At 61.9% G+C, this 57,671-nt stretch carries 41 protein-coding genes and 1 tRNA gene (2 of these 42 running past the window's edge); 7 read left to right on the top strand and 35 right to left on the bottom strand.

The genetic code is table 11. The features are described from left to right. The 5 genes from LGH70_RS15865 to LGH70_RS15845 all read right to left on the bottom strand — a co-directional run. Positions 1-419 carry the 5' portion of a nucleotidyltransferase family protein gene (locus LGH70_RS15865; protein ID WP_226187517.1) on the bottom strand. It extends 181 nt beyond the left edge of the window, so only the first 419 of its 600 coding nucleotides appear in the window; its start codon is at positions 417-419; its stop codon lies off the left edge, out of view. Between the two features lie 18 nt (positions 420-437). Continuing rightward, complete coding sequence (locus tag LGH70_RS15860) at positions 438-1,625, bottom strand: XdhC family protein (RefSeq protein WP_226187514.1); 1,188 nt, start codon at positions 1,623-1,625, stop codon at positions 438-440. A gap of 269 nt (positions 1,626-1,894) precedes the next feature. Next, positions 1,895-4,234, bottom strand: coding sequence for a xanthine dehydrogenase family protein molybdopterin-binding subunit (locus tag LGH70_RS15855; protein WP_226187511.1), 2,340 nt, complete (start codon positions 4,232-4,234; stop codon positions 1,895-1,897). A 59-nt stretch (positions 4,235-4,293) separates the two neighbouring features. After that, positions 4,294-5,274, bottom strand: coding sequence for an FAD binding domain-containing protein (locus LGH70_RS15850; RefSeq protein WP_226187508.1), 981 nt, complete (start codon positions 5,272-5,274; stop codon positions 4,294-4,296). 121 nt (positions 5,275-5,395) lie between these two features. Then, a complete protein-coding gene (locus LGH70_RS15845) occupies positions 5,396-6,022 on the bottom strand; it encodes a (2Fe-2S)-binding protein (RefSeq protein ID WP_226187505.1) in 627 nt (208 codons plus the stop codon). A gap of 366 nt (positions 6,023-6,388) precedes the next feature. Here LGH70_RS15845 and LGH70_RS15840 point away from each other — a divergent pair, with 366 nt between their 5' ends. Continuing rightward, positions 6,389-6,628: a DUF551 domain-containing protein gene (locus tag LGH70_RS15840; protein WP_226187502.1), complete on the top strand. Its 240-nt coding sequence runs from the start codon at positions 6,389-6,391 to the stop codon at positions 6,626-6,628. A 1,366-nt stretch (positions 6,629-7,994) separates the two neighbouring features. Here the strand turns inward: LGH70_RS15840 and LGH70_RS15835 are convergent. From LGH70_RS15835 to LGH70_RS15815, 5 genes are all read right to left on the bottom strand, one after another. After that, a complete protein-coding gene (locus LGH70_RS15835; protein WP_226187500.1) occupies positions 7,995-9,500 on the bottom strand; it encodes an NCS1 family nucleobase:cation symporter-1 in 1,506 nt (501 codons plus the stop codon). Between the two features lie 334 nt (positions 9,501-9,834). Next, entirely contained in the window at positions 9,835-11,463 is a 1,629-nt protein-coding gene (locus LGH70_RS15830) for a family 43 glycosylhydrolase (RefSeq protein WP_226187497.1), read from the bottom strand. A 78-nt stretch (positions 11,464-11,541) separates the two neighbouring features. Further along, on the bottom strand, positions 11,542-12,603 hold the full coding sequence (locus tag LGH70_RS15825; RefSeq protein ID WP_226187495.1) for a glycoside hydrolase family 43 protein: 1,062 nt from the start codon (positions 12,601-12,603) through the stop codon (positions 11,542-11,544). A gap of 5 nt (positions 12,604-12,608) precedes the next feature. Then, positions 12,609-13,703, bottom strand: a complete 1,095-nt coding sequence (locus tag LGH70_RS15820; protein ID WP_226187493.1) for a cellulase family glycosylhydrolase — start codon at positions 13,701-13,703, stop codon at positions 12,609-12,611. A gap of 64 nt (positions 13,704-13,767) precedes the next feature. Continuing rightward, on the bottom strand, positions 13,768-14,820 hold the full coding sequence (locus LGH70_RS15815) for a LacI family DNA-binding transcriptional regulator (protein ID WP_226187491.1): 1,053 nt from the start codon (positions 14,818-14,820) through the stop codon (positions 13,768-13,770). 392 nt (positions 14,821-15,212) lie between these two features. On the opposite strand from LGH70_RS15815, the gene LGH70_RS15810 reads away from it, so the two are divergent. The 4 genes from LGH70_RS15810 (at position 15,213) to tkt (ending at position 21,635) form a co-directional block, all read left to right on the top strand. Continuing rightward, positions 15,213-17,330 carry an alpha-L-arabinofuranosidase C-terminal domain-containing protein gene (locus tag LGH70_RS15810; protein WP_226187489.1) on the top strand — a complete coding sequence of 706 codons (2,118 nt, stop codon included), beginning with the start codon at positions 15,213-15,215 and terminating at the stop codon, positions 17,328-17,330. A 12-nt stretch (positions 17,331-17,342) separates the two neighbouring features. After that, positions 17,343-18,350 (top strand): glycoside hydrolase family 43 protein, encoded by a 1,008-nt coding sequence (locus LGH70_RS15805; protein WP_226187487.1) that lies wholly within the window; start codon positions 17,343-17,345, stop codon positions 18,348-18,350. A gap of 42 nt (positions 18,351-18,392) precedes the next feature. Further along, a complete protein-coding gene (locus LGH70_RS15800) occupies positions 18,393-19,397 on the top strand; it encodes an arabinan endo-1,5-alpha-L-arabinosidase (protein ID WP_226187485.1) in 1,005 nt (334 codons plus the stop codon). Between the two features lie 186 nt (positions 19,398-19,583). After that, positions 19,584-21,635 (top strand): transketolase, encoded by a 2,052-nt coding sequence (tkt, locus tag LGH70_RS15795; protein WP_226187480.1) that lies wholly within the window; start codon positions 19,584-19,586, stop codon positions 21,633-21,635. Between the two features lie 78 nt (positions 21,636-21,713). Here tkt and LGH70_RS15790 read toward each other — a convergent pair whose 3' ends face one another. The 17 genes from LGH70_RS15790 to LGH70_RS15710 all read right to left on the bottom strand — a co-directional run bounded on the left by LGH70_RS15790 (position 21,714) and on the right by LGH70_RS15710 (position 49,037). Further along, a complete protein-coding gene (locus tag LGH70_RS15790) occupies positions 21,714-23,762 on the bottom strand; it encodes a glycoside hydrolase family 127 protein (RefSeq protein WP_226187478.1) in 2,049 nt (682 codons plus the stop codon). Positions 23,763-23,802: 40 nt separating this feature from the next. Beyond that, a complete protein-coding gene (locus LGH70_RS15785; RefSeq protein ID WP_226187476.1) occupies positions 23,803-25,662 on the bottom strand; it encodes an NPCBM/NEW2 domain-containing protein in 1,860 nt (619 codons plus the stop codon). A 100-nt stretch (positions 25,663-25,762) separates the two neighbouring features. Next, positions 25,763-27,532: a family 43 glycosylhydrolase gene (locus LGH70_RS15780; RefSeq protein WP_226187474.1), complete on the bottom strand. Its 1,770-nt coding sequence runs from the start codon at positions 27,530-27,532 to the stop codon at positions 25,763-25,765. Between the two features lie 178 nt (positions 27,533-27,710). Further along, positions 27,711-29,411, bottom strand: a complete 1,701-nt coding sequence (locus tag LGH70_RS15775; protein ID WP_226187472.1) for a sodium:solute symporter family transporter — start codon at positions 29,409-29,411, stop codon at positions 27,711-27,713. Between the two features lie 197 nt (positions 29,412-29,608). Next, positions 29,609-31,099 carry an L-arabinose isomerase gene (gene araA / locus LGH70_RS15770; protein WP_226187470.1) on the bottom strand — a complete coding sequence of 497 codons (1,491 nt, stop codon included), beginning with the start codon at positions 31,097-31,099 and terminating at the stop codon, positions 29,609-29,611. A gap of 141 nt (positions 31,100-31,240) precedes the next feature. Further along, positions 31,241-31,942 carry an L-ribulose-5-phosphate 4-epimerase gene (locus tag LGH70_RS15765; protein ID WP_226187467.1) on the bottom strand — a complete coding sequence of 234 codons (702 nt, stop codon included), beginning with the start codon at positions 31,940-31,942 and terminating at the stop codon, positions 31,241-31,243. Then, positions 31,939-33,660: a ribulokinase gene (locus LGH70_RS15760; RefSeq protein ID WP_226187464.1), complete on the bottom strand. Its 1,722-nt coding sequence runs from the start codon at positions 33,658-33,660 to the stop codon at positions 31,939-31,941. The genes LGH70_RS15765 and LGH70_RS15760 overlap by 4 nt, the downstream gene beginning before the upstream one ends. 143 nt (positions 33,661-33,803) lie before the next feature. Continuing rightward, complete coding sequence (locus LGH70_RS15755; RefSeq protein WP_226187462.1) at positions 33,804-34,985, bottom strand: aldose epimerase family protein; 1,182 nt, start codon at positions 34,983-34,985, stop codon at positions 33,804-33,806. Between the two features lie 303 nt (positions 34,986-35,288). Continuing rightward, positions 35,289-36,974: a family 43 glycosylhydrolase gene (locus tag LGH70_RS15750; protein ID WP_226187457.1), complete on the bottom strand. Its 1,686-nt coding sequence runs from the start codon at positions 36,972-36,974 to the stop codon at positions 35,289-35,291. 48 nt (positions 36,975-37,022) lie between these two features. Next, on the bottom strand, positions 37,023-38,090 hold the full coding sequence (locus tag LGH70_RS15745) for a glycoside hydrolase family 43 protein (protein WP_226187454.1): 1,068 nt from the start codon (positions 38,088-38,090) through the stop codon (positions 37,023-37,025). Positions 38,091-38,203: 113 nt separating this feature from the next. Beyond that, a complete protein-coding gene (locus LGH70_RS15740) occupies positions 38,204-39,736 on the bottom strand; it encodes a RagB/SusD family nutrient uptake outer membrane protein (protein WP_226187451.1) in 1,533 nt (510 codons plus the stop codon). 66 nt (positions 39,737-39,802) lie between these two features. Next, entirely contained in the window at positions 39,803-42,973 is a 3,171-nt protein-coding gene (locus LGH70_RS15735) for a SusC/RagA family TonB-linked outer membrane protein (protein ID WP_226187448.1), read from the bottom strand. Positions 42,974-43,320: 347 nt separating this feature from the next. Further along, positions 43,321-46,422 (bottom strand): PAS domain-containing hybrid sensor histidine kinase/response regulator, encoded by a 3,102-nt coding sequence (locus LGH70_RS15730; RefSeq protein ID WP_226187445.1) that lies wholly within the window; start codon positions 46,420-46,422, stop codon positions 43,321-43,323. Positions 46,423-46,819: 397 nt separating this feature from the next. Next, positions 46,820-47,335, bottom strand: coding sequence for a GNAT family N-acetyltransferase (locus LGH70_RS15725; protein WP_226187442.1), 516 nt, complete (start codon positions 47,333-47,335; stop codon positions 46,820-46,822). A gap of 12 nt (positions 47,336-47,347) precedes the next feature. Next, the gene (locus tag LGH70_RS15720) at positions 47,348-48,121 is read right to left on the bottom strand and encodes a metallophosphoesterase family protein (RefSeq protein ID WP_226187440.1); all 774 of its coding nucleotides are present in this window, start codon (positions 48,119-48,121) and stop codon (positions 47,348-47,350) included. A gap of 75 nt (positions 48,122-48,196) precedes the next feature. Beyond that, entirely contained in the window at positions 48,197-48,655 is a 459-nt protein-coding gene (locus LGH70_RS15715) for a DUF6428 family protein (RefSeq protein WP_226187438.1), read from the bottom strand. Between the two features lie 31 nt (positions 48,656-48,686). After that, a complete protein-coding gene (locus LGH70_RS15710) occupies positions 48,687-49,037 on the bottom strand; it encodes an ArsR/SmtB family transcription factor (RefSeq protein WP_226187437.1) in 351 nt (116 codons plus the stop codon). A gap of 404 nt (positions 49,038-49,441) precedes the next feature. On the opposite strand from LGH70_RS15710, the gene LGH70_RS15705 reads away from it, so the two are divergent. Further along, positions 49,442-49,705, top strand: a complete 264-nt coding sequence (locus LGH70_RS15705) for a hypothetical protein (RefSeq protein WP_226187436.1) — start codon at positions 49,442-49,444, stop codon at positions 49,703-49,705. Between the two features lie 108 nt (positions 49,706-49,813). Here LGH70_RS15705 and LGH70_RS15700 read toward each other — a convergent pair whose 3' ends face one another. After that, entirely contained in the window at positions 49,814-50,029 is a 216-nt protein-coding gene (locus LGH70_RS15700; protein WP_226187435.1) for a hypothetical protein, read from the bottom strand. Between the two features lie 447 nt (positions 50,030-50,476). Between LGH70_RS15700 and LGH70_RS15695 the strand changes: the two genes are divergently transcribed. Further along, complete coding sequence (locus tag LGH70_RS15695) at positions 50,477-51,211, top strand: carboxypeptidase-like regulatory domain-containing protein (protein WP_226187434.1); 735 nt, start codon at positions 50,477-50,479, stop codon at positions 51,209-51,211. Between the two features lie 302 nt (positions 51,212-51,513). Here the strand turns inward: LGH70_RS15695 and LGH70_RS15690 are convergent. The 7 genes from LGH70_RS15690 to LGH70_RS23865 all read right to left on the bottom strand — a co-directional run. Beyond that, positions 51,514-51,601 (bottom strand) — tRNA-Ser (locus tag LGH70_RS15690). 65 nt (positions 51,602-51,666) lie between these two features. Then, the gene (locus LGH70_RS15685) at positions 51,667-52,758 is read right to left on the bottom strand and encodes an asparaginase (RefSeq protein ID WP_226187433.1); all 1,092 of its coding nucleotides are present in this window, start codon (positions 52,756-52,758) and stop codon (positions 51,667-51,669) included. A 108-nt stretch (positions 52,759-52,866) separates the two neighbouring features. Continuing rightward, positions 52,867-53,634, bottom strand: coding sequence for a TatD family hydrolase (locus LGH70_RS15680; RefSeq protein ID WP_226187432.1), 768 nt, complete (start codon positions 53,632-53,634; stop codon positions 52,867-52,869). 63 nt (positions 53,635-53,697) lie between these two features. Next, positions 53,698-54,801, bottom strand: coding sequence for a glycosyltransferase (locus LGH70_RS15675; protein ID WP_226187430.1), 1,104 nt, complete (start codon positions 54,799-54,801; stop codon positions 53,698-53,700). Between the two features lie 9 nt (positions 54,802-54,810). Then, positions 54,811-55,449: a polysaccharide deacetylase family protein gene (locus tag LGH70_RS15670; protein ID WP_226187428.1), complete on the bottom strand. Its 639-nt coding sequence runs from the start codon at positions 55,447-55,449 to the stop codon at positions 54,811-54,813. Between the two features lie 42 nt (positions 55,450-55,491). Beyond that, entirely contained in the window at positions 55,492-56,634 is a 1,143-nt protein-coding gene (locus LGH70_RS15665) for a glycosyltransferase family 4 protein (protein WP_226187426.1), read from the bottom strand. Positions 56,635-56,700: 66 nt separating this feature from the next. Then, on the bottom strand, positions 56,701-57,671 hold the 3' portion of the coding sequence (locus tag LGH70_RS23865) for an oligosaccharide flippase family protein (protein ID WP_348533750.1). The gene runs 553 nt beyond the window's last position; 971 of the gene's 1,524 nt are visible here — the last part of the coding sequence; the start codon falls outside the window, past its right edge; its stop codon occupies positions 56,701-56,703.

Here is a 57,671-nt window from a genome sequence, read left to right as displayed (position 1 = left end):
ACCGGCACGCCCCGCACGCCCTCGTACTCGGCAGCCACGATGGGCTGGCCGGTGGCGGTGTGGGTTTCGTGCAGCTGCCGCAGCAGCGTGGGCGTCACGTGGGGCTGGTCGCAGAGCAGGATAGTAAGCGTTGGCACCGCCCCGGCCGTTTCCAGCGCCGCAAGGCCACATTTGAGGGACGCGCCCATGCCCCGCTCCCACTCCGGGCAGCGCACCACCCGCACCGGCAGGCCCGAAAGCTCCGGCAATAACTCCTCGTGCAGCGCCCCGGTGACGACGACGACCGGCCCGCCGGCCGCGGCAGCTACGGCCGTTTCGGCGGCGCGGCGCAGCAGGCTCCGGCCCTCATAGGCCAGCAGCTGCTTGGGCTGCCCCAGGCGCGACGAAGCGCCGGCGGCTAACAACAGGATGGCGGGCATGGGCACTGCGGGCGAGCGTTAGAGGCTACAGGCCGCGTCGGCCCGGCCTTCCACTACCAGCGGCGCGGTGGCGTGCAGCGGCGGGTGAATCGGGTCGGGGGAGTCGCGCAGGAAACCGGCGGGACGCCCGGCCAGCACCGCCTGAATTTCGGCCACAATGGACAGGGCAATTTCCTCCGGTGTTTCGCCGCCCAGGTTCAGCCCGATGGGGCTGTACAGGCGGCCGGCGAGCTGGCGGGCGGCGTCGGGCACGTCCTGCTGCAGCTCATCCAGCAGCCGCTCGTACTTCTTGCGCGGCCCCAGCAGCCCGATGTAGCGGGTGGGTGCGGCCAGCAGATGGCGCAGCACGGCCAGGTCGTAGTAGTAGTTGTGGGTCATCAGCAGGGCAAAGCTGGTATCGTGCGGCTCGGCCTCAATCTGGGCCAGGGGCAGCACCCGTACGTCCTCGGCCTCCGGAAACCGCAGGGCCTGGGCCTGGTTGGGGCGCCCATCCACGACCTGCACCCGCCAGCCCAGGCCGGCCGCCAGGCGCACTACGGGCTGCACGTCGTTGCCGGCCCCATACACGGTAAGGCGCACCGGGGGCCGCACTATCTCCAGGCACACGCGCACGGTGCCCGCCCCGGCGGCGTAGTGGCGCGTGGCGGGCTGCCCGGCGGTCAGAGCGGCGCGGGCGTCGCTCAGAATTGCCTCGTACAGCTCCGAACCGGCCGTCAGGTTGCCCTCCACCCCACCGTCGGCCAGCAGCAGGAGCCGCTCACCCATCTGGGCAGCCGCGCCGGTACCGCCCATACCGAACACGGTGGCTACCACGGCCGGCGCTTCCACCCCCGCGGCCCAGCGCCGCAACAGCTCCAGCGGGTTGTCGGGGTTCTGGAAGTCGAGCGGCTCGAGCAGGATCTGGACTACGCCCTGGCAGCCCAGCGCCGCCCCGAACTGCAGGTCATCGTCGGGGTCGGTGGAGTCGTAGGTAACCACGGTGGGTCGGCCCTGCAGAATCGTTTGGCGGGCGCGGCGACGGGCGTCGCCTTCCAGGCAGCCCCCGCTAATGGCCCCGGTGAGCTGGCCTTCCTCCGTCACGAGCATGCGGGCTCCGGGCCGGCGGTAGGCTGAGCCCGCCACATCGACTACCGAGGCCAGGGCGCAGGCGCGGCCCGCCGTGCGGTGCTCGTCGTAGGCAATAAGTAGGCGCTGTAATTCGGTCATATACTAAAGGCGTAGCGGGTAGATACTACGCAAAGAAGGCGGCTAAGGCTACGAAGAAGCTATTTAAGGCTAAGGGCTAGTTCCCCTCCTCAGATAACTCCGCGCATCAAGCGGACCGGGGTTAGGGGTGGTTGAGCAGCATTGAATGAATTCTAGGACTAGGACTAACACTCTGGCGTCGTTCTTACGATTGAACCACCCCGCCCTGCGGGCACCCCTCCTTAAAGGAAGGAGGGGAATTCGTTCTTGTCCTTAGCTCTATACCATACCTACACGGCCAGGCTGTTCATCACCTTGTCCGGGGTGATGGGCAGGCTGCGAATCCGCTTGCCCGTGGCGTGGAAAATGGCGTTAGCCACGGCAGCCGACACGCCCACCATTGATATTTCGCCGATGCCCTTTACACCCATGGCGTTGATATACGGGTCGTGTTCTTCGATAAACTCCACGGTCATATCCGGAATGTCGGCGTTGACGGGAATGTGGTATTCGCCCAGGCTGGCATTGGTGTAGCGGGCCAGGTTGGGGTCCCGGAAGGTTTCCTCCATCAGGGCCGCCCCGATACCAAAGATGCTGCCGCCGATAATCTGGGAGCGAGCTGTCTTGGCGTTTAGAATGCGGCCGGCCGCGTGCACGCTCACCCAGCGCGTGACGCGCACGGTGCCCACCTCAGGGTCGACGCGTACCTCGCAGAAGTGGGCGCCGAAGGAGTGCATGGAGTGGCCGCCCTTGTCGTCCTGGTGGCCCGAGTCGGCGGGGCCGGCGGCGCGGCCGGTTTCGTAGCCCGCGCCGTACTTGCCGTTGCCCATACCTTCGATGTCGGCCATTTCGGCGCGCTTCATCAGGGCCATGAAGTCTTCGCCTTTCGTCTTGTCGGTCTTGAGCATCAGCCGGCCTTTCTCCACTACCACATCAGCAGCCTTGGCCCGGTACAGCGGCGACTTGCTGTCCTGCACGGCCAGCTTGGTCAGCTTCTGCCACACATCCTGGGCCGCCATGTAAATGGACGACGACACCGTACCGGCCGCCACCGAGCCGCCCGAGTTGGGGGCCGTGGGCAACTGGGTATCCCCCAGCTCGAAGCGTACTTTATCGGGGGCAATACCCAGCGAATCGGCAGCTACCTGCGTCATAACGGTGTAAGTGCCGGTACCCAGGTCAGTGGCGCCGGTCTGCACCACGGCGTGGCCATCGGCGTAGAGGCGTACCCGGGCCGTACCCTGGTTGTTGTGCACCGGATAGGAAGCGGTGGCCATACCCCAACCGATGAGGTAGCGGCCCTGGCGCGTCATACCGGCTTTAGGGTTGCGCTTGCTCCAACCAAAGAGCTCAGCCCCGCGGGCGTAGCACTGCTTCAGGCTTTTGCTGCTCCAGGGCTTGCCGTTGGTGGGGTCCTTGTCGGCGTAATTCAGCAACCGGATCTGCAGCGGGTCGATGCCCAGCTGATAGGCCAGATCGTCCATCGAGCACTCGATGGCAAACGAGCCGGGTGCCTCGCCGGGGGCCCGGGTAAAGGTCGAGGTCATCACATTGGCCCGGGCCAGCTGGTAAGTCGACTCGAAAGTAGGGCACGCGTAGAGCAGGTTGATGATGCGGCTGTTGGGCTCGGCGTAGTTGTCCCAGGGCGAAGTAGTCGACGTTTTCTCGTGAATCAGGGCCGTGAGCTTGCCGTCCTTCGTTGCCCCCAGCTTGAGCGTCTGGTGCTGGTCTTCGCGGTGGCCCATGCCGGTAAACATCTGCGGACGGGTGAGCGAGAGGCGCACGGGCCGCCCCACGGCCTTGGCGGCCTGTACCGTCAGAATGGTGTGGGGCCAGCTGGAGCCTTTGCAGCCAAAGCCGCCGCCGAGGTACTTGGTAATCACGCGCACCTGCTCGGTGGGCAGCCCCAGCATCGTAGAAAGAGCTTTCTGGGTACGCGTCACGCCCTGCGTCGACTCGTACACCGTCAGCCGGTCGGCTGCTTCCCACACGGCGGTGGTAGCGCCGGGCTCCATGGGGTTGTGGTGGTTGATGGCGTGCTCGTAGGTGGCCGTGAGCTGCACCGGGGCAGCGGCAAAAGCCTCCTGGGCGTTGCCGCGCTTGGTGTGGCCGGGCGTTTTGCCATCCTGCACTTTCAGCGGGTCAAACAGCTGGGCCTTGGGGTCTAGAAACGAGACAATGGGCTTCTCCGTGGCATACTGCACCCGTACCAGCGTAGCCGCGTGCACGGCCCGGTCGTAGGTATCGGCCACCACCAGGGCTACCGGCTGGCCGGCGTAGTGAATCTGGTCCGAAGTCAGGGGCAGGAAGCCCATAGGCGCGCCGATGGCCTTTTTGCCTTCCGCGTCGTTGGGCGTTTTGGCCAGCTTGGGCAGGTTCAGGTGCGTCAGGATGGCAATGACGCCCGGCTCCTTGGCGGCGGCTGTCGTATCGATGCTTTGAATCTTGCCCCGGGCAATTTCACTGGTGCGCAACACGCCGTAAGTCAGGCCGGGCAGCTTGTACTCGGCCGAATATTTGGCCTGGCCCGTTACTTTGGCAAAGCCGTCGACCCGGTCGAGGGGCAGGCCGACTACGCCGCCGGTACCGGGGCCATTGGTTTCAAAGAATGCTGGTTCGGTGGTATCCATACTACAAGCAGATGCTCCGTTAACGATAAGAATACTGAGAGGAGAATGTCATTACCGGCTCAGGCCATCAGCTCCTGCAGGGCCTGCACTACCGTTTTCTGGACCATCTCGACCTTGAAGCGGTTGTGCTCCCGGGGCTGGGCGCCGCGTACGGCGGCAGCGGCGGCGGCCCGGAAGTTTTCCTCGGTAGCCGGCTTGCCAATGAGCAGCTTTTCGGCTTCCTGGGCCCGCCAGGGCTTGGTACCCACGCCGCCCAGAGCAATACGCGCCGAGCGGATTTGCCCGCCCTGCACATCGAGGCCCACGGCCGCCGACACCAGCGCAAAGGCGTAGGAGGCCCGGTCGCGCACCTTCACGTAGTGCGACTTGCGGGCGTGGGCGGCGGCGGGCACCGTTACGGCCACAATCAGCTCGTCGGGCTCAATGACGGTTTCACGCTGGGGCGTGGTGCCGGGCAGCAGGTGAAAGTCGAGCAGGGGTACGCGGCGCTGCTTACCCTTGGCGTTTTCCAGCGTCACTACCGCATCCAGGGCTACCAGGGCCACGGCCAGGTCGCCGGGGTTGGTGGCAATGCAGGCCTCTGAGGTACCCAGAATGGCCAGGTTGCGGTTGTCGCCCTGCTGGGCGGGGCAGCCCGAGCCGGGGTTACGCTTGTTGCAGGGGAAGGCCGGGTCGCGGAAGTAGCCGCAGCGGGTGCGCTGCAGCAGGTTGCCGCCGATGCTGGCCATATTGCGCAGCTGGGGCGAGGCGCTCAGCAGCAGGGCCTCCGAAATAACCGGATACTGCTGCACGACCAGGGCGTTTTCGCCCACGTCGCTCATGCGCTCCATCGAGCCGATGCGCAGCCCGTCGGTGGTTTCCTGAATGCCTTTGAAAGGCAGCATATTGATATCGACCAGCTGCGGGTGCTGCTCCACGTTGGCCTTCATCAAATCCAGCAGCGTGGTGCCGCCGGCAATGTAGGCCGCATCCTTTTTATCTTTCCGGATGCCGATGGCCTCCTTGGCCGTAGCGGCCGGGGTGTAGCTGAAATTGTTCATCTGAGCAGTAGTGAGATGGTGAAGTAGTGAGCTGGCGAGTCTGATATTCTGGTGGCGTGCCTGGCGCCAAGGGCGCCGCCTGAACAGCAACGCACCAGTTTACCACCTCACCAATGCACCACTAGGCTTTGCCGGCCACTTCGCGCACGGCAGCCACGATGTTGGGGTAGGCGCCACAGCGGCACAGGTTGCCGCTCATCCATTCGCGGGTCTGGTCGTCGGTTTTGGCGTGACCTTCCTGCACGCAGGCCACCCCCGACATAATCTGGCCGGGTGTGCAATAGCCGCACTGAAATCCGTCGTGTTTGAGGAAAGCGGCCTGCATGGGGTGCAGCTCCTCGCCTTTCGCCAAGCCCTCAATCGTGGTGATTTCCTTGCCCTGGTTCATTACGGCCAATGTGAGGCAGGAATTGATGCGCTTGCCATCAACGAGCACGGTGCAGGCGCCACACTGCCCATGGTCGCAGCCTTTCTTGGTACCGGTCAGGTCGAGGTTTTCGCGCAGGGCGTCGAGCAGACTCACCCGGGGCTCGGCCTGCAGGGTACGGGCTGTGCCGTTCACCTTCAGGGTCATGCTCGTCACGCCTTCCACCGTTTTGGAGAAGGCCGTCAGCCGCTCGGCCTGGCTGAGCAGCGGGGGCGCCAGCGCCAGGCCCAGAATGCCGCCGGCCTGCTTGATAAAGGAGCGGCGGGAGCCGTCCTCGGGTGGGGTTGCTGCTGAATCAGCAGGGAATAGATCTTGACTCATGGCAGTAGCAGATTCAAATGACTAACAGATATGACAACAGCCCACTTCAACAGTAGCCAGGGCCAGCACAAGGCGCCTGACTGGCAGGCCCCGGCCCAACAGCACAGGTAGCTAACTACCAATAGGGCCGCAGGTTATGCGGGGCAGCAAAAAATTCTTTTTCAAGCTATGAGCCCGAATCCAGCAGCCTATTGCTTACGACAGGGCATTGTTGAGGTTGCAGGGAAGCCACAAATGACCCGGGCCAGCGGGAATAAGCCGTGGCAACGGTGGCTGCCGGACCCGTGGAAACCCGGCTCGCTGCCGCCCCGGTGCAGACCCTGGGGCAAATAGTCCTTATTTTGCGGCTCACACTTTCGCCAGCCTATGTCGTCGGTTGTTCCCCCCTCCTGGATTGCGCGCGCCCAGCAGCTGCCCCAACCCAATCAGCAGGTGCTGGTGTACGTCCCCTCCTCCTGGCTGGAAATAACGGTGGCTACCTATAAGCCGTCCAATGCTTCCAAATCGGCCCACATGTTCGTTATGCCCGACCGCAACGGTGTTGACCGCTACGTGAAAGGCGTCACGCACTGGATGCCGCTCCCTGCTCCCCCGACTGCTGATTAGGGTTGATTACGCAGCGGCACAGAGTCTTGTGCTACTCTGCTACGCGTGCAAAGTCTACTCCACAAGCTATCCGGTGCTGCTTTAGCACATCAGGCTTTCTTAGCCTTACTTTTTCAAAATATAACCCCCATTACAACAGGCCATTACCCTATAATTTCACATAAAAGCAGGGCGCTTGTTGCGCTCAGTGCTACGAGATGCTAGTGCTGTACTGCAGGCCAAATGCGTTTATAGACTTCAATTGTGGTCAATATAGTACCAGAATTGGCAAAAATAGTAGTGGAAATTGCTTTCCTACGCCCCTACCTTAGTATTATAGAATGAAGCACAAAAACAGGGCTTCCTTCTGGCTTTCTCTCTAGCTGGCTTCAAGCGGAAGCACCAACCGGGAAACGTCGTAAAACACAGACAAGTACTGCGGACCAAATGGTCTGTAGCTTATGATAAAGGATCGGGCCAACGTTGGGTGGGAATTTTCGTTGGTCACGATTCATTGAAAGGGCGTTCCGGGTGGGGCGCCTTTTTTTGTTTCGGCTGATTGGCCCAAGCGCTGGGCAACCTGCGCGTTTCGCTCCAAACCACGTTTCTACTCTCCATCAGGTCCAGCCGAATGGTGTTGGCCTGCATTTGGGTAGTGGCAGGCTATTGCTTCGAACGGCTTCACTTCAGCACTCAAAGCGACGAATCATGCCCGCTTGTTCGGGCTGGCTCAGACACCTATCCTAGAAAACAAACCGGCCGAACCGGTAGGATACCAGTTCGGCCGACTATAGATTTTGGGATACCGATAGGTCAACATGCTGAGTGGGAGAGCCGGTTGAATTCTCAGTAGTATTTCCAGATGGGGTGGGGTTACATCTGGTAAACAGGGCGTGGGAATTTTTTGGTTATCAGCCAGCCGGGGGGATTAGCCAGCTGATAACTGTGACAATATTACTAGATGAATTTTATAGTAGCACTATATGATGCATAATTTTTAGTAAGTCCTTACTCACCTTTTATACACAACACTGATTTACAATTAATTACTATTAAGCCAGAAAAATAATAAAGCTGGCAGCTGTCCTCCATCAACAGCCTACAACTGTCTGCTACGGCGGTTTAACGCATACGACAGCCAAATAAAGAGCCTCCTTTGCAACATGATTACAGCTGAAAAGTAACTACTCACAATCCGAGGACATAATTGCTTTTTGCTTTATGCACTGGAAGCACTTTGTGGCGAGTAGACAGAAGTGAAAAGAAAGTGGGCGGCTACTATTTGTGGATCTAGCCTTTCGGGTTGCCAGTGGAAAGAGTACTGCCGGAGTGGGCGCGCTGCTCCAAGCGCAGGGCGTTTGGCTGAAACCGGGTTTCACGCGTCGCCTCACAGTTTCACTATCTCGCCACTCTCCCAGGCCGGGGCGCGCTGCTCCTGGGCCATAAGCAACAGGTAAATGCCCCCGGACACGCAAAAGCCCACAAACCAAGCGTAGTCGTAGAGGGCCGCCAAGCCGGGCCATATTGCTTGCTTGTCGAGTACGCCGATGGCCGCCAGAAAGCCCGGCACATTGGGCAGAATGCCGAGGATGAGCGCTACGATGGCCCGCACGTTGTAGCCGTGCCGGTACGCGTATTGGCCCTGGTACTGGTACAGCTCCGGCACGTTCAGGTGCTCTTTGCGCAGCAGGTAATAGTCGGCCAGCATGATGCCGCCGATGGGCCCGAGCAGGCCCGAGTAGCCCACGAGCCAGGTGAAAATGTAGCCCGAAGGATCGGCAATGAGCTTCCAGGGAAAAATCAGCAAGCCCAGCACGCCGGTAATGTAGCCGCCGGCTTTGAAGGAGATACGCTCGGGCGAGACGTTGGCAAAGTCGTTGGCCGGACTCACGATGTTGGCCGCAATGTTGGTAGCCAGCGTGGATAGGGCCACGGCCAGCATGGCCACGCTCACCAGCAGCTTGCTGTCGAACTTGCCGGCCAGCACCACCGGGTCCCAGATGGTTTTGCCGTAAATCACGAAGGTAGCCGACGTGACGACGACGCCTACAAAGGAAAAAACTGTCATGGACGTAGGCAGCCCCAGAGCCTGCCCTACTAGCTGGGCGCGCTGGCTGGTAGCGTAGCGGGTGAAGTCGGGAATGTTCAGGGAAAGAGTTGCCCAGAAGCCGACCATGCCGGTGAGGGACGGGAAGAAAAAAGCCCAGAAAGCAGCACTACTGGTGAATTTGGAGGGCTGAGCCAGAATCGGGCCCAGGCCATTGCCGGCCGAAATAGCCCACCACAGCAAGGCCAGTGCCGCTACCGGCAGGAAAAACGCTTTGAACATCAGCAGCTTCCGGATGCTTTCCACGCCCAGGTGCACCACGTACATATTCAGCGCCCAGAACAGCACAAACGTAATGGCTGGCCCCGTGGCCAGAGCCCAGGAAGCCGGAAAAACGGCGGGCAGCGTAGCCAGGGCAGGCAGCCACAGCACCGCCATCTGATACAGGGCGTAACCGCCAATCCAGGTTTGAATGCCAAACCAGCCGCAGGCAATCAGGGCGCGCAGCAGGGCCGGAATATTGGCCCCGCGCACCCCGAAGCTGGCCCGGGCCAAGACCGGAAATGGAATACCGTATTTGGCCCCGGCCCGCCCGTTGAGCAGCATAGGAATCAGCACGATGCTGTTGCCCAGGAAGATGGTCAGCAGTGCCTGCCACCAGTTCATGCCGCCCTCAATCAGGGAGCTGGCCAGCATGTAGGTCGGAATGCACAGGCTCATGCTGATCCAGAGGGCCGCGTAGTTGCCGGTGCCCCAGCGCCGCTCGGCCGGTGCAATCGGGGCCAAATCTTCACTGCTGAGGCCGGGGTCAGCGGCCGGGGTCGGGCGGGTCGAAGGCGTAATCATACCGGGTCTTTTCGGGGGAGGAAGTGAGGTTACGGCACCCCAAGACTGGCTTCATCCAGTCCTGTGACGCGCCTTTACCCCCCTTAAAGCTAGAAGAATTAGGCACTTGCTAAACAGCCCAGCCCGGTAATTTTCCGCCTTCTGCTTCCACAAAGCCTTATATGCTTGCACGACCTTGGTGACAAAACTCAACAACACGGTAGCAAGTGCTTTTCCAGCCAGCACCGTCATGCAGCACACCGCGAAGCACCTCGTAGGCCGGGGTCTGAGTAGAAACTCAACATCAGCACGCGAAATGCCTCACTGCATTCGGCATGGCGTTCTGCCTTAGAAGCTACGGCTGCGCGCTCAGGCTGAAATTCTCGAAGCTGGCCGTGGCCGTAGCGGGGCCGTGCACGAGCAGGCCGGCCCGAATGCCCCGGTCCCAGGGCGGCAGGTAGCGCCCGTCGATGGCGGCGCCGTCGGCCGGCAGATTCTGCCAGGTAGTGCCACCGTTGGTGCTCCAGGCGAAGGTAAACTGGCTGCCCTGGCGGGCCTGCAGGCGGAGCTGCACGGTTTTGCCGGCGGGTAAGGGAGCTTCTGCCAATACGCTGGTCTGGCCTTTTTCCACTTTCGTCAGGGTGAGCTTTTTGCCCGTGGCCAGCAAAGCCAGCACGTTGTCGGGGTCGCCGTGGGCAGCTAGGCCAGCCTGGCTACCGGTGGGCAAACCACTGGGGCTGAGCAGCGTGGTGGTGGCCGTGTAGGCCGGCGCAGTGGTACTCAGCCCCAGCGCGGCCCCGGCGTGGTCGGGGCGGGCAGTGAGTTGCAGGCGGCCCGAAACCAGGCTGAAGCTGGGCCGCTGCTCGATGGGCCATTGCCAGGTCAGACCCAGCGTTTTACCTGTGAATTCGTCGGTGATATTGCGCGGCTGGGGCGTGGCGGCGGCTACCGGCGTGCTGCCCCCGCGGAACTGTGGCCAGCCCGACTCGGTCCAGGTGAACTCGCTCAGCACGCCCTGCCGGCCCACAAATTCCTGACTATTGGCTTGGTAAGCGTGGTGCAGCATGTACCAGCGGCCTTCGTGCTCCACGGCCGTGCCGTGGCCCGGGCACTTCCAGGTATCATTGTTGACCAGCACCGGGTTCCGGTCGTATTTTTCCCAGGGGCCCAGCAGATTTTTGGCGCGGGCCACGCCGGTAGCGTAGGTGCAGCCCCGTCCGCAGCAGCCGTTGGCAGCGTAAAAGGCGTAAAAATACCCCGCATGGCGCACCATCGACACCCCTTCCACCAGGTTGCCTTCCCAGGAGGCCGGGTTGTTGCGAAACAGCTCCTTCTTCTCCCCTACCAGCGCCGTGCGCGCATCATTCAGCTTTTGGGCCCAGATGGGCGTGGGCTGCTGAATGCTGTTGCCGTCTTCTTTCCAGACGAGGTAGAGCTGGCCGTTTTCGTCGCGCATGGGAAAGCCGTCAATCGAGCCGTCGGGCTCGGCTACCAGCGGGCCGTGGTCGGTGTAGGGGCCTTCGGGCCGGTCGGCGCTGGCTACGGCCACGGCCAGGTTGCCGCCGCGCTTGTGGGCTGAGTAGAAAACGTAGATTTTATCGTTGTCCTGGCTGATTTCCGGGGCCCAGAAATAGTAGTCGGCCCAGGCGGGCGGGCCATCCGGAAACACGTGGCCCACTAGTTCCCAGCTCGTCAGGTTGGTCGATTTGAGCAGCGGAAAGGCCGGCCCCCAGTTGGAAGTCGTGGCGCTGGCCCAGTACGCGTTGCCCACCTTCACTACCGACGGGTCGGGATAGTCGCCGGCCAGCACCGGGTTGGGCAGACTGGCCGCCGTGGCCGGCTCGGCGGCTGTTGGCGCAGTAGCGCCAGCAGCGGTGGTGGTGTCAGTGGTGGTCATAGCCGGACGCTGGCAGGCCGAAATCAGGCTAAATCCAACGCCCAAGATCAGCAGGCACTGGGAGCGAATAGCGGAGAAACAACGCATGGGCAAGAAAGCTAAACGTGGGAGAAAACTGCCGGGCTGGGTCTGGCAACGCAGCGCGGCAGCCTAATGATACGCAGGTTACTCGCCCGAAGGCCGGGGCAACGGCTGGCTGGTGGGCACCGGATTCCCAAAGTATGGGGTGCCATCGGCCTGCCAGGTGAAGGGCTGCATGCGCGGGCTGCGCAGGTTGCCGCACCCCTGCCGGGGGGCGCTGTTGGCGTGGTAGAGAAGCCAGCTTTGGCGGCCGTCGGGGGAGGTAAAAAAGGAATTGTGACCCGGCGCATACACGCCCGCCACCGAGTCCTGGCGAAACACCGGCTTGGCCGACTTGGTCCAGGCCGAGGCCCGCAGCAGATTGGCGCCGGCGGTGGCCGAGAGCATGCCCAGGGCGTAGGAATCGGTCCAGCAGCCACTGGCCGAGTACACTAGGAACAGCCGGCGGCCGCGGCGCAGCAGCTGCGGGCCTTCGTTCACGTCTACGTGGGGCGGGTTGTGTGGGTCGTTCAGGTCGCCGTTTCGCTCCCAGGCATATTCGGGCGTCGAAATCCGGGTGCGCGGCCCCTTTACCGTCCAGGGGTTTTTCAGGCGGGCAATGTAGATGTTTTGCTGCCCGTTGGTGTCGCCCTCCCACCCCGACCACACCCAGTAGAGCCGGCCCCGGTGCTTAAACACGGAGCCGTCGATGGCCCATTTGTTGGTAGCGTCGGTTATCTGCCCCTTGCTGACCCAGGTGCCGGTCAAGGGGTCGGGCGAAGAGTTTTCGAGCACCCACAGCCGGTGGCTCCGGTTGGAGCCCGAGTCGGCGGCGTAGTAGAGGTACCACTTGCGGCGCAGGTAGTGCAGCTCGGGCGCCCAGATGTTGTGGGCGTTGCCGCCGGCGGCCGGCGGCGTCCAGACGACCTGGCCCGGTGTAGTGGCCAGCTCCGTCAACGACCTGACTTTCCAGAGTGTGATGTTGCCGCCGGTGGTGTGGGTGTAGTAATAATAGCCCCGGTGGTAAATCGTCCAGGGGTCGGCGCCGCGGGGCAGCAAGGGGTTGGTGAAGGTAGCCGGGGGCGCGGTCTGGGCCTGGGCCGGGCTGCTGCCCACCAGCAACTCCAGCACCAGAAACAGCAGCGGCAGGCGCAGCGAGGCAGACATAACGCTTACTTGCCGTTTAGCTTCCGGATCAGCTCCACCTCGTCCTGCCGGTAGGGCGTACCATCGGGGCGAAACACCTCATGAAACCACTCAGTTGGCTCGCTGCCATCGGCCAGGGGCGTGTCCCAGGCGTACTTGGTGTTGGTTTTGCCCGCCACCAGGCCCCAGTTGATGGCCCCCACGTTTTCGCGCTTGAGCATGGGCATGATGGTGGCAAAGCGGCTGTTGCGGGGCCGGGCCATGTACTCGGTGCAAATGAGCGGGCGGCCGTAGCTTTTGAGCAGCTGCACCACGCGCAGGTGCCAGGCCTCGTCCTCGTAGCTGTGGTAGGTAATGATGTCGGAATTGCGCAGCTGCAGGGCGTTGAGCTCGGCAAAATCCCAGGCCCAGAGGCCCACGCTCAGAGGCTGGTCGGGGTTTACCTCCCGGGCCCAGGCAAACACGTTGCGCACCAGCGGCAGCGAGGCCGTGCGCTTGCCCGAGTTGCCGGGCTCATTGAACAGGTCCCAGAACAGAATGCGCTTATCGTTGCGGAATTCGCGCAGTACGTCCTGCACGTAGGATTTCAGCTGCACAAACGTGGCCGAGTCGCGCGAGGCCGGGTCGCCGGGGTCCTGCACCCAGCCCGAGTTGTGAATACCGGGCTTGGGAGCGGGCTGCGGGCCGGCCTTGGGCTCCTTGTTCCAGCAGTCATCAAAAAACACAAAAATGGTCTGGATGTGGTGCTTGTCACTGATGGCCAGATACTCGTTCAGGCGCTTTTTGAAGCCGCTGGGGTCCTGCTGCCAGGCCAGGCTGTGCAGAAACACGCGCATGGTGTTGAAGCCGATTCCCTCGGCCAGCCCCAGCTCCCGGTCGATGGTGGCGGGGTCGAAGGTAGCGGCCTGCCACATTTCCAGCTGGTTGATGGCCGTGCTGGGTGCGAAGTTGGCCCCGCTAATCCAGGGGTGGGCTTTGTACCAGGCTTGGGCCTTGGCCGCCGGCCACACCTGCGCCGCTGCCACTGCTTGCGCCGAACCCTTTACTTTCACCTTGGCTTTTTGGCCGAAGCCGCCCGTGGCAGCCAGCCACAACCATAGCAGGAGGAGTAGTTTTCTCATACGGGGGAATTTTAGGTAGGCCGAACGGGAACGGAAAGGCGGGCTAGAGCAGCAATAGCGCGGCCTAGGGAATGAAGGTACTGATGCGGCTTTTCTTCGTCGTCAGCTCGGTTTCGGGCTCGCGCACCGAGGAATTGCGCACCACCAGCTCGGGCCGCAAAGCCACCTGCCGGGGGGTGAAGGGCGCCCCGGCGGCGTCGATGACTTCGAGCAGCAGCCGCACGGCGGCCTGCCCCATTTCCTCGCAGCGCTGGTCGATGGTGGTCATGGCGGGCTGGGTGATGACGGTGAATATCTCGTTGCTGAAGCCGCTGATGGCCACGTCCTGCGGCACCTGCAGCCCCTGGCGGTGGGCTTCCTGCATGGCGCCCAGGGCGCTGTAGTCGCCGGCGGCAAATACGGCGTCGGGGGGCTCGGGCAGGGCCAGCAGCTGGCGCATGGCCGCCACGCCCTGCTCCTGGCTCATATCCATGTAGACAATCAGGTTTTCGTCTTCGGGCAGGCCGGCTTCGCGCAGGGCGTCGAGGTAGCCCTGGCGGCGGTTTTTGTAGATGTTCAGGTGCTGAGGCCCGGCCAGGTGGGCAATGCGGCGGCAGCCCTGGCTCAGCAGGTGGCGCGTCGAAACGTAGCCGCCTTCCTGGTCGTCGAGCACTACGGCATTCACGTTGTCGCCCTCCACAATTCGGTCGAAAAACACCAGGGGCAGGCCGCGGCTGCGTACTTTCTCGAAGTGGCGCACGTCGAGCGTGGTGCGCGACAACGACACCAAAATGCCGGCGACCTGGGCGCTGAGCAGAATTTCGAGGTTGCGCCGCTCCTGGGCCACGTCCTCGTTCGACTGGCAGATAATGACGTTGTAGCCCGCCTTGCTGGCCGCCGTTTCGATGCCGTGCACCACCGACGGGAAAAAGCGCCCCTCAATGTAGGGCACAATGATGCCTATCAGCTGACTTTTCCCCTTGCGCAGGGCCGAGGCCAGGCGGTTGGGCTGGTAGTTGTATTTCTTGGCCAGCTTGAGCACCTTCTGCTTCATGGCCGGCCCGATGCTGTGATGGTCACTCAGCGCCCGCGAAATCGTGGTCATGGACACGCCCAGCTCCCGGGCTAGGTCGGCCATGGAAACGGGACTGGTGGTAGTTGGAGCCGGGGCTTGTTTTTTTCGGGGGGCCATAGAGGGAATGCACTACACAATGCTTTGTGTAAAGATAGTATTATCTAATATTCAATGGCACTGCACCGGCCTGAACTATTCTAACAGGCTGATTTCGTACCACAAAAACGAAAGTCACGCCTCCTCTCAATACCCGCGGGAGTAATAATTCGCAGGTTTTTTTGCCGGACTGGCAGAGCATGTTGCGTTTTTCTTATTACTTTACACAATCGATTGTGCCCTAATTCAGACAGACGTTGCTCTCCGCTGAGTCCTGACCGGGGAAAAAACTGCCCGAATTTCGCCGGGGCGCCACCTTTTCTATCCCACCTGCTTCGCTCATTTCATCAACTCTCCACATGTCCACATCCCTTCCCACCCGATTTGCGCAGCTGGCCAGCGGCCTAGCCTTCTGCAGCACGCTTGGCCTGGCCCCGGCCCTGGCCCAAAGCAAGCCCGGCGCGGCCACTACGCTCACGGTGCAGGTCAACAAGCCCGGCGCCCCGATTGCCAAGACGATGTACGGCCTCTTTTTCGAGGACATCAACTTTGCCGCCGACGGGGGCCTGTACCCCGAGCTGGTGAAAAACAAGTCGTTTGAGCTGGATGAGCACCTGCTGGGCTGGCGCGGCATCCGGGGCGCGGCGGCCCTCTCCACCTACACCGTGTCGAGCCAGCAACCCATCAGCAACGCCAACAACCACTTCCTGCGCATGACGGCCGCCACGGCCAGCCCCGATGCCGGCTTCATCAACGAAGGCTTCCGGGGCATGGGCATCAAGCAGGGCGCCGACTACACGTTTTCGGTGTATCTGCGGCGTGGCCCCGGCAGCGTGAGCGGCCTGAACGTGACCCTGGAAGAGGAAGGCCAGCGGGGCGCGGGCCCGGAAGCGGCCGGCTCGGGCAACGTGCTGGCCCAAACCCGGATTACGGGCCTGACGGGCGAGTGGAAAAAGTACAGCGTGGTGCTTAAATCAACCGGCACGGCGCCCCGGGCCCGCCTCAAGCTCACGATGGAAGGCGCCGGTACCCTGGACGTGGATGTGGTGAGCCTGTTTCCGAAAGACACCTGGAACAAGCGCGAAAACGGCCTGCGCACCGATCTGGTGCAGCTGCTCAAGGACATGAACCCTGGCTTTCTGCGCTTTCCCGGCGGCTGCATCGTGGAGGGCCGCAACCTGACCGAGCGCTACCAGTGGAAGGAAACCATCGGCGACGTGGCCTCCCGCGTGCCGCTGGTGAACCGCTGGAACATGGAGTTCAAGCACCGCTCGACGCCCGATTACTACCAGTCGTTTGGCCTGGGCTTCTATGAGTACTTCCAGCTCTCGGAAGACATTGGCGCCGAGCCCGTCCCGATTCTGAATGTGGGCATGGCCTGCCAGTTCAACTCGGCCGAGCTGGCCCCGGTGGCCGGCAGCACGGCTGGCGGCCCCAACGCCCCGGCAGCGTCCCGCGGCCACAACCACGCCGACGACGACCCGACCCTGGAAACCTTTATTCAGGACGCGCTGGACTTGATTGAGTTTGCCAACGGCCCGGCCAGCAGCACCTGGGGCGCCAAGCGCGTGGCCATGGGCCACCCCACGCCCTTCAACCTGAAGTACATCGGCATCGGCAACGAGCAGTGGGGCCCACAGTACCTGGAACGCTACGAGCCGTTTATGAAAGCCGTGAAGGCTAAGTATCCTACCATGAACATCGTGAGCAGCGCCGGCCCCAGCCCCGACGGGGAGCTGTTTGACGCGGCCAGCAAGCGGCTGCGCGAGCTGAAGGCCGAGGTGATTGACGAGCACTACTACGCCAAGCCCGAGTGGTTCCGCCAGAATGTGGGCCGGTACGACAACTACCCCACCACCGGCACCAAGATCTTTGCCGGCGAGTATGCTGCCCAGAGCGTGGCCATCGGCAGCCCCGACAACAAGAACAGCTGGGACTGCGCCATTTCCGAGGCGGCGTTTATGACCGGGCTGGAGCGCAACGCCGACAAGGTGATTATGGCCTCCTACGCCCCGCTGTTTGCCCACGTAGACGCCTGGCAGTGGACGCCCGACATGATCTGGTTTGACAACCTGCGCTCCTACGGCACGCCTAACTACTACGTGCAGAAGATGTACAGCACCAACCCCGGCACCACCATGCTGCCCATGCAGCGCGCCGACAACGCCAAAAACGGCCAGGACAACCTGTTCAGCAGCGCCGTGGCCGACGACAAGACCGGAGAAATCATCGTGAAGCTGGTGAACTACTCGCCCGAAGCCCGCCCCGTGACTATTAACCTGCAGGGCGCCAAAAAGCTGGGCAAGGCCGGCAAGGCCACGGTGCTGGCCAGCAACGACCTGAATGCCGTGAACACCCTGGACCAGCCCCTGAACGTGGCGCCCAAGGACGCGTCGTTCAAAGTGTCGTCGGCCAACGTGACCTACACCCTGGCCCCGCACTCCTTCACGGTGCTGCGTATTCCCGGCAAACGCTAAACCCTGGCCGTCATGAAGATGCAAATTAATTCACGACCCACGGGCCGCTTGCTGCTGGCTGGTCTGCTGCTGGCCTCCGCCCCTGCCCTGGCGCCCTTCGGGGCGCGGGGGCAGGCCCTGCCCGAGCCGGTGGCCGGCAACCCCATCATCAAGGACAAATACACGGCCGACCCCGCCGCTTTGGTGCACAAGGGCACCGTGTACCTGTACGCCGGCCACGATGAAGCCCCGGCCCGGCAGGAGCGCTACGTGATGAACGAGTGGCTCTGCTACTCGTCGCAGGATATGGTGACCTGGAAAGAGCACCCCTCCCCGCTCAACGTGAAGGCCTTTGCCTGGGCCAAGGCCGATGCCTGGGCCTCGCAGGTGATTGAGCGCAACGGCAAGTTCTACTGGTACGCGGCCGTGGAGCACGGCACCATTCCCGGCAAAGCCATTGGCGTAGCTGTGGCCGACAGCCCCACGGGCCCGTTCAAAGACGCCCGCGGCTCGGCCTTGATTACCAACGACATGACCACCGAGGCCAAAATCAGCTGGGACGATATTGACCCCACGGTGATTGTGGACGACAAAGGCCAGGCCTACCTGTACTGGGGCAACACGATCTGCTACTGGGCCAAGCTTAAGGCCAACATGACCGAGCTGGACGGCCCCATCAACAAGGTGACCACGCTGCCCAAGTTTACGGAGGCACCCTGGGTGCACAAGCGCGGCAACTGGTACTACCTGAGCTACGCCTACCAGTTTCCCGAGAAGATTGCCTACGCCATGAGCCGCAGCATCGAGGGGCCGTGGGAGTTTAAGGGCCTGCTGAACGAGGTGGCCGGCAACTCCAACACCAACCACCAGGCCATCATCGACTTCAAGGGCCAGAGCTACTTCATCTACCACAACGGCAGCATCCCGACCGACGGCGGCTCTTTCCGCCGCTCCGTGTGCATCGACAAGCTGGAATACAACAAGGACGGCACGATGAAGCGCGTGGTGATGACCACCGAAGGCGTGAAGGCCGCCAAGTAGTTGAACATCATCCGTCAGCGGCTTAACCCATCTTCCTTGTCTATGTACTTCCTCCGCTTTACTTGCCTCTTGGCGCTGGCCGGGCTGCTGGGTGGCCGGGCCGCTCAGGCCCAGACCACCCCGGCCGCCCCGGCCCCGATACCGGCCCACGACCCGGTGATGATGCGGCAGGATGGCACTTACTACATGTTCTGTACGGGTCCGGGCATAGCGGTGTGGTCGTCGAAGGACCGCCGCAGCTGGACGCGGGAGAAACCCGTGTTTGCTACCGCGCCGGCCTGGGCCGTGCAGGCCGTGCCGGGCTTCAAGAACCACATCTGGGCTCCGGATATTTCCTTCCACAACGGTGTGTACTCGCTGTTTTACTCGGTTTCGGCCTTTGGCAAAAACACTTCCTGCATCGGGCTGGCCACGAATAAAACGCTGAACCCGAACTCGCCCGACTACAAGTGGGTCGACCACGGCCGCGTGGTGCAGTCGGTGCCGGGGCGCGACATGTGGAACGCCATTGACCCCAACCTGATTCGGGACGAGGCCGGTACGCCCTGGCTGTCGTTCGGCTCGTTCTGGGACGGAATCAAATTGGTGAAGCTGCGCCCCGACCTGACGGCCCCGGCCCAGCCCGAGCAGTGGCGCACCGTGGCCCGCCGCCCCCGCGACCCGAAGCTCAACGACTCCCTGCCCGGCGACGGGGCCATCGAAGCGCCGTTCATCTTCCGCAAAAACGGGTTTTACTACCTGTTTACCTCGTTCGACTACTGCTGCCGCGGCCCCCAGAGCACCTACAAGATTATGGTCGGCCGCTCCAAATCCATTACCGGCCCCTACGTCGACCGGGCCGGCGTGGCCCTCGACCAGGGCGGCGGCACCCAGGTGCTGGCCGGCGACAAAAACTGGTATGGACTGGGCCACAACTCGGTCTACACCTTCGACAATAGCGACTACCTCGTGTTTCACGGCTACGACGCAGCCGACAAAGGCCACGCCAAGCTGCGCCTCGAGAAGCTGGGCTGGGATGCGGCGGGTTGGCCGGTGGTACAGCCTTAGCAATCCGTACAGAGTGCATGGCAACACAATCGTTTGTGTCACCTAGTTCCGCCCTGCCTTGCCTGTTCCCCTGACCTTGTGGCTTACCGGCCTTACCATGGTCCATTTCCGCCCGCCAGTCCCGCAACTGAGCCGCTGGCCTGGGTTTGCTTTGCATCTTTTCTCCCCGCTTTATTCCGTCAATTCGTGACCAAGCCAGCCATTTCCCCCGCTGAACTAAGTGTAAACACCATCCGCCTGCTATCGGTGGATATGGTGCAGGCCGCCAACTCGGGCCACCCGGGTTTGCCCATGGGCGCCGCCCCTATGGCCTACGTGCTGTTTTCGCGCTTCCTGCGCTTCAATCCCCAGGACCCGCAGTGGCCCAACCGGGACCGGTTCGTGTTGTCGGCGGGCCACGGCTCGGCCCTGCTCTACAGCCTGCTGCACCTCTATGGCTACGATTTGACGCTGGATGATCTGAAAGCTTTCCGGCAGCTGCACTCCAAAACCCCGGGCCACCCCGAGTCGCACCTGACGCCGGGCGTGGAAGTAACCACCGGGCCGCTGGGCCAGGGCTTCGCCAACGGCGTGGGCATGGCTATGGCGGAGGCCCACTTGGCAGCCGTCTATAACAAAGAAGGCCTCGCGCTGCAGGACCACTACACCTACGCCATCGTCAGCGACGGCGACCTGATGGAAGGCATAGCCGCCGAAGCCGCTTCGCTGGCCGGCCACCTCAAGCTGGGCAAGCTGATTTACCTCTACGACGACAACGACATCTGCCTCGACGGCCCCACCAACCTCTCGTACACCGAGGATGCGCTGGCCCGCTTTGAAGCCTACGGCTGGCACACCCAGCGCGTGACGGATGGCAACGACCTCGACGCCATTGAGGCGGCCATCAAGGCAGCCCAGCAGGAAACCGGACGGCCGTCCATTATTTCGGTGAAAACCATTATTGGCTACGGCAGCCCGCAGGAAGGCACCAGCAAGGTGCACGGCTCGCCCCTGGGCCCCGACAACCTGAAAAAAGCCAAGGAATTCTTCGGCTTCGACCCCGAAGCTACGTTTGTCGTGCCCGAGCAGGTGCGCACCCACCTGGCCGAAGCCGGGCAGCGGGGCGCCCAGCTTCAGGCCGAATGGCAGCAGCAATTAGAGGCGTACCAGCAGAACTATCCGGCAGAGGGAGAGCTGTTCCGGACTTCATTCGCGGGTGAGCTGCCCGCGGGCTGGGACGCCTCGCTGCCCGTTTTTACCCCCGCCGACGGCGCCTTGGCTACCCGCCAGGCCTCCGGCAAGGCCCTTAATGCGTTGAAGCAATCCGTGCCGTTCCTGTTCGGCGGCTCGGCTGATCTGGCCAGCTCCAACGAAATGCCCACCAGCGGCAGTGTCAGCTTCCAGCCTGGCTCCTACCAGCACAACAACATCTGGTTTGGAGTGCGCGAGCACGCCATGGGCGGCGCCATGAATGGCATGGCTCACCACGGCGGGGTGCGCACCTACGGCGGCACCTTCCTCACCTTCTCCGACTACATGCGCGGTGCCATCCGCCTCACGGCCCTTGCCGAGTCGCAGGCTACGTTCGTCTTCACCCACGACAGCATCGGGCTGGGTGAAGATGGCCCCACCCATCAGCCCGTAGAGCACGTGGCGGCCCTGCGCACCATTCCGAACATTGTGGTGCTGCGCCCGGCCGACGCCAACGAAACTGTGGAAGCTTGGCGCGTAGCCATGACCACGCCCAAGTCGCCGGTGGTGCTGATTCTCTCGCGCCAAAAGCTGCCCGTGCTCGACCAGCAGAAGTACGGCTCGGCCCGGGAAGGCGTAGCCAAGGGCGCTTACATTCTGAGCGAGGCCACGGGTGGGCAGCCCCAGCTGATTCTGCTGGCGACGGGCTCGGAAGTGTCACTCGTTATGCAAGCCCAGCAGGTGCTGGAGCAGCAGGGCGTGGCTACCCGCGTCGTGAGCATGCCATCGTGGGAGCTGTTCGAAAAGCAGCCCCGCTCCTACCAGCAGCAGGTATTGCCGCCCACCGTGCGCAAGCGCGTGGCCGTGGAAGCCGGCTCACCGATGGGCTGGCACAAGTACGTTACCGACGAAGGCACCGTCATCGGCATGAACCGCTTCGGGGAGTCGGGGCCGGGCGAGGCGGTGCTGGCGCTGTTTGGCTTCTCGGTCGAGAACGTGGTGAAGCAGGCCCAGCGGGTACTGCAGGGCGAGGCCGCCGAGAGTGAGCAAAAGGAGCTGTTGTCGTAGTCTTCAGCGGCTAACCAGTAACAGTAAAAAGGCCCTGCGGTAGCTACCGCAGGGCCTTTTTGTGGGAAGCGCGGAAGGCTACTTCCCCACCGTTACTTCCGGAGCCTGACGCGAAATCAGGTCCACGTCGGTGAGCTGTTGCGGGAACCAGACGGTCATTTCACCCTTGCCGCGGTTGGCCCAGGCGTAGTACGGAATGGCCGTCAGCGTCTGGCGGGTGGTGCTGATGCTGGTGTTGGCCGCATCGACCTGCACGGCGGGCACGGTGGCCTGCAGCTGCATGATGCCGTTGAGTACCTCGGGCTGAAAGCGGGTGGTGAAGCTGGTAGCGGCCGGCACCAGCAGGTTGGTGGCCTTGCCGTTGTTGTCCTTCCACTCGGCGCAATACACCACCGGACCGCGCTGCAGGGCTACTTTGCCCAGGTTGTCCTGCACTTTGGCGTGGGCCTGCACCTGGCGCACTTCCATGGGCAGCTGCACCTCTACCACGTCGTTTTTGCGCCACTTGCGGGCCAGCACCGCGTAGCCGTTGCGGGTAGTGTAGGTCACCGGCTGGCCGTTTACTTTGATGCTGATTTTCTCCGCGGACGGCGTGGCAAAGCGGTACAAATCCGAGGGCAAAGCCTCGTTGCGGGCCCAGCCGGGCAGGCGCACCAGCAGGTTGAAATCGGTAGTGGCGGCGGGGCTGACGGTGAATTTCAGGTCGCCCTGCCAGGGGTAGTTGTTTTGCTGCACAATGCGTACCGGCTTTTTATTGACCGTCAGATCGGTCGTGCCGCTGATAAACAGGTTGGCGTACACGTCGTTGCCTTTCTGGGCGTACACGTAGCCGGGCAAGGACGGCATCAGGCGGGCCATGTTGGTGGGGCAGCACGAGCAGTCGAACCAGCCGGCCCGGGCGGGCTCGGTCTGGGGGAAGCTGGCGCTGCTCTTAACCTGCATGGCGTTGCTGTAGAAGAAGGATTTGCCGTCGAGGCCCACGCCCGAAATCAGGCCGTTGTAGAGCACTTTCTCCATCACATCGACGTACTTCGCGTGTCCGTGGAGCTGGAACATGCGCTGGTTCCAGTACACGTTGGCCACTGAGGCGCAGGTTTCGTTGTAGGCCGTGGTGTTGGGCAGCTCGTAGTTGCCCCCAAACCGCTCCCCGCCCGGCACCGCACCGGTGCCGCCGGTTACGTAGAGCTTCTTGCTGACCATGTTCTGCCAGATGGAGTCCACGGCGGCCAGCAGCTTTTGGTCACCGGTAAGGGCGGCCACGTCGGCCATGGCCGAGTACAGGTATTCGGCCCGCACGGCGTGGCCAATGGCCTCTTTCTGGTCCACAACGGGCTTATGATCCTGCCAGTACGAGCCGTTGCGCCACGGGTCGGAGCTTTTGGCGTCGTACTGAAACTGGCCCCGCTGGTCGAGGAAGAATTTGGCGGTGCTCAGGTATTCGGGCTTGCCGGTCACGCGGTAGAGCTTCACCAGGCCCATTTCCACGATTTCGTGGCCGGGCGCTACGGCCCGCTTACCGGGACCAAACACGGAGCACACCAAGTCGGCATTTTTCAGGGCGATGTTGAGCAGGCTTTTTTTGCCCGTGGCCTCGTAATGCGCCACCGCGGCCTCGTACAAATGGCCCGAGTTGTAAAGCTCGTGGCTCAGTTCCCGCTCCTTCACCCAGCGCTCGGGCCCGGCCCAGTCGTGGGGGTGGGCCGGGTCGATGGTGCGGGCTGTGTAGAGGTAGCCGTCGGGTTCCTGGGCCGCCCCCACCTTCCGGATCAGCTCATCCATGTACTGGTCCAGCTTCTCGTCGGGGTAAAGCTTGAGCGAGTACGAAGCGCCTTCGATGGTCTTGTAAATGTCGGTGTCGTCGAAGGGGAAGATGGTGGCAAACTTGCCCTGCCGGGCGGCGGCCATTTCGAAGTTCTTGACCCGGTTGGTGGCCTCACAGCGCTGAAACGAGGCCGGAATGGTAACGTCGGTGTTGGTCTTGAGCCGGGGCAGCCAGAAGTTGTCGGCCAGCTTCACCTTGGTAAACGACACGGCCTGAATCGGGTAGTCCGAGCGTTTCACCGCCTGGGCTATACCACTGGTGCTCAGCATGCTGGCTACCACCAGAGAAGAAAGAAAGTGTTTCATAAGAGCTGAAAAAGGAAAGCGCAGGTAGTTGAGGAACAGCTTATTTGGCGGGGACTGTTCCCGCTTTGGAAATTCGGTAGAGCCTGGCACCGTGCCGACGCACATAGGGAGCAAACTCGCCCGTAACCCGACCCAGGGCTTTGCCGGTCCACACATCCTGCACGGTGCAGGCGCCGCGCAGGCCCAGCTGGGCCAGGGTCACGGGCACGCGGGCCGAGTCGGCAGGCATGGGCCGGAACGGATTTTTAGTGTAGACCAGGAACTGCACCGTGCCGCCGGTATTCTGCGCGGCACCGGCATTATCGAGGCCCACCGTAGCCTGAAACCGGGTGAAGCCGGCCGGCAGGTCGTACTCAATCATGGAATTGGCGTGCGTGCCGATGCCCTGCTCGTAGGTGCGGCCCGCCACCAGCAGGTCGGCCCCCGATACGCTCTTGTTAGCCGTGACCTTGCCCCAGCCTGCCGTGGCCATTTTCCACGGAATCGAGCTGAGCGGCACGGTTTGGGGGCCGTTGCGGAGCACGGGGCTGAGCCAATCGGCGTGGTCCCAGGCGATGTCGTCGGCGCCGTCGCGCACGTTCAGGTAAAGCTTGGTGCTGCCGCTGATATCTACGTCCAGGGTTTGGCTGTGGCCGGGCGTCTGGCGGGTAATAACCTTGCTGGCCCAGGCAGCTTCACTCTCGGGCAGCAGTTCCTGGTCCTGGGCGTTGAACAAAGCCAGAAATTTGTCGCCGGTGGCGGGGTCGTCGGCGGTCCAGGCAATCAGGTCGTCCTTGCGGAACAGCTGGCGGTTATTAGTGCTGTTGCGGTGTACGGCCAGCACATTTGTATTAGTCAGCAACGACAGGGTGAAAGCGTCGTTGCTGGGCAAATCACCGCCAAACATGAGCGGGGAGCGGAAAATACTCCACAGGCTCATCAGCGTAATCTGCTCGTCGCGGGTGAAGCGGGTCATCCGATCGTCGCCCCGCTCGGCCCGGATGCCCAGGCGGCCCAGCGGCAGCATGTCGGCATCCGGGAAAGCGCCGGGCTTGATGAACGGCGCCCAGCGGCTGCAAACCGCGAAGTGCTCCTTGAGCTGTTCCCAGGAGTCCCAGAAGTCGCCCACGGTGCGCCACATGTTGGCGTGCTGCTGCACGTGCCGGGCCTGGGCAATGGGCGTTTCGCCCGGCGAGGTGCTCAGCACAATCTTGCGCCCGCACCGGTCAATGGCCCGCCGGATCATCTCCACCTCGGGCTTGTGGTAGGGCGAGGATAGGTCATCGACCTTCACAAAATCAACGCCCCAGTTGGCGTAGAGCTGAAACAGGGAGTTGTAGTATTCCTGGGCGCCGGGCCGGCCGGCCACCACCGTGTACATATCCCGCAGCCAGCCGGCCTGTCCCTCTTGCGAGTAAATATCGGCCGCCGTGGCCTTGCTGCCCAGAATCGGAAGCTGGCGCTGCACGGCCACCACCGGCACGCCGCGCATGATGTGAATGCCGAATTTGAGGCCTTTGGCGTGCATATAATCGGCCAGGGGCTTGAAGCCCTTGCCGCCCGCTGCCGACGGAAACCGGTTCACCGCCGGCACGAAGCGGCCGTACGGGTCGAGGTTAAATTCGGGGTTCTTCTCGTTGTAGCCGTGGGCCGTGTCGTTGCCCACGTACCACCGAATATCGACCACGACATACTCCCAACCACTTTTTCTCAGATATTGGGCCATGTAATCGGCGTTGGCCTTTACTTCGGCTTCCGTGACGGTGGGCCCATAGCAGTCCCAACTGTTCCAGCCCATGGGCGGCGTGGGCGCCCACTGGTGAAAATCAGTTTTGGGCGCGGCCGTTTGCGCCCGGCACGGCACAGCTGTTGCGCTGGCAAGCAGGACAGTTGCGGAAAGCAGACGAGCGAAAAAAGTCATAGCTATTCGTTACGAAACACGCGCGGTGCGTTGCGGAACAATCACGAAGCGCGCAGATGTATACTCCGCAACACCTGCCTGGCGCTCCGCAACACCCCAACTACTGCACGAGCAATTTCTGGGTATACACGCCCTGCAGCGAGCTGACTGTGAGCAGGTAAACTCCGGCTTTCAACTCCGCTTCCACCAGCATTGCGGCCCGCGCGGTGTACGTGCGGGCATACACCTGTCGCCCGCTAAGGTCCGCAAGCGTAACGGTGACTGGCCCGGCCGCCAGCGGCTCGCTCACAGCTACCGTGAAGCGGCCCCGCAACACCGGATTAGGATACACGCTGAATTGCGGGGCCGCAGCAACCGTCCGGGAAGCCAAAGCTCTGGCGGCCGTAGCCGGCGCAACATTCCACTGCTGGCAGGTATTGGCCAGGTAGTCGTACAGGGCCAGCTGCACGCCGGCGGTGCCCGAGCAGGCCGGCACTTCCACCACGCGCCCCCCGTTCACCGACGACAGCACGTAGCTGCCAGCATTGGTCCGCTCTATTTTAAAGCGCTGCCCGGCAATGCCACTGTAGGCGTAGAGCTGCAGCTTAGCCCCGTTAGCAGGGCTGTTATTGACCACGTCGGCCGAAAGCCCCGCGCCCACCGCCGAAGTGATTTTGTACTCGCCGTTGCCATCGGGCGTCAGGTTCCACTGCTGGCAGGTAAGGCCGGAGGCCGTGCCCTGGGCTATGGCCTGGCCCGAAGCACCGGTGCAGCCCCAGGCATCCCACACTTTACCGCTGCTGCGGTTGCTGAGCGTGTAGCGGCCGGCGGCCACCCAGTCGCGGGTGAGGAAGGGCCAGGCGGCCGCGTCCCAGCCCATGTTGCCCACGCTCAGGCGGGCCCGACCGTTCTGACTCGCGTCGTAGTAATGGTGGGTGAAGTAATTGGCGCCGTTTTCCTGGAACAAGCCCACGTGGCCGGGGCCCACATAGTTGCCTTTGGTGGCCAGCAGCGTGGTGCCACCGTTGCGGTTCATATCTACGCCGTTCTTGTCGAGGTAGGGGCCGGTGATGCTGGTGGAGCGGCCCACCTGAATGTAGTAGGTGCTGCTGGCCCCGTTGCAGCAGGCACCCTTATTAACGAACAGGTAGTAGTAGTTGCCGTTGCGCACGATGAAGGGCGCCTCGCTGCCGCTGGTGTTGCGCGTCACGCCGTCGGCGGCCACGTTGCCGGCCAGCCAGCTGAAGCTCGTGCCCGAGCGTTTGCCGGTGGTGCCGTCCAGCCGAATCAGGCCGATGCCTTTAAAAAAGGAGCCGAACGACATCCACAGCCCGCCGCTGGCGTCGGTGATGATGGCCGGGTCAATGGCGTTGTAGGCGCTGCTGGCGTTGCTGGAAATCACCTCGCCCTGGTCGACCCAGTTATAGCCGGGGTTATTGGGGTCCAGCGTGACGTTGGTCGCCAGGCCGATGGCGGAAATGTTCTTGCCGAAGGCGTCAGTCAGAGAATAGTAGAGGTAGTATTTGCCGTTGCGGAAGATGCACTCCGGGGCCCAGTAGTCGCCCTGGAAATTAGGCGCTTTGGCGGCTATCCAGGCGGGGCGGAAGCCGTTGAACACCGTGCGCGGCCCCGATTCCCACTTCACTAGGTCGTAGGAATACATGGCGTAGATGTCGCGGCCGGTGGTGAACACCCAGTACTTGTTGCCGTCCTTGATAATGCTGGACGGGTCGTGGCAGTTGTCGTTGCCCTGCAGGGCCTGGGCGCGCGGACTCAGCCCGATAAGCAGGAGCACCAGGGCCACGTAGCGCAAAGCGCGGCCGGGGTCAGCGCCGAAAAGGTGGCGGCGGGCCTGAAGCCGGGCCGCCGGTAGGGTAAGCGTGTTTTTCATGGTTGTGGGAATTGGGTTGGAGAAACATAGAGCGAGTAGTCGGGAAGCAAAAGCGGGGACGCGAATCCGATTCACGCCCCCGTTTTGGTGGAATAGGCAGAGGCCGGCGGGCTTCTGCGGATGGCTGGTTTTCAGCAGCTCAGAAAAGCAGATCGGGTACTGGGCTGCACCCCGGCGGCTACCAGAACCGCACGTACAAAGCCGTGAGCAGCAGCATGGTCACCACGATGAGCGACATGGTCTGGGTGCTGACGCGGAACATGCCGGCGGGCAGGGCAATGGCCTTGGGGTTGATGGCCGGCCCGGCCAGGCTCACGGCCACCATCAGCAGCATGGTAATGGCAAATGAGAGGCCCATGCAGATCAGGAAGGGTATTTCGTAAACGCCGGCGCTGTTGCGGAAGGCGGTGTAGAGCAGGGTTTCGGGACCCAGCACAGAGGGCGCATAGTTGTTGAAGAACACCGACAGGGCGAAGCCGGCCAGAATGCCCACGATGCCGGCCTGGGCCGTGGTGCGCTTCCAGAACATGCCCAGCAGGAACACAGCCAGAATACCGGGCGAAATAAAGCCCGTGTACTTCTGAATGAACTGGAAGCCGCCTTCCCCACCGATGCCCAGCAAATCCTTCCAGGTGAAGGCCACGCTCAGCACCACGGCCGCCAGAATCGTGAGGCGGCCCACCCACACCTGCTTTTTCTCGGTGGCTTCGGGGTTGAGGTAGCGCTTGTAGATGTCGAGGGTGAAAATGGTCGAAATCGAGTTCACCTTGCCCGCCAAAGAAGCCACAATGGCGGCCGTGAGGGCGGCCATGCTCAGACCCTTCAGGCCGTTGGGCAGGAACGTGAGGATGGCCGAGTAGGCGTTGTCGGAGTTGAAGGAGCCGGTGCTCGACATTTCGGCCTGCAACGAGCCGTTCTTATACAGCACGTAGGCCGCAATGCCGGGCAGCATCACAATGACCGGCATCATGAGCTTGAGCAGGCCGGCAAACAGAATACCGGTGCGGGCCGTGTGCAAGTCCGCTCCTAGCGCCCGTTGCGTAATGTACTGGTTGCAGCCCCAGTAGTTCAGGTTCACAATCCACTGGCCGGCGAAGTACATGGCAATGCCGGGCAGGGCCAGGTACTTATCGACTTCCACCTGGGGCGTACCTTCGGTGGGCTTGTCGAAAATCATGTGGAAATGGTCGGGGGCTTTTTCCAGCAGGGCATTGAAGCCCGCAATGGCGCCGCCCCCGAGACCGAACTTGTCACTGACCAGCGTGAGGGCAATGTAGGTAGTCACCAAACCGCCCACGACCAGCACCACCACCTGCACCACGTCGGTGTAGCCCACCACTTTCATGCCCCCAATGGAAATCAGCAGGGAGAAAAGGGCCAGCAGCACGATAATCAGGTGGAAACTGTCGCCGCCGATGAGGTTGCTCAGGGCCAACGCGCCCAGGTACAGAATCGAAGTGAGGTTGACCAGCACGTAGAGAAACAGCCAGAAAATGCTCATAATCAGGCTGAGAGCCGAGTTGTAGCGCTGCTCCAGAAACTGGGGCATCGTGAAGATGTGGTTCTTCAGGTACACCGGCATAAAGAACACGGCCACGATGATAAGCACCACGGCCGCCACCCACTCGTAGGCAGCCACGGCCACGCCTACCTTGAAGCCCGAGCCCGACATGCCAATGAACTGCTCGGCCGAGATATTGGAGGCAATCATACTTGCCCCAATAGCCCACCACGTCAGGGAGCCTTCGGCCAGGAAGTAGTCTTTGGTGCTCTGCTCGGCCTTTTGCTTGCTCTTGTAGATGTAGAAACCGTAGGCCGAAACCCCGATTAAGTACACGAAAAAGACCAGCAGATCGAGCGTAGTAAGGTTATTACGCATGAAGGTGGGGCGGGAAATTGAGGAAAAAGAGGCAGTATGCTGAATGCTTTTGGGCACAAAAAGAACGTCATGCTGAGCTTGTCGAAGCATCTCTACTGCTTCGTTGCTCTGGCATCTGAATACCATTGCGGTAGAGATGCTTCGACAAGCTCAGCATGACGTTCTCTTGTTGGGTTTAACCCATCCTAAGCCGGATTTTAGCGCTGGCTGAAGGCCACGTCGTTGTAGCGCAGCTCGTTTTTGAAGGTGCGCAGCTTGGTTTCGTCGTCGATGATGAGGTACTCGATGCCGGCCATTTCGGCGAAGTCTTCGAGGTATTCGGCCGTCAGGTTCTGGCTGTAGCCGGTATGGTGGGCGCCGCCGGCCAGAATCCAGGCCGCCGCGCCTACGCTCAGGCTGGGCTTCACTTTCCAGAGCACCCGGGCCACGGGCAGCTTGGGCAAATCCTGCTCGGGCGCCACGGCCTCCACTTCATTCACGACCAGGCGGAAGCGGTGACCCAAGTCCACGATGGTAGCATTCAGGGCCGGGCCGGCGGGGCAGTTGAACACCAGGCGGGCCGGGTCGGCCTTGCCGCCGATGCCCAGCGGGTGCACTTCCACCTTGACTTTACCCTCGGCAATGCTGGGGCAGATTTCCAGCATGTGGGAGCCCAGTACCTGCTCGTTGCCGGGCTGAAAGTGGTAGGTGTAGTCTTCCATAAAGGAGTTGCCGCCGGGCAGACCGGCACCCATTACCTTCATGGCGCGCACCAACGCGGAGGTTTTCCAGTCACCTTCCCCGCCGAAGCCGTAGCCCTCGGCCATCAGGCGCTGAGTGGCAATGCCGGGCAGCTGGGCCATGCCGTGCAGGTCCTCGAAGGTATCGGTGAAGCCAATGGCCTTCGTGTCCTGCAGAAACTGGCGCATGCCCACTTCAATGCGGGCGGCCTCGCGCAGACTCTCCCGCTGCGCGCCGCCTTCTTTCAGCGCGTCGCCCAGCTCGTATTCCTGCTCGTAGGTGGCCAGCAGCGCGTTTACCTGCTCGTCGGTGGCGGCGTTAATCACGGCTACCAGGTCGCCGATGCCATAGGTGTTCACCGAGTAGCCAAATTTCAGCTCGGCTTCTACTTTGTCGCCTTCCGTCACGGCCACGTAGCGCATGTTGTCGCCAAAGCGCACGATGCGCGCGCCCTGCCAGTCGGCCCAGGCGCAGGCGGCACGGGCCCAGATGCTCAGGTGCTCGTGCACGTCGGCACTTTCCCAGTGACCTACTACGACTTTGCGCTTGAGCTTCAGGCGGGCTCCGATGAAGCCAAACTCCCGGTCACCGTGCGCCGACTGGTTGGTGTTCATGAAGTCCATGTCGATGTCGCCCCACGGAATGTCGCGGTTGAACTGGGTGTGCAGGTGAGCCAGGGGCTTCTGCAGAATCTTCAGGCCGTTGATCCACATTTTGGCCGGCGAGAAGGTGTGCATCCAGGCAATCAGGCCCACGCAGTTCGGGGTCGTGTTGGCCTGCTGCACCAACTGGGTAATGCCCTCGGGGCCGGTCAGCACATCTTTGTAGACGATTTTAATCGGCAGCGCCGCGCCCAGGGCCTGGGCAATCTGCTGGGAATGCTGGGCTACCTGCTCCAGGGTTTCGGGGCCGTACAGGTGCTGGCTGCCAGTGATAAACCAGGCTTCGTAGTTGGAGATGTCAATCATGAGGAAGGGGGCCGATCCAAGTGTTACACAAACGATTATGTGTGATGCACTCGGCAGCGGCTGGGGTACGCGTTATAGTATCTGGTCGGTAAAGGCGAAAAAGATGCGGGGACCTGTTGCAGCAAGCCCCCGCAGACAGGCTTAACTCTGCCCGTAGTAGGAATGCACGCCGTGTTTGCGCTCGTAGTGCTTTTGAATCAGGGCCTGCTTGAGGCGGGGCACGTCGGGGCGCAGCGTGCAGCTGAGGTAGGCCATGCGGGCTACTTCTTCCAGCACGGCGCTGTGGTAGACGGCTTTTTCCACGGTTTTGCCCCAGGTAAAGGGCGCGTGGTTGCTGAGCAGCACCATTTCCACTTCCTCGGGCGAAAGGCCGCGGCGCTGAAACTCGTTGATGATCTGCCAGCCCGTCTGGTGCTCGTAGTCGCCGGCTATCATCTGGTCGTCCATGGGCGGGGCGCAGGGAATGTCGGCCGTGAGATGGTCGGCGTGAGTGGTGCCCAGAATCGGTATGTCGAGCTGGGCCTGGGCCCAGGCCGTAGCGTAGGTGCTGTGCGTGTGCACGATGCCCCCGATATGCTCCCAGTGCGCGTAGAGCACCGCGTGGGTTTTTGTGTCCGACGAGGGCCGCTTCGAGCCTTCCACGATGTTGTTGGCGAAGTCCACGATGACGATGTCCTCAGCCTTGAGCGTGGCGTAGGGCACCCCGCTGGGCTTGATGGCAAACACCCGCTTTTCCCGGTCCACCACGCTGGCGTTGCCGAAGGTGAAGAGTACCAGCCCGAGCTGGGGCAGCTGCATGTTGGCCTCGTAGCAGGCCTGCTTTAACTCCTGAAACTGGCTCATGCGTGGCTTACCAACTCGGTTTCGGCCACTTCGCCGGCGCGCAGCTCCGTGGCGTGTTCTACATACTGGCCAAAGGCCTGATACTGCTCGTAGCGGCGCTGGTAGTCGGCTACGCGGGCCGGGTTGGGCTCGTAGGTTTCGGCAAAGCCGTTGCCCATAGCCTTCTGGGCCGACACTACGTCGGGGTGAATGCCGGCGGCGACGGCCGCGTACATGGCCGAACCCAGGGCCGGAGCCTGGTCCGACTCGGCTACTTTAATGGGACGGTTGAGCACGTCGGCCAGGGTCTGCATCATAAAGGCCGACTTCTTGGCCACGCCGCCCAGGCCGATTACCTGCTTGATGGGAATGCCCTGCTGCTCGAAGCGCTCCACGATTTGCTTGGAGCCGTAGCAGATGGACTCGACCAGCGCCCGGAAAACCTGCGGGGCCGAAGTGCCCATGGTCAGGTTCATCAGGGCGCCTTTCAGGGCCTGGTTGGCGTCGGGCGTGCGGCGGCCGTTCACCCAGTCCAGGGCCAGCACCTGCGACTCCTCGGGGTCGACGGCGGCGGCGGCTTTATTGAGCTCCACCATGATGTTGTCGCTCATTTCCTGGCGCAGGGCCTGCTGCTGCTCAGCACTCAGCACTTTCGAGCTGCTCAGCATCGTGTTCAGCGGCCACTCCAGCATCTGCCGGAACCAAGCCAGCAGGTCGCCCACGGCCGACTGTCCGGCTTCCAGGCCCAGCATGCCCGGAATCACCGAGCCATCGACCTGTCCGCAGATGCCCGGCACGAGCTTCCCTCCTACTTCGTCCATGGGTGCTACCACGATGTCACAGGTGCTGGTGCCCATTACTTTTACCATCGAGTAGGCCTCGATTTCACCGGCCACGGCGCCGGCGTGGGCGTCGAACGAGCCCACGGCCACGACCGTTTTGGTGGTCAGGCCCAGGCGGGTGGCCCACTCCTCAGAGAGGTTACCGGCCACTTCATCGGCCGTAAACGTGTCCTGGTACAAGTGGCCGCGCAACAGGGTGAGCTTGGGTTCCAGCTCCACGATAAACTGCTCCAGGGGCAGCCCGCCCCAGCTTTCGTGCCACATGGCCTTGTGGCCGGCGGCGCAGCGGCTGCGCTTAAACGTGTGCAGGTCGGCGCCGGTGAGCAGCAGCGTGAGCCAGTCGCAGTGCTCCATCCAGGAATGGGCGGCCTGGGCCACGGCCTCATCCTCGCGGGTCACGTGCATGATCTTGGCCCAGAACCACTCCGAGGAGTAGATGCCGCCCTCGAACTTGGTGTAGTCTTCGCCGCCCCAGCTGCGGGCTTTCTGGTTGATTTCGGCGGCCTCGGCCAGGGCCGTGTGGTCTTTCCAGAGCACAAACATGGCGTTGGGATTCTCGGCAAATTCGGGCAGCAGGGCCAGGGACACGCCCTGCTCGTTCACGGGGCCGGGCGTCGAGCCGGTAGTATCTACGGCCAGGCCCACGATCTGCTCGGCGGGCACGTGGCTGGCTACCTGGCGCACAGTGGCTTCCAGGCCTTCAATATGGTCGAGGGGGTGCTGGCGGAACTGGTTTTTGGCCGCGTTGCAGTAGCGCTGCTCTTTCCAGCGGGCATAGGGATGCACGGCCTGGGCTACTTCAGCGCCGGTGCGGGCATTCACCAGCAGGGCCCGCACGGAGTCGGTGCCGTAGTCGATGCCGATAACGTAGGCTTCGGGTGAGGAGGGAGTTTCCACGGGGAAAGCGGTGATTTAGTGAAATGGTGATTTAATGAGGTAGGGAGTTAGCGACTTAGTGGTTTAGTGAGTGTGTTGTTCTATCCGCGCAAGTGGCGCCAGCGGAACATCAGACTCACTAAGTCGCTAACTCCCTACCTCACCTATTTGCGCACGCCGAAGGTGTAGGTCGTGGTCGACTGCAGCGTCTGGCCGGGATTGAGCGTGGTGCTCGGGAACTTGGGCTGGTTGGGCGAGTCGGGGAAGTGCTGGGTTTCCATGCAGAAGCCCGCGTGCTTGCCGTACACCGTGCCGCCTTTACCCGTGAGGGTGCCATCCAGGAAATTGCCGGTGTAGAACTGCAGACCGGGCTCAGTGGTCGTTACTTCCATGGTGCGGCCCGTAGTGGGCTCATACACGGTAGCGGCAGCGTGCATACCGGCCGTCTGGTTCAGAATCCAGTTGTGGTCGTAGCCGCCGGGCACCTGCGCAATCCGCTCGCCGATGGTGTGGGGCGTCGTAAAGTCGAAGGGCGTGCCTTTCACGGGGCGCAGCTCCCCGGTCGGAATCAGACCTGCATCGACCACGTTGTAGCGGTCGGCCGGAATGGTTACCTCGTGGCCCAGCACGTCTTTGCCACCGCTCAGGTTGAAGTAGGCGTGGTTGGTCAGGTTGACGGGCGTGGCCTTGTCAGTGGTGGCCGAGTAGTCAATCTTCAGCGCGTCGTTGCTGGTCAGGGTGTAGACCACCGTTACGTTCAGATTGCCGGGGTAGCCTTCCTCGCCATCCTTGCTCAGGTACTTGAGCGTGAGCGTCTGCCCATCGGCCGAGGTGCCGGGCTCGGCCTGCCACACCACTTTGTCGAAGCCTTTTTTGCCGCCGTGCAGCGTGTTTTCCCCATTGTTCTTAGCCAGGGTGTACTCCTTGCCATCAAGCGTGAATTTGCCACCCTTGATACGGTTGCCGAAGCGGCCAATCAGCGCCCCGAAGTATGGGCCCGACTTCTGATATTCCGGGCTCTGGTAGCCGCTCACGTTGTCGAAGCCCAGCACCACGTCGCCCAGCTGCCCGCTCTTATCGGGCACCAGCAGGCTGGTCACCGTGCCGCCGTAGTTGGTAATACTCACCTTCAGCCCGTGGGCGTTGGTCAGAGTATAGAGCTGCACTTCGGTGCCGTCCTGGGTTTTGCCGAAGGAGGCCGTCGTGGGCGCACTCGTGCCGGTGGCGGCCTGGGTAGTGTCAGCGCCCTGCTCGGAGGGAGCCGATTGGTTGCAGCCAGCAATAGTCAGCAGACTGGCGGCCCCAGCTAAGCTGACGAGCAATCCGGCACGGTGATTTTTTTTCATGGAGAATAGAGTTGGGAACCTGTAGGGGAAGTAGATCAAAGGCACAGAACGGGCAAAGGCAGCAGCCGAATGCTGAATCCTATTGGAAAAACAATGGATTGTGCTACCACACAAAATCCGGCATACAGCTGCTAGTCAGTAGGATATCAACCTACCAAGCTACGTGGAACATAGCAGGCGCCTACCTGTTCAGCAGCAAACAGGGTGGTAAAGTAGATAAAATTTTCAGATCTACACAATCGTTTGTGCAGGTCTATTCCCTATCTTCCTCTACCGCAGCGTACTGTACTGCCAGCACTACCTCTACCACACCGTTATGGTCTGGGTTTCCGTCCCGCTTTCCCGCTGCACGCGCACCACGTACATGCCCGGCTGCAATGCTGTAGCGATTCGCAGGCTGGTTTGCTGGCCCCCAAATGCGTGGCGGTAGAGCACCCGGCCGTTGAGGTCAAACAGCTCTACCTGCGTGTTTCCAGTGCTGCTGCGGTTTTCCAGCTCCACCGTGAAGCCACTGCGGGTAGCCGGCACCGGATACACGCTCAGGCTCTTGCGCCGCGCGGGCGAAGTGCTGGCCAGGGTGCTGCCCACGGCCGTCAGGGACCAGTGCTGGCAAGTGCAGCCGTTGTAGTCCCACAGTCCGAGCTGCTGCCCCGGCGTTAGCGAAGCGTTGGGCACTTCCACCACCCGATTGCCATTGGCCGAAGCCAGCACTAGGCTGCCCGTGTTGGTACGGTCGATGCGGAAGCGCTGGCAGGCGGCGCCGCTGTAGGCAAATAGCTGCAGCTTGGCCCCGGCCGCGGCCGAGCAGCCGGCTACATCAGCCGCCAGGCCCCCCAGGGCGTTGGTAATCTTGTATTCGCCGTTGCCCAGGGCCGTCAGGTCCCAGCGCTGGCAGTCCAGCCCGGCGGAGGGGCCCTGGGCTATCATCTGGCCCGAGGCGCCGGTGCAGCCCCAGGCGTCCCACACGAGGTTGCTGTTCACGCCCTTGATTTCGTAGCGGCCGGTCGTCACCCAGTCGCGGGTTACGGCGGGCCAGCCGGCGGCCGTCCACGTCAGCTTGGCCAGGCCCAGCTTGGGGGCGCCGTTGTCCTCGTTGTCGTAGTAGTGGTGGGAGAAGAAATTGACGCCGCCCTCACTGAAGATTCCGGCGTGGCCCGGCCCGATGAAACGCCCGCCGCTGTTGAGCAGCATGGTGCCGCCCCCGCTGTTCAGGTCGTTGCCGCTCTGGTCCAGGAAAGGGCCCGTGGGCGAGGCCGAGCGGCCCACCAGAATATGGTAGGTGCTGTTGATGCCATTGCAGCAGCTGCCGCGGTTGATAAACAGGTAGTAAAAAGTTCCCTGTTTGGTCAGGAAGGCCGCTTCCACGTTGCCGTTGGCCACGGCATAGCTCGTGCCGCCCAATGATTTTCCGGTAGTGGCATTGAGCTGCAGCACGCGCAGGCCCCCGAAAAAGGAGCCGTAGCTAAACCACACGTCGTTGTTCGTGTCGCGGAATACAGCCGGGTCAATGGCGTTGGCCGCGCTGTTGGCGTTGCTCGATATTACTTCGCCCTGGTCTTCCCAGCGGTAGTTGGGGCTGGCCGGGTCCAGCGTCACGTTGGTAGCCAGCCCGATGGCCGACACCTTGGAGCCGAACGTGGAACAGGAGTAGTACAGGTAGTATTTCCCGTTCATGAAAATACATTCGGGCGCCCAGAAGTTGCCCTGGAAGCCCGGTACCTTGGTGTTAATCCAGCTCGGGTAGGCATTGTTCACAAACACGGCCCGGGGACCCGGCGTCCAGTTCACCAGGTCGGTGGAGTACATGCTGTAGATGCCCTGGCCGGTGGCAAAAATCCAGTACTTGTTGCCCTCCTTCACGATGGTTGAAGGGTCGTGCACGCCGGTGAGGCCCTGCAGGGCGTAGGCTGCGGAGCCGCTCAGGCTCCAGAAAACGATGAGCAGCAGCGCCAGGCGCCGCCAGGCGCCCAGAAGTAAAGAGAAATTCATGCGTTGGGGAATTTGGAAGTGAGGAGAGAATGGCAGCGGCTGGCAGACTTACTCGCCGCTGGGCTTGGTGATGGGCACGCCGATGGCCACGGGAACCCCAAAATTGGGCGTGCCATCTGCGTTCCAGGTAAACTTCTGCATGCGCGGATTGCGCTTCTCCACGCAGCCTTCGTTGGGGTTGGAGTTGGCGTGGTAGATAATCCAGTCCTCCTGCCCGTCGCGGGACTTGAAGAAGCCGTTGTGGCCGGTGGCATAGGCCCGGTTGGCGGGGTTTTGCGAAAATACCGGCGTGGTCGACTTCTTCCAGGAGGCGGGCAGCAGCGGGTCGGCGGTACTAGTGGCCGTGAGCATGCCCAGCGCGTACTGGTCGGAGCCGCAGAAGCTGGCCGAGTACACCAGGAAGGTTTTGTCGCCGCGCTTCAGGATTTCGGGGCCTTCGTTCACGTATGGCGGCCCCACGTTTTCCCAGTTGAACTCGGGGCGGGAAAGCTCCACGCGCGGCCCCACCAGGGTCCAGGGGTTGCTCATCTCCGAAATGTAGATGCGCTGCACCCCGTCGAGCCCGTTGTGGCCCGACCAGATAAAGTAGCGCTTGTTGTTCTGCTCCAGCACGGTGCCGTCAATGGCCCAGAAGTCGGCGGAAGGGTTGAAGATGCGGCCTTTATCGGTCCAGGTGCCGGTGGTAGGGTCGGCGGCGGTGTTTTCCAGCACCCAGGTGCGCTGCTGGCCCAGGTCGGAGCCGGGCGGACCGGCGGTGTAGTAGATGTACCACTTGCCCTCCAGGAAGTGCAGCTCCGGGGCCCACAGGTTGCCCGAGGCCGGCCCGCCCGGCGTGGGCGACCAGGCCAGCACGCTGGGGGTAGTGCCCAGGTCCGACATCCGGGCGGTTTTCCAGATGCGCAGGCTCGTGTTGGTGGTGTGCAGGTAGTAGTAGAACCCGTCTTTCTGGTACACCCACGGGTCGGGGCCCGAGGGCAGCAAGGGGTTGGTGAAGGTGGTAGCCGTAGTCGGCGGCGGGTTGGGCGGACTGTTGCCCTGCTCACTGCTGTTGCAGCCGGCCAGGCTCAGGGCCAGCAGCAGAGGCACCCACCGCAGGTTTTTTATCGACAAAGACATTGGTATCAAGCTTTTAGTAACGCTCCGAAACTCGGCAGACCCTGCCCGGAGAACAGAACAGCCGCTCCTGGTACTCCGGAACGGCTGTCTTCCCTTCTACGGGCCCGGACCGCTTAGTAGCCCAGGTTCTGTCGGATGTTGGGGTCAATATCGATGTCACGCTGCGGGATGGGCAGCAGCTTGGAGATGCCCAGGCGGAAGTTGGAGAAGTCCGGGTCGCGGCTCTTCAGCTCGTCGATGCCGGCCTGGTCGTCCATCAGGCCCCAGCGCAGAATGTCGAACCAGCGGGTGCCTTCGCCCGACAGCTCCTTGGCCCGCTCGCTGCGGATAATGGGGCGCAGCTGCTCGCGGGTGTAGGTACCGGTCAGGGGGGCCAGGTTTACCGAGGGACGCTGCCGCACGCGGTTAATCAGGGGCAGGGCGGCACTGGTCTGATTGAGCTCGGTGAGGGCTTCGGCCTGCATCAGCAGCACGTCGGCAAAGCGAATGACGCGGTGGTTGATGCCGGAAGAGAAGTTCTCGTCGGGGCGGGTGCGGTCATTGAGGTACTTGCGCCAGTACTGCTGGTTGGGGTTCCAGTTCCACTCGGCGAAGGTTTTGCCGTAGAACCGGTCGGGGTTGCCGGCGTGAATAATGCTGATGTCGCGGCGTGGGTCGATGCGGCGGCGCGTGGTGCTGCCCGGCGCGAAGGCCACGGTCGAGTCCTTGTACTCGTCCAGCAGCCAGCGGCGGGGCTGCACGTCGGCGTAGGTCGGGCCGGGAGGGCCGAAGAAGTTGGGCCGGTCGTGGCTTTCCGACGAGGAGGCGTTGTCCTGCCCCTGCCCTACTTCCAGCACACCGCCGGTAAACTGCACTTCAAACACCGACTCGCGGTTGTTTTCGTTGGTATCGGTGAAGTTGTCCAGGTAGTTGGGCACCAGGTCATACTCCGTGGAGTTGATGATCTGGGTAAACAAGGTCGAAGCCTCCGAGTACTTCTTCTGCTGCATATACACCTTGGCCAGCAGGGCCTGAGCGGCGCCTTTGGTGGCCCGGCCCTTGTCGGCGTCGCCGTAGTTGGCGGGCAGGTCGGGAATGGCGGCCAGCAAATCGTCGATAATCTGCTGCTCGGTCTGGGCCGGCGTGGCCTGCGGGGCGCGGGTCGTCACCACGGGCTCCACCACAATCAGGGGCACGTTGCCGAAGAAGTACACCAGGTCGAAGTACGACAGGGCCCGCACAAACCGCGCTTCGGCCACCAAGCGGCGGCGCAGCGTCTCGTTCATCTGAATGTCGGGCACGTGGGTAATTACCTGGTTGGTGCGGTAAATCGTGCGGTAGTAGTCATTCCAGGCAAAAGACGAAATGAAGAAGTTGTTGTCCGGCGTCACGAAGCGCGTGAAGTCGGCCAGGGCCGCAAACGGGCTTTGGCTGAACGACTCGTCGGAGCGGTGGGCCATAAAGTGCCAGCTGCGGTAGTAGCAGGCAAACTGCTGCAGGCCCGAGTAGCAGGCAAATACGCCCTTGATGGCGTCGTCCTCGGTTTTCCAGAACTGGTCCGTGGTGGGCGCGTTCGGGTTGGGTTGGTCCAGCAAATCCTTTTCGCAGCCGGTGGCCGTGAACAGGGCTCCTGCCAGCAGCAGGATGGCTAGTTTATTTACTTTCATATCCGTAAAAGTGAAGTCGGTGGGAAGGAAAGCGGGCCACGGCGGGGCAGCCCGCAGGCCATGCTCTTAGAAATTGACCTGCACGCCGCCCGTTACGCTGCGCACGTTGGGGTACGCGCTGTTATCAACGCCGCGGCTGAAGAAGCCCGTGCCGGTAACCTCCGGATCAAAGCCCGTGTAGTCGGTGATGGTCAGCAGGTTGCGGCCCGTTACATACACCCGCACGCTGCCCAGGCTGGGCACTTTGCCGGTCAGGTTCTTGGGGAAGGTATAGCCCAGCTGCACGTTGCGCAGCCGGATGTAGGAGCCGTCTTCCAGCCAGCGCGTCGTATTGAAGTAGGCATTCGACGAGGCAGCCTGGGCCAGCCGGAAGTCGGGGCTGGCGCCCTGCAGCAGGCGGGGCGTGGTGGTCGAGGGGTTCTGGGGCGTCCAGGGCGTCACGTCGGCGTTGTAGTTGTTGGGGCCGATGTAGCTTTCCAGGTCGCGGCGGGCCTGGTTGTAGATCTTGTTGCCGCTCACCGAGTTCAGGAATACCGACAGGTCGAAGCCCTTATAGGCCGCGTTCAGGTTCAGGCCCATCTGCAGGTTCGGAATGGCCCGGCCCGAGTAGGTGCGGTCGGTGTTGTCAATCTTGCCGTCGTCGTTTACGTCCCGGTAGCGCACGTCGCCGGCCGAAGCGTAGGGCTGAATCACGACGCCTTTCGAGTTCTTGTAGTTGGCGGCCTCGTCATCGGTCTGGAAAATACCGTCGAAGGGAATCAGGTAGAACTCGCCCAGGGAAGTGCCCACTTCGGAGCGCGTCAGGTCGGCGCCCCCGAAGGCCTGGCCCTCTACTGGCACGCGCGTCAGCCGGTTTTTCACGGTCGTCAGCGTAAAGTCGGCGCCGTAGGTGAAGTCGCGCTTGGTATCGTGGTAGCCGATGGCCAGCTCAAAGCCTTTGTTTTCAATATCCCCGGCGTTCTGGTAGAGGTCCTGGCCGAAGTGGCCAAGGTAAGTCACTACCTGCACCGGCGCCAGGGCGTTGCGGGTTTCGGAAACGTAGTAATCCGTCGAAACCGAGAGGCGGTTGTTCAGCACGCTCAGGTCCAGGCCGATGTTCTTGGTGTAGCGCTCCTCCCAGCGGATGTCGGGGCTGGGCAAGGCCAGCTGCGACGAGCCGTTGACGATGTTCTGCCCGGTGCCGATAACGTAGTTCACGTTCTGACCCACAATCGGATACGGCAGGTAGCTACCGCCGTAGGGGCCGTTCAGCGCATCGTTGCCGTTGGCACCGTAGCTGGCCCGCAGCTTCAGGTTGTTAATCTGGGGCAGCGCGTCCTTGAGGAAGTTTTCCTCGCTGATGCGCCAGCCGAGGGAAGCGGCGCCGAAGTTACCCCAGCGGTTCTGCTTGGCAAACCGCGACGAGCCGTCGCGGCGGCCGCTGACCGACAGCAGGTAGCGGTTTTTGTAGTCGTAGGTAGCCTGCGCGAAGAAGGAACGCTTGGTATACTTAAAGGAGCTGCCCTGAATGACACCCTTTTCCGGGCCCGCGCTCAGTTCGAAGTAGTACTGCGGCGCCGCGGTAAAGCCCTGCGCGCCGGCCTGCACGTTGTGCGCCCGGAAGCTTTGCTCCGAGTAGCCGCCCAACGCATTGATAGTGTGGTCGCCCAGGCGCTTGTTGAAGTTCAGGGTGTTCTCGGCCAGCAAAAACATGTCGTAGCCCAGAAACTCATTCAGGGACGAAGTATTGATGCGCGAGTTCTGCCGCAGAATACCGGCCTGCTGGGCATCGGCATTGCTGTAGGTGTGCCCGTCGATAGCCAGGTTCAGCCGGTAGGTCAGGAAGTCAAAGAGGGAGAAATCGGTGCTGACGTTGCCCGCCAGGCGGTTATCCGACTGGGTGCGGCGCAGCAGCTGCTGGGCCCCGATGGGGTTGGTTGCGAAGGTGTTGATAGTGGGTGAGCCCGTGCCGAAGCCCCCGGTATTGGCCGGGTCGTACACCGGAATAGTCGGAATCATGATCAGCACGTCGATGAAGGGCGCGCCGTTGAGCAGCGTCACGTCGAGGTGGGTCAGCTGCAGGTTCTCCTGAAACTTAAACCGCCCGCGGGTCAGGCCCGAGTTCAGGCGCAGGCTGTAGCGCTTGAAATCCGGACCCTTCACCACGCCTTCCTGGTGGAAGTACTCGCCCGAAATCAGGAAGTTCGTCGCGCTTTTGTCGCTGGCCGAGCCCCCCGAAAACGACAGGTTGTAGTCCTCAATGGTCCCGATCTGGAAAAATTCGTCCTGCCAGTCCGTGTCCACGTTGGGGTTGAAAGCCCCGCCAGGACCTTTCACGGCCCCGGCCAGGCTGTTCTGCCCGGCGTTTAGAGGGTCAATCTTGGCGTTGGCGTAGGCCTGCACAGCGCGGTCGGCCCACTCGCTGGCGTTGGTTAGGTTGTAGCGCTTGTATATCTGGTCGATGCCGCGGTAGCCATTGAAGCTGATGGCCGGGGCCCCTACCCGACCCTTTTTGGTTGTAATCTGCACCACGCCGTTGGCCCCGCGCGAGCCGTACACGGCCGTCGAAGAGGCATCTTTGAGCACCGTCAGACTCTCAATATCGTTGGGGTTCAAATCCCGGATGTTGTCGGTCCAGAGCCCGTCAATTACGTAGAGCGGGCCGCTGTTGGCATTACCCAGCGTGCCGATACCCCGAATGTTGACGACGGGCGCGTCGCCGGGGCCACCCGAGCCGGTTACCTGCACGCCGGGTAGGCGCCCTTGCAGGGCCTGCGTAGCCGTAGCCACCGGAGCCTTGGTGGCCTCAGCCACATCCAGGCTGCTCACCGAGCTGGTCACGTTCTGCCGGTTCTCCGTGAGGTAGCCTACGACCACTACTTCCGAGAGGGCGCGGTTGTCGGGGGCCAGGGCTACGTTCACGCTCGTGCGGCCACTAACGGGCACTTCCTGCGAGGCATAACCCACGAAGGAGAATACCAGCGTACCGTTGTCGGGAGCCGTGAGGCTGAAGCGTCCCTCGGCGTCGGTCTGGGTGCCGGTGCTGGTACCTTTTATAATAACGTTGACCCCGGGAATACCGGCTCCCTGCTCATCCACGACCCGACCCGTGACGCTGATGTCGGCCAGGGCCGCTACTGATATGGGCTCAACTGCTGGCGTTGCCCCGGCGGCATCGGCCAGCGCAGCGTGTAGCGGCAGGCAGCAGAGCAAGGCCGGAACTGTTATCCGGCCTATTTTGGGTACAGGCTTTTTCATAAAAGTAAGTGTGGGAATTGGAGAGAAAATAACACAATCGTTTGTGCAATGTCAGGATTCACAATCGTTTGTGTAAAGCATCAAAAAAAAAGCAAAAGTTGAAAACTTCGTTTTCCAGGCCGTACGGGCATTTTACTCCGCACGATGTGTACTGGTAAACAGCTTACTCAGGCATCGGTGAGTAAGGTTAACAAAATTGAAACACAATACCAATAAATAATTGTGAATCGTACCGGGCCTTAACCCGGCCAAATAGGATGCAAATTGTAATATTCCGAAGAGCCATTTAAGAATGCGGTACCTCCATCCCACCGGCCGTAGCCCGGCAGGCTACGCGGTGGCCGGCCTTACGCGGAGGTCAGCTTCAGCCGGGCCGCGTGCAGCTCGGCGTCGAGCAATACCAGCAACTCGCGCAACTGCCCCACTACTTGCTCGAGCAGCGGCAGCAGGGGCAGCGGTTCGAACGGGCCCTGCCAGGTGTCGAGCTGCTGCACAAGGGGCAGAATGTGCCATACCTGCAGGTGCTCCAGGCTGGGCTTCAGCTTGTGGGTGGCCGCTCGCAGCAGCTGCACGTCGCGGGCCTGCTCGGCCTGCCGCAACTCGGCAATGGCTTCCGTGGCGCTTTCGATAAAGGACTCCAGCATCAGCACCATAAAATCGGGAGCCCCCTGCCCTATCTGCTGAATGATGGCCAGGCTGTAGGGCGCCGCCGTGGATACAGGTGCCAGGGCGGGCCGCTCCCCCAGGGTCCAGTAGCTGATGACTTTGAGCAGGTCATCCTCCTGAAAAGGCTTGGCCAGGTAGTCGTTCATGCCCGCGTCGAGGCATTTTTCCCGCTCGCCTTTAATAGCATTGGCCGTCAGGGCAATAATGGGCGGACTTAGGGCCAGCTTCTGTCGGATGTGCATGGTGGCCTCCAGCCCGTTCATCACCGGCATCTGCACGTCCATCAGGATAACGTCGAATACCTGCTGACGGGCCAGGGCCACGGCCACGGCTCCGTCTTCGGCTTCGGTTACCAGCAGGCCCGCATTCTGCAGAAACCCCTTGGCTATCTGGCGGTTAAAGGCATTGTCCTCCGTGAGCAGCACCCGCTTGCCGCGCAGCCGCTCCCGGGTGTCGGCCGTCACGACCATTTTCTGGGGCAAATCCTTTTCGGAGCCCACGGCCAGCAGCAGGGAAAAAGAGCTGCGGGTTCCTTCGTTTTTCTGGCTGGCAATGTCAATTTCGCCGCCCATCAGGTTCACCAGGCTCCGGCTGATGCTCAGGCCCAGGCCCGTACCGCCAAACTTGCGGGTCACGGAGGAATCTTCCTGGCTGAACTCCTTGAAGATATCTACCAGGTAGTCGGCATCAATGCCCACGCCGGTGTCGGCCACGGTGAAGCGCAGCTCGACTTGCGGACCGTACTGCCCGACCAGCTCGGCTGTGATAGAAACGTGGCCCTTCTCGGTAAACTTGATGGCATTGCCCGCCAGGTTGAGCAGCACCTGCGTGATGCGGTAGGGGTCGCCGAGCAGCACGCGGGGCAGGTGCGCGTCGCTGCTCACCAGGAAGCGCAGGCCCTTTTCCTCGGCCTTGAAGTGCAGGCTTTTCTCGACCTGCCCCAGCAGCGTGGCTAGGTTGAAGCCGATCCGCTCGATGGAAAGCTGGCTGGCCCCGATCTTGGACAGGTCCAGAATATCATTGATAATAACCAGCAGGTTTTCGCCGGACGTGGCAATGGCGCGCAGATAGTTCTGCTGCTCGTCGTTGAGCGGAGTTTTGGCCAGCAGCTGCCCCATGCCCAGAATGGCGTTCATGGGCGTGCGGATTTCGTGGCTCATGTTGGCCAGAAACAGCTCCTTGCTGCGCGCCGACTCCTCGGCCGACTCCTTAGCGGCCCGCAGATTATGCTCCAGCTCCTTCTGGTGGGTGATGTCGAGCGTGATGCTGATGGCCCCGCTCACCCGCCGCTCCTGGTCGTAGACGGGGGCCCCGCTCACCAGCACCCAGCGGCGCTGCCCGGCTTTGGTGACGATGGTCATTTCGTAGGTTTCCGAGACACCCCGGAACCGGTTGGTGTTTTTTTCGGCCACGAAAAGCGCCCCGGCCTCACCCAGCACGTGCTGCATGGCGCTTTGGTGCAGCAGCTCCTCGGCCGTGAAGCCGGTAATGTCGCAGAAAGCCTGGTTCACGTAGGCCACTTCCCCGGTATGGTCGCGCTCGACCAGGCCCAGCTTCATGTTCTCAATGATGCCCCGGTATTTTTCCTCCCGGCGGCGCAGGTTCTCCTCGTTGTCGCGGCGCTCGGTGATATCCTCAAACTTCCAGAGGTAGCCGATGTAGGTGGCATCGACGTGAATCGGCACGAAGTCGCACTGCAGGGAGCGGCCATTTTTGAGCAGAAAGATTTCGCCTGTCGTCAGCTGGCAGTTGAGCACCAGCGCCTCGTAGCGCGCCCGAAACTCTTCCTCTTCCTTAAAACGGTTTTTGGCAAGCTGCCCAAATTGCCGGGCATCCAGCCCGACCAGCTCCTGCGGGGTGCTGCGGGCCTGAAACAGCCGGCAAATGGCCTCGTTGGCCAGCACCACCCGGTGGTGCTCATCCACCAGCAGAATGCCCTCCTGAAAGTTGGCAATGGTGGTCGACAGACGCAAACGGGAAGCTTCGATGGTGGCATTAGCAGCCTTCAGGGCCGAAATATCGGTGTGCACGCCCGTCATAATCAGGGGCTGGCCCTGCTCATCATACTTGGTTACCAGGCCGCGGGTCAGCACCCACTTGTAGTCGCCGTTTTTGCAGCGCAGGCGCCGCTCGATGGAATAAATCGGCAGCTCTCCGCGCAAATAGGCCGCCGAAGCCTGCAGACTGGCCGCAATATCATCGGGGTGCACGTGGGTAAGCCAACCCTGCGGCGTGCGGGCAAACTCCGCTTCGGTGTAGCCCAGCATGGTTTGGTAGGCGGCCGAAAAGTACTCTTCTCCGGTCTGGTAGTTGAACTCCCAGGCGCCATCGCCGAAACGCTCCATGGCCAGCTGCCAGCGCTGCTCGCTCTCGGCCAGGGCCTGCTGGGTGGCTTTGGCCTCGGCAATATCTTCCAGGAGGCCTACAAACTGCGCCGGTTCGCCCGGGGCCGCCGGAAGCGGCTGGATCTGGACCCGGACCCAGCGTGGGGAGCCATCCTGATGGGCGAGGCTGGCCTCGTAGCGAAAGGCCTGCCGCGTGCTCAGCTGCTGAGTTAGGTAGGCCAGCGCAACCGCGCCCGGGCCGCTGCCGCGCAGCAGCTGCCAGGGTTCCTGGTGGTGCAGTGCCTGCGGGGAATAACCCAGCAGGTTTGTCAGGCCGGCGTTGCCCCACAGGAGGCGGCCCCGCTCATCGAGCACTACGAGGGCATCGAAAGCCTGCTGCAGTAGTTGCAGGTCGTTCTCCCAATGACTGGCCAGCTTGCTAGAGTATTGTTCCTTCACAACAATCGTCAATTGGGAGGTATAAGGGCAAGTAGTATATTTTTCCTCAAACCCGATACGACACTTCGCTCACTTCCTGGTGCAAGACACCTGACCGCCCCGCTCCCGCCGCTGGTTTTCAGGAATAAGCCCTTGCTGCCCAGGCATCGGTAAATTTATCATTAACTGGCGAATGTAGCCGCGCAAATCGGCGCCTAGTGAGGCATATTTCCCGGCACCCGCCGCTATTTTCGGCACAATGGCGGTTTCGGTGCTACACGCCCTACGGCGGCCGGCAGCTGCTCCTGCGGAAAACAGAGCAAACGATTCCGGATTATCAAGCAGCAGGCCGGCCCCAGAAGTATCTCGGGCCGGCCTGCTGCCTGACAGCTGGGTAGTTGATTTTTTAGGGCCGGCGCTAAGCCAAAGCCACCGTTTCGGCGCCTACCGTAGCGCTGCGGCGCTCCAGCAGCACCGTGTCGCGCCACACACCGTGCATCTGCCCGATTCGCTCCCGCTGGCCGACTACGCGGAAACCGGCAGCTTCGTGGAGGCGGACGCTGGCCGCGTTTTCGGGAAAAATACCCGCCTGCAGCGTCCAGATACCGTGCTGCTCCGACTCGGCCACCAGGGCCTGCAGCAGCTGGCGGCCCACGCCGTGCCCCCGGGCGGCGGCGGCCACATACACGCTAATTTCAGCCACGCCGGCATATACGCAACGGCCCGAAACCGGCGTGAGAGCCGCCCAGCCCACTATCTGTCCGTCGGCGGCCTCGGCTACCAGCCGGCTATGGGCCAGGTGGCCGGTGTTCCAGGCGTCCCACTCGGGCGCTTCGGTCTGGAAGGTGGCGTTGCCGGTGGCAATTCCTTGCTCATAGATGGCGCGCACGGCAGGCCAGTGCGCTTCTGTCAGGGGGTGCAGTTGAATAGTCATCGTGTAGGTAAGTTAATAAGCACGGCGCAACATGTCGGCGTAGGCATTAGGCAGCGGAGAAGCTTCTACTGCCCGGGCCGCTTTTTCCACGTCGTAGGCCACCCGCACTACTTCGCTCCGCAGGCTGTCGGGCCGGGTCAGCCGGGTTTCGGGGCCCAGATGGAGCAGCAGGTAGGCGGCGCGCGGGTCACCATCCTTGGGCTTGCCCACCGAGCCGATGTTCAGGGCATGGCGGTAGCGCGTTTCGCCCTGGTGCTCGTAGGGCAGTGTGCGGTGAAAGGGCTTATGGGTATGTCCAAACAATAGCACGTCGGCCCCGGCCTCTTCCAGCACCCGCCGGAAGCTGGCCTCCGGACGGTCTTCAAACAGGTACTCATTGATGCGGCGCGGCGAACCATGCACCATCAGCAGGCTCAGCGTGGCGGGCTCCTGGTCGAAATCGAGGCGCATGTGCTTGGGCAGCAGGCGCAGGTAGCGCCGCTCGGCGGGGCCCACCACCCGGTTGGTAAAGGCAATGCTCTGAGCGCCCAGGGCTTTGTCCTCGTCGGTTTTGTAGGCGCAGCCGCACTCGGCGCTGTTCAGCCCGATGCCCTGGTCGTAGTTACCGGCCAGGGTCGGGATACCGCGCCGCCGGATTTCGGCAATGACCTCGTTGGGCCAGGGCGCGTAGCCCACCAAGTCGCCCAGGCAAAACACCATGTCGGGCCGGTGCTGGTCGATATCGGCCAGTACAGCTTCCAGCGCCGGCAGATTGCCGTGCACGTCGGAAAAAAAGGCAATGGTCATCGGCAGGAAAAGAAGTCGGGAACAACGGCCACCAAGCGGCGCGGCCCGCGCGGGGCCGCACCGCTCAGAACGGCGTTAGCAGCAACCGCCGCCGGGCGTGCAGCCGGTCGTTTGGAGCTGGGGCAGGGCAAACTCCGACGCCGGAATGCCGCAAGCATCCTGGGCTAGGCAGGCGGTTTGCTTGGGCGTCAGCACGAAGTCCTGGCCGTCGAGGCGCAGGCCGAACTTGCCGATGGTGGCCTGTTGGTACTCGACCTCAATGTCCAGATCTTCCCGGCCCAGAATCTTTTCCGACAGCTTGAGGATGTGCAGAAATTTCTGGGGAGCCAGCCGGTGGTCGTAGTCGCCGGCTTCCCAGAGCTGGAAGTTGGCCACGGTTTCCTGGCGCTCGGTGCCCCCGCAGTCGATAAAATGCTTGTGGACCAGCCCCACTTCCGTCACGTGAAAATGCGCGGGCAGGTATTCGCCGCTGGGCAGGCGGAAATTCACGGCTTCCAGCCCGGTCAGGGCCTGTTTCATTTCGGAGATTTTCATGGCAGAGTTGTTAGAAAATGAGAGAAGAAAATCAGCACGCACAGCCCGCGTCCGGGCCACAGGCACCGTTCGAAGTGGCTTCCACAAAGAAGCCCGTGAACTGCTGGTGCACGCGGCGCAGCAGCTCGGTATTGAGGCAGTAGCACACCGTGAGGCCCTCGATTTCACCCCGGATCAGGTCCACGGCTTTCAGCTCCTGCAGGTGCTGCGACACCGTGGTGCGACTCAGGGGGAGCTCGGCGGCTATGTCGCCCGAAATGCAGGTTTGGCGGGAAGCCAGCAGCTGGATAATGGCTACCCGCGCCGGATGGGCCAGGGCCTTGGCCACGCGGGCCAGCTCCTGCTGCTCCTGGGTAAATTCGCTGGTCTTAGCGTAGGTCATGACGAATATCAACTAGTATGACGCAAATATACGACATGCTATGTAGTATTTATACGTCATAGCCGGAAATATTTTTTATTACTGCCTACAGCAGGCTTCAACATGCTCTGAAAGGCCTTTCCGCGTCCGTGCCATACCCCACAGCCTGCGTCCTGACCATGACCCCAACGGGAAATGGTTTCTACCCTTTGTAGGAACTATCTTCTGCCAGCAAGCTCACGGCTGCACCGGGCCGGCGTTGGTTTTGGCTGGTGTCAGACCGTTTTGTTTGCCCCGAGGGCAGAAACTCTCGCTACCGCTGCAACCTGCCGGGCCCGAAGAAGTAAACCAATACAGCCCTTTGCCTGCTCAAAAAAAGATGCGCAAAGCCTCCCGCTGATTTTCCCACCTCTTTTTTCTGCGCCATGACTACTTCCTCCGCCGGACCCGCCGCCAATAATTCGCAGCTCGTTCACTACCGCCTGCAGCTTCCCACAATGGTGGAGCCCGAGCATCTGATAACGATTCGCGGTATTCTGCAGGCCCAGCAGCTGGTCGTCGACCGCATCGAGCCGGGTGAGGCGCACGTGGCCTCCGCCACTGGCTCCGACCCCGACTGGGCAAGCATTAAAGGGGCGTTGCGGGCGGCCGGCCACCCGGTAGAGCACACAACTACCGTCGAAGCCTAAGCCGACGGACTAGTCGCTGCATTAGCACGAACCGAAAAACCCTGGCCATTCTTCAGGAGAATGAGCCAGGGTTTTCGCTAAAAAAACTTGATTCGACAATGGAGCCGGTTAGCGGGCCGTGAAGCCTTTGGCTTCCCAGGCGGCAACGTTCTGCGTGCGCACGAAACGCGTTTCGATGTGTCCCCAGGCATCCTGCTTATACATCACGGTTTTGCCTTCTTCCCGCTCGTGCAGGGCAAGCAGGCTGTCGGCGTGAGATACGGCGGGAAGTGGCGCAGCTTCCGCAGGTTTGCGCACACGAGGACGTTTGGTAGGAGTAGACATAGTAAGGCAACAACAATACGGACAAGAAAGGCTCAATTTTGCACAAAATTTTATAGCAGTTCCGAATTACCCCGAAAATCAGGCCGTTTAGCGGGCCGATGGCAACCAAAAATTGTAGCTTTTTAACGACAAAAACCCCACGACTGCATCAGATTGACCACTTAGCCCTATGGCTCATGCCCTGACTATACTTTTTTATTATTCTGAGGAAGATACCAAGTGACAACTCGCTTGATTTTGCAACCTAGTGGCTTCGCCTGAAGCATCAGGGGTACCAGACACTTACAGTCTACGACCAAGAATAATCTGCGCTCCTCTGAGGAAGCGGCGAAGCGACTGGTTAACTCGATAAAAATGCCGGGCTGAACTTCAGAATGTATCACAATATCTGTACATTACCTCCTGCTAAGCTACTACTTTTACTGTATCTACTTTCATCAATATTATATGATAACACCGTTCCGCATCTATCTTTTAGCGCTGTGTATCAGCACCGTTGTTCTTACTGCCTGCAGCGACTCTGCAAAGGACACCCCCGCCCCAGCCTCATCGCCTGTTACGGCACAGGATGCGGCCGGCTTTTTCTCCCCAGCAACGGCACTTACCAAAATAACGGCTACTCCGGTTGGTGGGGGCACCGAGTACGTGGCTACCATAAACGCAACGGGAACGTACCGGTTTCAGGGCCTGCCGCTAGGTAAATATGATATTAAGTTTGTGCCCGCAACCGGATATGCCGCCCCCACACCTAAGGCTCTGACTACAGTGGCCAGCAGCATATCAATCATTCAGGATATTACCGTGCTGACCGTGCGCACCGCGTTGCTTACTGGTATCAAATGGAAAGTAACGAGCAATGTATCCGTAAATCTAGAAACCGGCGTCACCGTCGACTACCTGGCGATGGACCCGGCCTGCACCCGGGACAATTTCTTGCAGTTCAATGCCGATAACACGCTCTCCGTGGATGAAGGGGTGGTGAAATGCAGCGCGTCGGGGCCGCAGGTGTTCAGTTACGGCTGGGCATTTGAAAAAAACGAAACCCAGCTACGGTATAGCTATCCGGATCAGTCAAGCACCCTAGGTGACATCGTAGAGCTTACGGCGACCTCCGTTCACCTGCGCAAGGACTTGGGTCCGGGGCAGACATATTACCAGACGATAACCTACGCCCCTTTTTAACTCAGTCGTTGGCAAAGCAGGGAACATGTGTGCTCTGCTTGGGAACACAACACAGTCTCGTCGGAGTTGGCTCAGCCGTGGATTCACTCCTGCGCTGTCTGCGTGCGCGTCGGTCATCTCAAACTGGATACCTTGGCCCAATCCCTAGCGAAACTATGTTACTTCTTGTCCGGGTGGCCTTTTTAGTGCTATTCCAGAAGCTGGCTGGGTTGTGAATACGCGCACACTTACACGCACATCAAATAAAAAACCCCGAACAAACCGTGTTTAAACGGGATATTCAGGGTTTTTCGCACAAAGTGCAGAGAGGATGGGATTCGAACCCACGATGACCTTTTGGGCCATACACACTTTCCAGGCGTGCTCCTTCGACCACTCGGACACCTCTCTGGGTCAGTAATCGGGTGCAAAGTAACGGTCCTTTTTCCGGATACACAAGCCCCGGGCCGCTTGGCTTAGCCAGAAGTTATTTCGCCGCGCAGATCCTGGGCCAGCAAAAGGGCCGTTTCGTGGGGGCTGCGGCCCAGCCCGAGCACAAACATGAGCTTGGTAATGGCCGCTTCGGTGGTAATGTCTTCTCCGCCAATGATGCCTAGATCAGTGAGTTGGGAACTGGTTTCGTACTGACCCTGAATCACGCGGCCCTCCTCGCACTGGCTCACGTTGAGAATCTGCACGCCCCGGGCCTGGGCATCGCGCAGGCACTGTAAAAACCACGGTGCTGTGGGCGCATTGCCCGAGCCGTAGGTTTCGAGCACGCAGCCGCGCAGCTCCTTTACCTCCAGCACAGCCCGCACCACGCGCTCCGTAATGCCGGGAAACAGCTTCAGAATCACGACCCGCTCGTCCAGATTCTGGTGCACGTGCAGCGGGGCCGAGGGCAGGTGCCGCACCTGCCTGTCGTTGAACTCGACCTCAATGCCGGCCCGGGCCAGGGGCGGGTAATTTTCGCTGCGGAAAGCGTTGTACTGCTCACTCTCCACCTTTTTGGCTCTATTCCCCCGGATCAGCAGGTCGTTGAAAAACACGCACACTTCGGGCACCCGCACCGTGCCGGCCTTGGAATGGCGGGCCACGGCAATATCCAGGGCCGTGACCAGGTTACGACGGGCGTCGGTGCGGATGCGGCCCACGGGCACCTGCGCCCCGGTAAACACCACCGTTTTGCCCAGGTTTTCCAGCAGATAGCTCAGGGCCGCCGCCGAGTAGGCCATGGTATCGGTGCCGTGCAGCACCACAAAGCCATCGTAATGCGCATAGTTTTCCTCGATAAGGGCGGCCAGGCCCAGCCAGTCGGAAGCCGTGACGTTGGACGAGTCGATGGGCTGGGGCAGGCTGAGCACCGAGAGGTTCATGTTGAGCTGGCGCAGCTCGGGCATCTTCTTGCGGATCTGCTCGAACTTCATGGGCACCAGCTCCCCGCGGCGGTTGTACTGCATGCCCACGGTGCCACCCGTGTAAATAATCAGCGCGGAAGTGGCCGGCGGCGTGCCGTGGTCGACCGGCTTAATATCAATAAGAGGCAGCGTAACGGGCAGATGATTCACGGGCGGGAGGTGGTGAAGTGGTGAAATGGTGATTTAGCGACTTAGTGAGTTGTCGTTCAATTTTGCGCAGTTAAAACATCAAAATCACGAACTCACCAAGTCATTAAATCACATATTGAAAAGCGCTTGGGCGTTGCGGGTGGTGGCTTCGGCAACTTCCTCGGGGTCTTTGCCCAGCAGCTCGGCTACGCGGCGTGCTATCAGGGGCAGGTAGGACGGCTCATTGCGCTTGCCCCGGTGGGGCACGGGGGCCAGGTAGGGGCAGTCGGTTTCGAGCAGCAGGTGCTCCAGGGCAATATCGGGCAGAAACTGGTCGGCACCGCCGTTCTTGAAGGTTGTCACGCCCCCAATGCCCAGCTTAAAGCCCAGGCGCAGCACACGCGCGGCCTCTTCCTTGGTACCGGAAAAGTAGTGGAACACGCCCCGCAACGAGCCATCCTGGGCGGCTTCGATGATGTCGGCGGTTTCCTGAAAAGCGTCGCGGGTGTGGAGCACGAGCGGCAGGTTGTGGGTTTTGGCCAGGGCCACCTGCACGCGCAGGGCCTCCTGCTGCTGGGCCAGCGTGGTTTTGTCCCAGTACAAATCAATGCCGCACTCTCCTACTGCCGCAAACGGCCGCTTGCCCAGCCATTCTTCCACCAGGTACAGCTCCCGCTCGAAGTCCTTGCCCACCGAGCACGGGTGCAAGCCCATCATGGCAAAGCACTGCTGCGGAAAGCGGGCCTCGGTTTCGAGCATGCTATCGATGCTAGTGTGGTCGATGTTGGGCATGACGATGGTCGTGACGCCGGCTTCGTAGGCGCGGTGCAGGGCCTCGTCACGGTCCGTTTTGAACTGCTCGGAATAGATATGGGCGTGCGAATCGGTGAGGTGCATGGTTGATTTTTGGTCGTTTGTTGTTGGCTTTTGGCCGCTAAAAGCAGAGCCAAAGCCAGATTCTTATTGGTATAAACGGCCTTTCCAGTCGAAAGACACGGGCAGCAGCCGAAATACGGCCAGCCCCAGGGTCAGGGCCACGGTATACAGCTCGAAAGCCGGCAGCAGGTGCCAGGGCATGCGCAGCCCAGCCCGGCGGTAGCAGCCATAGGCCAGCAGCCCCTGCAACGCTATTTTTATACCCAGCACGCTGAGCGCGGCCAGCGGCCCGGCCACCCAGGCCAGAACCAGCAGCAGCGGGTAGAACATGGCGTAAAAAATCAGTCCGCTCTGTAGCCACCACGGTAAAGCCTCCACGCCCCGCAGCCAGCGCCGCCGCTGGTGCAGCAGGCGCCGCGGCGTGCCGATGGGCAGCGAAAAAGCCAGCGCCTCGGGCCGGTACACGTTGCGAAACGTGAAGCCCCGGGCCAGCACGGCCCTAAACAGCTCAAAGTCTTCGGTGACGGAAAACGGCAGTTGCTCGTAGCCGCCGGTAGCTTCGTAGGCAGCCCGCGTCACGAGCATGTTGTTGCCCATCGCCGTGACGGGCCGGCCCAGGTCGGAAACGACCTGCACCAACCCCAACGACTGCAGCCAGTCGAGCCCCTGCAGCCGGTCGAACAGCCGCGGGCCGTGCACCACGGTCAGGCCCGTGACGGTACCGACTTCCGGCCGGGCAAAGGGCAGCAGGGCCTGAATCCAGCCGGCGGGCACGGCAATATCGGCGTCGGTAATAAAAAAGAACTCAGACGTAGCTACCCGGGCCAGGTGGGCCAGCACGTTGGCCTTGCCGCGGGCCGAGCCCAGCGTTTCGGTAATGGTAAGGCAACGGAACCGGCCTTTGTAGCCCTGCATAGCCTGTTCGGCCACGGCGCGGGTCTGGTCGGTGGAGGCATCGTCGCCGAGCAGCACTTCCACCAGCTCGGGCGGGTAGCTCAGCTGCCGGATGGCGGCGAGGCAGCGCGCAATGGCAGCTTCCTCGTTGCGGGCCGCAATCAGGATGCTGACGGGCGGCAGCGGGGCCGCCAGCGGCGCGGGCGCGGGCCGCCGCCGCACCCAGAACAGCAGCGTGGATGTGGCCAGCACCAGAAACCACAGCGTGAAATAGCCCGTCAGAAACCCTTCCATCCGTCTGGTTTACAGCAGCTCGAAACGAAAGCCCAGCTCGGCGAAATGCGCCAGGTAGCGCGGCAGCACGTAGCGCAGGTTGCGGCTGGCCTTCAGGCTGTCGTGAAACACGACCACCGAGCCGGGCCGGGTGAGGCGCAGCGCGTCGCGCAGGCACTTTTCGGGGGCGTAGTCCCGGTCGTAGTCGCAGGTCAGCAAATCCCACATGACGATGCGATAGTCGGGCGCCAGGTGGCGGTTCAAAGCGGGCGTGAGGCGGCCGTAGGGCGGGCGGAAAAAGCGCGGCGCCCCGGCCGGCAGCACCGCATTGAGGGCCTGCTGGCAGCGGGCAATATCCGCGTAGTAAGCAGCAGCCGGAGTGCTCCAGCCGCTGAGGTGGTGCTGGGTATGGTTGCCGAGCTGGTGGCCGGCAGCCAGGGCCTGGCGGGCAATATCGGGGTGGCGCTCCAGGTTGTCGCCAACGCAGAAAAACAGGGCTTTGGCGTCGAATTGGGCTAACTGCTCGAGTACCCAGGGCGTTTCCTCCGGAATGGGGCCGTCGTCGAAGGTCAGGTACAGCGTTTTCGTGGCCGCCTCCGCATGCGGGCCGCGCCAGATGGTGTTGGGCAGCCAGCGGTGCATTACTTCGGGCAGACGATGCAGATGCATGCGGGAAACGGTGAAATAGTGACGTGGTGAAATGGTGTGTTTTTACTCGGGCAGACGCCGGGCTGTTACCTCAACAATATTCTGCCAGATTTGCTCCGCGCTGCGCACCCACGAAAACCGGCGCACGTTTTCCAGGCCCTTGCGCACCAATTCGGCCCGCAGCGCCGGCTCGGCGTCGAGGCGCGTGAGGCCGGTGGCAATAGAATCAACGGACAGCGGGTCGACGAGCAGGGCGGCCCCGCCGGCCACTTCGGGCATGGAGCTACAGTTGCTGGTGAGCACCGGCGAGGCGCAGGCCTGGGCCTCGATGATGGGAATGCCGAAGCCCTCGAAGTACGGCACGTAGACGGTGGCCAGGGCCGCGGCGTAGAGCTGCACCAGCTCCACATCCGTCACGCGGCCGGTGAGGTGCACGGCCGCGCGGTGCTGCATCTGCTGGTAAGCATCGAACATGGGACCGGCTTTCCAGGCCGTGCGGCCCACAATGAGCAGCTTGGCCGCCGAGCCGGTGCGGGCCTTGAACTGGTCGAAAGCCCGCAGCAGGCTCACCAGGTTTTTGCGGGGCTGCAGGGCACCCACAAACAGAAAATACGGCGCGCCGGCGCTGAAGCGGCTGCGGACGTCCTGCTGCTCGTCGGCGGGCAAGGGCCGGAAGTGGGCGTCGGCGGCGTTGTACACCACCCGGATTTTGTCGGGGCTGGTGCCGTAGGTCTGGGTCAGGTCCTGCTTCGTAGCTTCCGATACGGCCAGGATCCGGGCCGAGGCTTGCACGAACTTCGGCGTGAAATAATGGTAATACCTGCGCTGCAGCCAGCCCACATCCTGCGGAAAATGCTCGAAGGCCAGGTCGTGAATAACGGTGATGCGTGGCACGCGGGTACGCAGCGTGGTAAAGCCGTCGGGGCTCAGAAACACGGCCGGGCGGTTCTTATTCAGCCAGACAGCCACGGCCCCTTCGAACCAAGCCACGAACAGAAACGGGTGGCGGGCCGGGGGCTGCAGCACGTGGGGCACTACGTTGTCGGCAAACAGGTAGCGCGGGTCGTAGGCGCGGTCGAAGAGGAAGTGGAAGGTATGCTCGGGGTGCTGGCGAACCAGGCGACTGAGCGTTTCGAAGGTGAAGCGGCCGATGCCTTCGAGCTTGTCGCCGGGCAGCAGGAAGCGGACGTTAACGGCAATGTTCAACGGGCTGGATGATTCGGAGGCGCTAAGATGCCCGTTTTTTGAAAAATATTTGGCGGCGGGGCCCGCTTAGCGGCGCAGAGCCCTGAGCTCGGCCAGCCGCACAGTGCCGGTGGCAAACAGAATGCCCACGAACACCAGCCCCGCTCCCACCGCCTCCAGCAGCCACTGATTCAGCCACAGCCGCAGGCCCCAGAACACGCCGCACAGCAGCCCGAAGGCCAGCAGCAGCCGGGCAATGGTAGCCCAGGGAATGGCCACCCCAGCCCTGCGCTGCACCAGCCATAAGTAGCCCCCCGAGACGAACACGACGCAGAGCAGCGTGTTCAGGGCGGCAGCCACGGCGCCGTAGCGGGGCAGGAAAATGAGGTTGAGCACCACGTTCAGCCCGATGCTGCCCGCCACGAGCCAGCTCACGGGCTTTTCCTGGTTGGTGCTGGTGAGCAGGGTGCTGTAGATGGCAAAAAAGGCGTGGACCAGCACGTTCACGAACAGGATTTTCAAGCTCAGCGTCATGCGTGCCAGCTCGGGGCCGGTGCTGTGGGTAAACTGCCAGAACAGCACCTCGCCCCGGAACAGCACGAAGGCACACACGAACAGCAGCGGCACCGTCACGACGCGCTGCCCGAACCAGAGCAGCTCCTGCTGCTCCTCGCGCTTGCCGGTGGCAAAGGCAAACTTGGCGAAAAACAGCGGCAGCACCGTCCAGAGGTACATCATAATGGCATCGACCCAGCGGTAGGCCGCCGCGTAGTAGCCCGCCTCGGCCGGCGAGGCCAGGCGCTCCAGCATCAGCATATCCACCCGCTCGTTCAGGCCATATACTAACGTAATGAGAGCCAGCGGCAAGCTGGCTTTGAGCAGGCCGCGGGCATGGTCCCACTTCAGCTTGAAGCGCACCCGACCATAGAGCTTGGTCACGAGGCCGTAGAGCACCACGAAGGTAAAGAGCACCGCCACCGAGCGGGCCCCCACGTAGCGGTCCAGGGTGATGCCCACCGGAATGAGGGCCAGCACGAACACCAGGAGCAGAGCTTTTT

Origin of the sequence: Hymenobacter nitidus (assembly GCF_020447315.1) — a bacterium.
GTDB lineage: Bacteria > Bacteroidota > Bacteroidia > Cytophagales > Hymenobacteraceae > Hymenobacter > Hymenobacter nitidus.
The sequence above is the reverse complement of the archived record's forward strand: the minus strand, read 5'-3'. Positions and strand labels throughout refer to the sequence as shown.

Coding starts and splice junctions, on each gene's coding strand:
- LGH70_RS15705 (WP_226187436.1), top strand. CDS start 49,442: ATGACTACTTCCTCCGCCGGACCCGCCGCCAATAATTCGCAGCTCGTT.
- LGH70_RS15720 (WP_226187440.1), bottom strand. CDS start 48,121: ATGACCATTGCCTTTTTTTCCGACGTGCACGGCAATCTGCCGGCGCTG.
- LGH70_RS15745 (WP_226187454.1), bottom strand. CDS start 38,090: ATGTCTTTGTCGATAAAAAACCTGCGGTGGGTGCCTCTGCTGCTGGCC.
- LGH70_RS15675 (WP_226187430.1), bottom strand. CDS start 54,801: ATGGAAGGGTTTCTGACGGGCTATTTCACGCTGTGGTTTCTGGTGCTG.
- LGH70_RS15815 (WP_226187491.1), bottom strand. CDS start 14,820: ATGGCCGACCTAGCCCGGGAGCTGGGCGTGTCCATGACCACGATTTCG.
- LGH70_RS15835 (WP_226187500.1), bottom strand. CDS start 9,500: ATGATTACGCCTTCGACCCGCCCGACCCCGGCCGCTGACCCCGGCCTC.
- LGH70_RS15735 (WP_226187448.1), bottom strand. CDS start 42,973: ATGAAAAAGCCTGTACCCAAAATAGGCCGGATAACAGTTCCGGCCTTG.
- LGH70_RS15845 (WP_226187505.1), bottom strand. CDS start 6,022: ATGAGTCAAGATCTATTCCCTGCTGATTCAGCAGCAACCCCACCCGAG.
- LGH70_RS15825 (WP_226187495.1), bottom strand. CDS start 12,603: ATGTCTGCCTCGCTGCGCCTGCCGCTGCTGTTTCTGGTGCTGGAGTTG.
- LGH70_RS15805 (WP_226187487.1), top strand. CDS start 17,343: ATGAAGATGCAAATTAATTCACGACCCACGGGCCGCTTGCTGCTGGCT.
- LGH70_RS15700 (WP_226187435.1), bottom strand. CDS start 50,029: ATGTCTACTCCTACCAAACGTCCTCGTGTGCGCAAACCTGCGGAAGCT.
- LGH70_RS15680 (WP_226187432.1), bottom strand. CDS start 53,634: ATGCACCTCACCGATTCGCACGCCCATATCTATTCCGAGCAGTTCAAA.
- LGH70_RS15800 (WP_226187485.1), top strand. CDS start 18,393: ATGTACTTCCTCCGCTTTACTTGCCTCTTGGCGCTGGCCGGGCTGCTG.
- LGH70_RS15785 (WP_226187476.1), bottom strand. CDS start 25,662: ATGACTTTTTTCGCTCGTCTGCTTTCCGCAACTGTCCTGCTTGCCAGC.
- LGH70_RS15780 (WP_226187474.1), bottom strand. CDS start 27,532: ATGAAAAACACGCTTACCCTACCGGCGGCCCGGCTTCAGGCCCGCCGC.
- LGH70_RS15740 (WP_226187451.1), bottom strand. CDS start 39,736: ATGAAAGTAAATAAACTAGCCATCCTGCTGCTGGCAGGAGCCCTGTTC.
- LGH70_RS15670 (WP_226187428.1), bottom strand. CDS start 55,449: ATGCATCTGCATCGTCTGCCCGAAGTAATGCACCGCTGGCTGCCCAAC.
- LGH70_RS15715 (WP_226187438.1), bottom strand. CDS start 48,655: ATGAAAATCTCCGAAATGAAACAGGCCCTGACCGGGCTGGAAGCCGTG.
- LGH70_RS15695 (WP_226187434.1), top strand. CDS start 50,477: ATGATAACACCGTTCCGCATCTATCTTTTAGCGCTGTGTATCAGCACC.
- LGH70_RS15820 (WP_226187493.1), bottom strand. CDS start 13,703: ATGAGAAAACTACTCCTCCTGCTATGGTTGTGGCTGGCTGCCACGGGC.
- LGH70_RS15810 (WP_226187489.1), top strand. CDS start 15,213: ATGTCCACATCCCTTCCCACCCGATTTGCGCAGCTGGCCAGCGGCCTA.
- LGH70_RS15755 (WP_226187462.1), bottom strand. CDS start 34,985: ATGAAAAAAAATCACCGTGCCGGATTGCTCGTCAGCTTAGCTGGGGCC.
- LGH70_RS15790 (WP_226187478.1), bottom strand. CDS start 23,762: ATGAAACACTTTCTTTCTTCTCTGGTGGTAGCCAGCATGCTGAGCACC.
- LGH70_RS15765 (WP_226187467.1), bottom strand. CDS start 31,942: ATGAGCCAGTTTCAGGAGTTAAAGCAGGCCTGCTACGAGGCCAACATG.
- LGH70_RS15750 (WP_226187457.1), bottom strand. CDS start 36,974: ATGAATTTCTCTTTACTTCTGGGCGCCTGGCGGCGCCTGGCGCTGCTG.
- araA (WP_226187470.1), bottom strand. CDS start 31,099: ATGATTGACATCTCCAACTACGAAGCCTGGTTTATCACTGGCAGCCAG.
- LGH70_RS15855 (WP_226187511.1), bottom strand. CDS start 4,234: ATGGATACCACCGAACCAGCATTCTTTGAAACCAATGGCCCCGGTACC.
- LGH70_RS15840 (WP_226187502.1), top strand. CDS start 6,389: ATGTCGTCGGTTGTTCCCCCCTCCTGGATTGCGCGCGCCCAGCAGCTG.
- LGH70_RS15710 (WP_226187437.1), bottom strand. CDS start 49,037: ATGACCTACGCTAAGACCAGCGAATTTACCCAGGAGCAGCAGGAGCTG.
- LGH70_RS15860 (WP_226187514.1), bottom strand. CDS start 1,625: ATGACCGAATTACAGCGCCTACTTATTGCCTACGACGAGCACCGCACG.
- LGH70_RS15830 (WP_226187497.1), bottom strand. CDS start 11,463: ATGCGTTGTTTCTCCGCTATTCGCTCCCAGTGCCTGCTGATCTTGGGC.
- LGH70_RS15725 (WP_226187442.1), bottom strand. CDS start 47,335: ATGACTATTCAACTGCACCCCCTGACAGAAGCGCACTGGCCTGCCGTG.
- LGH70_RS15775 (WP_226187472.1), bottom strand. CDS start 29,411: ATGCGTAATAACCTTACTACGCTCGATCTGCTGGTCTTTTTCGTGTAC.
- LGH70_RS15850 (WP_226187508.1), bottom strand. CDS start 5,274: ATGAACAATTTCAGCTACACCCCGGCCGCTACGGCCAAGGAGGCCATC.